Below are 57119 nucleotides of genomic sequence, written 5' to 3'. Positions count from 1 at the left end.
GCTGCTGGATTTGTAAACAACGTCAGGCCGAGCGCAGCGCAGCATCTTTACCGCGCAACGTAATTAGTTACCATTGCGGTAAAGATGCTTCGCTGCGCTCGGCCTGACGTTCTGTATATTTTTTAAACGGCCTCTCAGCCAGTAACTCCCCCGCTGCTGCGTTTCTTTGCCTGATTTTCACTGCCAAGCCCAAGCTTGCTTCCCATGTCTTTGCTCAAAACCGACCCCACCGCTCCCCCGAAGCCGCCCAAAACGAAAACCCGCGAATGGGCCGATTCGCTGATTTTTGCCATTGTGGCGGCCACGCTCATCCGCTGGGCCACGTTTGAGGCCTACACCATTCCCTCGCCCAGCATGGAAAACTCCCTGCTCGTGGGCGACTATTTGTTTGTGAGCAAGCTGCACTACGGCCCCATCACGCCCCAGACGCCGCTGCAGGTGCCCCTCACCCACCAAACCATCTGGGGCACGGGCCTGCAAAGCTATTCCGAGCTCATTCAGCTGCCTACTTACCGGCTGCCGGGCTTCTCCGAGATTAAGCGCAACGACGTGGTGGTGTTTCACGTGCCCCACGAAACCCAGTTCCCCGCCGACCTGCGCACCAACTACATCAAGCGCTGCGTGGCCGTGGCCGGCGACACCCTCGAAATCAAAAACGGCCAGGCGTACCTCAACGGCCAGCCCGAGGGCGCCGTGCCCGGCCTGCAAACCGACTACGAAATGCAGGTCGACAACCCCAACGACGAGGTGCTGGCCGCCCTGCGCGCGCACGGCGTGGTGGACTACCAGCAGCCCGGCGGCATGCCCCAGGCCATGGCCGGCGAAGTGCCCGGCACCTTCGTCTACAAAATCAGCTGCAACGCCGCCACCGCCGACTTCTTCCGCAAGCAGCCCTACGTGAAGCGCCTCGACGTGTACGAGCCCGGGCTGGCGGGCAGCCTCTTCCCCGACCGCGCCGACTTCACCAATTCCGACGCCCTGAGCAAAACGCCCCGTAAGTGGACCCTGGACAACTACGGCCCCCTGCCCATCCCCAAAAAGGGCCAGACCATTGCCCTCAGCCCCGGCAACGCCGCCATTTACTACAAAATCGTGGCCCGCTACGAGCACAACCAGGGCGTGACCTGGAACAACGCCGAAGGCATGATGTACCAGAACGGCAAGCCGCTCACCAGCTACACCATCAAGCAGAACTACTACATGATGATGGGCGACAATCGCCACAACTCCGAAGACTCCCGCTTCTGGGGCTTCGTGCCCGAAGACCACGTGGTGGGCAAAGCCGTGCTCATCTGGCTTTCCGTGGACCCCAACGCCGACTTCTGGCACAAAATCCGCTGGAGCCGCCTGTTCAACATCATTCACTAGCCCACTGGTTTGTCATGGCGAGCGCAGCGAAGCAATCCGTCCTGCTCTCAGCGATTAGCCTGGTATTATGGAAAGCCCCGGCACTGTGCAGTGCCGGGGCTTTTCGCTTCATTCGCGCGTCTGGTTTGGATGGGACGGATTGCTTCGCTGCGCTCGCCATGACAAACCCGGTTTACCACACTATCGGCTCCAGGCCCATGCGCTGCAGCCACGCGTTGGTCTTGCTAAACGGCTTGCTTCCGAAGAAGCCCTTGTCCGCCGCAAACGGCGACGGGTGCACCGACTTCAGCACCAGATGCTTTTTCTCGTCAATCAGCTCGGACTTCTTGCCCGCGTAGGCGCCCCAGAGAATGAACACCACGTGCTCCTTCCCCTCGGAAACCTTGCGAATAACTGCATCGGTGAATTCTTCCCAGCCCTTTTTCTGGTGCGAGGCCGGCTCGCTGGCCCGCACCGTGAGCGTGGCGTTGAGCAGCAGCACGCCCTGCTGGGCCCAGCGGTCGAGGTTGCCGTTGGGAGCGGGCGGCGTGCCGGGAATGTCGTCCTGCAGCTCCTTGAAAATGTTCTGGAGCGAAGGCGGCGTGCGCTGCCCTTCCTGCACCGAAAACGAGAGGCCATGCGCCTGGTTGCGGCCGTGGTAGGGGTCCTGGCCCAGTATCACCACCTTCACTTGCTCAAACGGCGTGGCGTCGAAGGCGTGAAATATCTGGGGGCCGGCCGGGAACACGGTAGCCGTGGCGTACTCACCTTTCACAAAGGCGATTAAGCGCTGGAAATAGGGCTTTTCAAACTCATCGGCCAGCACCGGCCGCCAGCTTTCGGCTATCTTTACCATGGAAAGTTTTCTGAAAATAAACGGGTGTTCGCGGCGTTGGAAGGCCGCGGTTGCGTAAAACCAATTTCCGCGGGCCGCTGTTACGCCCGTGCTACCTATTAGCCCGACACCTATGCCCACCACCACTACGCAAGGCGTCACCGTTTCGGTTACGACCAACTACTTGCCCGACTATTCCAGCCCCGGCCAGGAGCACTTCGTGTTCGCCTACAAGATTGAAATCCGCAACAACAGCGAGTTTACTGTGAAACTGTTGCGCCGCCACTGGCACATCCACGACGCCAACGGCGTGGTGCGCGAGGTGGAAGGCGAAGGCGTGGTGGGCCGCCAGCCCGTGCTCGAGCCCGGCGAAGCCCACCAGTACGTGAGCGGCTGCAACCTGAAATCGGGCGTGGGCAAGATGCGCGGCACCTACCTCATGGAGCGCCTCGCCAACGGCCAGGAATTCACGGTGGAAATTCCGGAGTTCACGCTCATGGTGCCCTACCGGCTTAATTAATACTATAGCGCGCCAAGCGCATTGTAGCGCGAACTTTGTAGTTCGCGTCCCCGCGCCGTGTGGCGTCGTTCCGGGACGCGAATCATAACGTTCGCGCTACTTCTTGTTTCAACTTCTCGCTTACCTCCGCTTCTGGCTGCGTTCGGGCAATGCCCACGGGCTGCATTCGCCCTTCGTGTTCGGCCTCTACACCTCCGTGGTGCGCCACACGGGCATTTATAGGACCTACGCCGCCGTGGAAGTGCGGCGCCAGCAGCTATTAAATAGCGCCGCCCGCATCAGCGTCACCGATTTTGGAGCGGGCTCGCACACCGGCGCCGGCCGGCAGCGCCGCGTGGCCGACATCGCCCGCACCGCCGCCAAGCCCCGGCACCTCGCGCAACTCCTGTTCCGGCTGGTCAATTACTTCCGCCCCGCCACCATCCTGGAGCTGGGCACCTCCCTGGGCCTCACCACCGCCTACCTGGCCTCGGCCGACTCGCGCAGCCGCGTTGTCACCTTCGAGGGCTGCCCCAACGTGGCCGCCGTGGCCCGCGACACCTTCGCCGCGCTGCAGCTGCGCAACATCGCCCTCATCGGGGGCAACATCGACCACACCCTGGCCCCCGCCCTCGCGGCGCTCCAAGCCCCCATCGACTTTGCCTTTTTCGATGGCAACCACCGCTACGAGCCCACCCTGCGCTACTTCGAGCTCTGCCTGGCCCACCGCACCGAAAACTCGGTTTTTGTCTTCGACGACATTCACTGGTCCGAAGACATGGAGCGTGCCTGGGAGACTATCAAAGCCCACCCCGAGGTGATGCTGACGGTGGACTTGTTTTACATCGGCCTCGTCTTCTTCCGCAGGAACCAGCCCAAGCAGCACTTCTGGCTGCGCACGTGAAATATCCGTCTGTCATCCTGAGCGCAGCGAAGGACCTTTTCACCGAAGAACGTGCAGTGGTGAGAAGGTCCTTCGCTGCGCTCAGGATGACAGACGACAAAAACGGACGCCTCTCAGAAAGCTATGGCAACTGGTTCAGTTCGACTTCGCCGCGGTCCTGAATGGCCTGCCGTACCCGCGTGAGCTTCACCAGGAGGGCTTCGAGCTGGTCGAGCGGCAGCATGTTGGCGCCGTCGGAGAGGGCGGTAGCGGGCGTGGGGTGGGTTTCGATGAACAGGCCGTCGGCGCCCACGGCAATGGCCGCTTTGGCAATGGTTTCGATGAGGGCGGGCTGGCCGCCGGTCACGCCGCTGCTTTGGTTGGGGCGCTGCAGCGAGTGCGTCACGTCCATCACCACGGGCACCTCGAACTCGCGCATGGCGGGCAGGTTGCGAAAGTCCACCACCAAATCGGAGTAGCCGAAGGAGTTGCCGCGCTCGGTGAGGATGACGTGCGGGTTGCCGGACTGCCGGATTTTGTCCACGGCCCATTTCATGGCCTCACCGCTCAGGAACTGGCCTTTTTTCACGTTCACCACCTTGCCGGTTTGGGCGGCGGCAATGAGCAAATCGGTCTGCCGGCACAGAAAGGCCGGGATTTGCAGCACGTCGACGTACTCGGCCGCCAGGGCCGCTTCGCTCGATTCGTGAATGTCCGTCACCGTGGGCACGCCAATTTCGCGCCCTACTTTTTGCAGGATGCGCAAGGCCGTTTCGTCGCCGATTCCGGTGAAGGAATCCAAGCGCGAGCGGTTGGCCTTGCGGTAGGAACCCTTGAAGATGTAGGGAATCTGCAGCTTGTCGGTGATGTGCTTGATGCGCTCGGCAATGCGCAGGGCCATGTCCTCGCCTTCGATGACGCAGGGCCCGGCCATGAGGAAAAACTGGCCGGAATTGGTGTGGCGGAAGTGCGGGAGCGTGTTGGCGAGGGCCTGGAGCATGGGGTCTTAAGTAATTAGCAGCCTATGAAATCTTAGTGACTTACAGATGATTGGTTTCATGTTAGCTCCGACTTTCGTTCGGCCAGGGCCACCTAATATTGCGAAACCAAATGGTTATGCCTACGAAAAGCAGAAGAAAGAAAAAGAACATGATGCCATCCTCAAAGGCATCGTCGTAACTAGCCGACTCATACTTTTCAGATTCAATCCGAACTCGTTCTATCGATTGGTAGATGTGGTGACCTAATACTACCAATAGCCATGCTATTACTGCCCACGCAAATCCCAGCGCGAGTTTGAAGAGTGCGAGTATGCTATGCATAGCAAAGGGGCAGTTATTGTTTCTTCAAACAAATAAACAGCTCGCGTCCCTGCCGGGGCTTGAGCGAATGGGTGGCGGTTTCGAAGTGCCGAAAATCGAAATACGGCGCAAAGTAGGCGCGGTACTCTTCCTTGCTGCCGCCAAAGGGCGGCTCCTGCACCGGGCCGAAATCGGTGTCGAACAGCAGGCCCATGAGCGTGCCGCCGGGCCGCAGCAGGTGGGCCACTTGCCGGGCGTAGGCCGGGCGCAGGCTCGGGTGGAGGGCGCAGAAGAAGGTTTGCTCCACAATCAAGTCGTAAGACGGGTCGTTGGGCAGCGCGAAGAAATCGGCCAGCAGCAGCTGCCCGGCGGGGAAGTCGGGCACGCGGGCGGCCAGGGCGCGCAGGGCTTCGGGGGCAATGTCGGCCACGAACACGTGCTGGAAACCGCGCCGGTGCAGGTACTCGGCCTCGTAGGCGCGGCCGGCGCCGGGGATGAGGATGCGCGGCTGCCGGGCCACGTCGAGCTGGTCGAAATAGGTGCGCAGCGGCGGCGTGACGCCGTGGGCGTCCCAGCCGTCGCGGCCCGAATCGTAACGGCCTTGCCAGTAGGCCGCATCGAAGGCGGGAAAAACCGTTTCCATACCGTTGAAGTATACTTGTAACTTGCCAGGGCACGGAAGTCCCCTATTTTTACGCCCAACGCCCAAAGGTACGTGCCGCACTGCGGCGGGCGCGTTGCTTTCCCTGTTGCTTTTTCGCTTAATACCTCCCGCATGGACCCGAACGAAACTCCCGAACCCCGTTCCAACAACAGCCGCGTCCTGCTTTGGGCAGCCCTCGTGCTCGTGCTCCTGGGCATCAACGGCGTTCTGTTCTACCTCAACCAGCAAAAAGGCCAGAAAAACGAGGAACTGACCACCGAAGTCCAGGCCAAAGACAGCAAGCTGCAGGAGCAAATCAAGCAATACGAGGCCCTGAAATCCGATTTTGAGCGCCAAAGCCAGGAGCTACAAGCCCTGGGCCTGAGCAACGACTCGCTGGTGGCCAAGATTGCCAGCGTGAACGCCGACCTGCTAAAGCTGCGCTCGTTCCGGGCCGGCAGCTTTTCCATTGCTCAGCAAAACCTGTTCAAGCAGCGTGCCCAGAACCTGGAAGGCCAGCTCCGCAAAAAGGACAGCGACATTGCCCAGCTGAAAAAGGACAACGAGGCCCTCTACACTGAAACTACCACTCTCAAGGAAAAGCAGAACCGGCTGACCGACACCATCAGCACGGTGGTGCGCAGCAACCGCGAGCTGAGCGAAAAAGTCGGCGTGGCCTCGCGCCTGCAGTCCGAAAACATCAAAGTGGCTATCATCACCTCCAAAAACAAGGAGAAAGAAGACGACAAAGAGGAGTTCAAGGCCAAGAAGGTGGAGAAGGTAAAAGTGACCTTTAACCTGGCCCGCAACGACGTGTCGCCGAAGGAAACCAAAGCCATCTACATGCGCATTCTGGAGCCCGACGGCGCCGCCCTCTACAACCTGAGCACGGGCGGCGGCACCTTCACCGTGGACGGCCAGGAGGCCTTCTACACCCAAAAGCAGGACGTGGTGTACGACAACAGCAAGCAGAAGCTGGAATTCGTGTACGCCAAAGGCGCCGACTACAAGAAAGGCCAGCACACCGTAGAGCTCTACGAAAGCGGCCAGTTGATGGGCAAAACCACGTTCACGCTGAAGTAATCTGAACCGCAGATTGTCGCAGATTTAACGGATAAGAACGGATTCAACCGGCGCTTAGCGCCCGAATTCTTCTGGCAGTTTTAACAAAAAAAGCCGCTTCAGTAACTGAAGCGGCTTTTTTGGCAACAGGCGCCGGGGGTGCGCGGGCTGGTAGAAGCACGGAGCCGGGCAAGGCAGCCGACCCAACTACCACCGCAATGGGTCGTGCCCTGGCCGCAATCCTACTGTTTGCTGCCGCAATCCTATTTACTTACGCCGCAACGAGTCGTGCTCCCGCCGCAATCCTACTTCTTCCCGCCGCGATGCAACGCGATGCCGCCGCAATGCAAGTTGCCCACGACGCAATCCTATTTATCACCGCCGCGGCGCTTTTGGTGAGTGGAAAGATGCCCGGGCGAGGGTGCTGCCCTGCTGTGCTGCGCTGAAAAAAGCCCGCCGGCCTAGGCGGGAGGCGGGCTTTGCCGTTGCGGAAGCAGCACGCTACTCCACCGCCAGGCGCCGGGCCGGGCCGGCGCCGCGCAGCAGGTAGAGGCCCGCGGGCAGGCCGCGCAGGTCGAGCGCGGTTTCGGGGCCGACTGGGACGGGGTAGCGGCGCACGGCCCGGCCCAAGGCATCAGTGAGAGTGAGGGGCGCGGGGGCAGTGCCGGCGGGCAGGCGCAGGGTGGCCGCGTGGTGGGCCGGGTTGGGAAAGAGGTTGCGCGGGTTCAGGAAGCGATGTGGAATCGGCTGTTAGGGGATAATGAGGGAGGCTAGGAAACCGAGATAGGGACTGGGGCTCGGGTTGGCGAGGGTAGTAGCACCAAAGATGGTCGTAGGGCTAGAAAAGAAATGGCCCGCCACGTACATACGAGTTCCACTCACTGCTAAGGAGGTTGCTTGCTCAACGCCTATGCCGCCCGCTCTTTGTGCCCACACGAAGCGGCCCGTGCTACCATCGTCGGCAAGTTTGGCCACAAACACATCAGGAGAATAGTCGGTGTTGAGCGCATTGGTTAGGGTGGCGAGGCCAAAATCCGCTGTGGGACTGCGAAAATCACCCGCCACATACACGCTGGTGCCGCTCACAGCCATCGTGCGGGCAATGTCGACGCCTACGCCGCCGGCCCTTTGTGCCCACACGAAGCGACCGGCGTCGGTGAGTTTGGCCACAAATAGGTCGGTAGTCCCTGCACTGGTAAGAACAGCCGGACCGAAGGCCACGGTAGAGCTGCCAAAATACCCGGTTACGTACACACTGGACCCACTCACGGCCAGGGCAGTGGCTTGCTCCTTATTTGGTCCTCCGGTCCGTTGCGCCCATACGAAGCGGCCCGTATTGCCCGCATCGGTAAGCCGGGCCACAAATACGTCATTGCCACCCGCAGTAGTCAAGGTGGCTGAACCGAAGGCTGCCGTGGGGCTACTGAAATAGCCTGCCACATACACACTGGTTCCGCTTACGGCCAGGGCGGTAGCTTGGTCAACGCTTGTGCCGCCGGCCTGCTGCGCCCACACGAAGCGACCTGTGCTACCCGCATCCGTGAGCTTGGCCACGAAAATGTTGATAAAGCCTGCATTGGTCAGGGTAGCCGGACCAAAGCCGGCGGTACGGCCGTGGAAATACCCCGCTACGTATACACTGCTGCCGTTCACGGCCAGCGCGCTGACATCGGCAGCAGACGTACTACCGGCCTGTTGCACCCACACAAAGTGGCCTTTACTGCCCGCATCTGCCAGCTTGGCCACGAATAAGTTGCCCATTTCCGCATTGGTCAGGGCTAGGGTGCCGAAGCTAGCGGTGGAGCCGGAGAAGCTTCCGGTAGGGTGCCGAAGCTAGCGGTGGAGCCGGAGAAGCTTCCGGTCACGTACACGCTGGTTTTGTTTACAGCCAGCGCGGTAGCGGCATCGTAGCCCGTGCCGCCGGCCTGCTGCGCCCACACGAACTGGTTGCTGACAGGGCTGAATTTGGCTACGAACACATCATTATCTCCCAGGCTTGTGAGCATGGTACTGCCCAGCACCACCGTATTCCTGAATTTTCCGGCCAAATACACGTTGCCCGCCGCATCGACGGCCGTGGCCGTCACAACCGAGTAATTGTTCGCCGCTGCCGCCGTAGCCGTGGCCACCGCCCGCGCCGACTGCCAGGCCGGGGGGGCCTGGGCGGCGGCCGGAAGGCTTAGAGCCAAAAGAAACAAAGCCACCAGGGTGCGAAGCAGCGCGGCGGGAGGTAGAGTGGAAAAGTTGACCATAGAAAAAGGAAATGAAAGTTCAGACAGGACGCAATATAAAAGAGGGAGCCGGACGAATCCCGCTCCCTCTTTCGCTTTGATTAACAGCGACGTTTAGCCCGCCGCACTCGTCTTCTCAAACTCGTCCAGCTTGGCCAGCGTGGCGCTGATGTTCTCGGTGAAGATGACGCCAACGCCGCCCTGCGGCGTGTGCTGCAGCAGGTGGTCGATGGCGTCGGGCTCGTGTTCGATGTAGGTGATTTTCAACTCCGGCTTGTCGAGGCGCAGGCCGCGCTCCATGATGTCGCGCAGGAACTCGGCCGACTTGCCGCGCAGGTCGCGGTCTTGGCGCAGAATCACCTCGTCGAAGATGCGGCCGGCGATGCGGGCGAAGCCCAGCGTGTCCTCATCGCGCCGGTCGCCCAGGCCCGACACGATGCCGATTTTGCGGGTGGCCGGCGTGGCGGCCATGAACTCGGCAAATTTGGTGATGCCGGCCGTGTTGTGGGCGTAGTCCACGATGACTTCAAAGTCCGGGAAATTGTAGCTGTTCATCCGGCCCGGCGTTTTGGTGGCCGACGGGATGAAGGTGCGCAGGGCCGTCTTGATGTCGTCCTTGTCGAATCCAGCCAGGTAGCCGGCCAGGGCGGCGGCCAGGCTATTCTCGATGTTGAAGCCCGCGCGCCCGCCCAGGGTCACCGGAAACTCGGCGGCCCGGTCAATGCGCAGCTTGTAGCTGTTGCGGTAGATGGTGACGTAGCCTTCCTCGTACACCGCGGCCACCCCGCCGGCCTCCACGTGCTCCTGGATGCGGGGGTTGTCGTCGCGCATGCTGAACAAGGCCACGCGGCAGTCCACGGTGCGGGCCATGGCGTACACCAAGTCGTCGTCGGCGTTGAGCACGGCCCAGCCGTTTTTGCGCACCGTGCGGGGCAACACACCCTTTACGGCCGCCATCTCCTCCACGGTGTAGATGTCGCGCAGGCCCAGGTGGTCGGCGGCTACGTTGGTCACCACCGCAATGTCGCAGGTGTGAAAGCCCAGGCCCGAGCGCAACATGCCGCCGCGGGCGGTTTCCAGCACGGCGTAGTTCACGGTGGGGTCCTTCAGCACGAACTCGGCGCTTTGGCCGCCGGTGCAGTCGCCTTTCTGCAGCTGCACGCCCTGAATGTAGATGCCGTCGGTGGTGGTGAAGCCCACTTTGTAGCCCTTGCTGGCCACCATGTGCGCAATCAGGCGCGTGGTGGTGGTTTTGCCGTTGGTGCCCGTGATGGCAATGATGGGAATGCGGCCCGACGAGCCGGGCGGAAACAGCATGTCGACCACCGGCGCGGCCACGTTGCGCGGCAGGCCCTCGGCCGGCGAGATGTGCATGCGGAAGCCCGGCGCGGCGTTCACCTCAATCACGGCGCCGCGGCTTTCGTTGAGCGGCACGGCAATGTCGGTAGCCATCAGGTCGATGCCGCAAATATCCAGGCCCACGATGCCGGCCACCCGCTCGGCCAGCAGCACGTTGTAGGGGTGCATCTGGTCGGTCACGTCGGAGGCCGTGCCGCCGGTGCTGATGTTGGCCGTGCTTTTCAAATACAGCGTTTCGCCGGCTGGCAGCACCGATTCCAGCGTCAAGTCGCGGGCTTCGAGGATGTCCATGGTGTGCTTGTCGGCCTTGATGCTGGTGAGCACCTTTTCGTGGCCGATGCCCCGCCGCGGGTCTTTGTTCACCTCGTCGATGAGCTGCTGAATGGTGCTGCGGCCGTCGCCGGTCACGGCGGCCGGCGTGCGCTTAGCGGCCGCAATCAGCTTGCCGTTCACCACCAGCAGGCGGAAATCGAAGCCCTCGATGAATTGCTCCACAATCACGGCGCGCGAATATTCCTGCGCGGCTTTGAGGCCGGCGGCGGCCCCCTCCCAGTTCATGATGCGGATGGTGGCGCCCTTGCCGTGGTTGCCGTCGAGCGGCTTGGTCACGATGGGGAAGCCCAGTTCGTCAATGGCGTCGCGCAGCCCGTCTTCCGAGTACACGGTGGTGCCGCGCGGCACGGGCACGCCCGCGTCGTTGAGCATGGCCTTGGTGCGGTTCTTATTGCCGGCCACTTCCACGCCCGCGTGCGAGGTGTAGCTGGTGGTGGTGGCCCAGATGCGCTTCTGGTTCACGCCGTAGCCCAGCTGGATGATGTTGCTATTCTTAAGCGCGATGTATGGAATGTTGCGCGAAGCGGCCTCGGCCACAATGCTGTAGGTACTGGGCCCGATGAACTCGTCCTCCCGGATTTCGTGCAGCTCGTCGATAATGGGCTTGAGGTTCACGTCTTCCTGCTTGCACAGGGCTTCTACAATCTCCACGGCGGCCTGGGCGGCGCGGCGGCCGGCCCGCTCTTCCTGGTAGGCAAACACCACGTACTCCACGCCGTCTTCGCGGGCCGGGTAGCTTTTGCCCCAGTACACGGGCATGCCGGCCATGCGCTGCAGCTCCAGCGCCACGTGCTGAATGACGTGGCCCAGCGGCTCGCCGTCGTTGAGCTGGTCCTCGTTCAGGGGCGGGTGCTTCGGCGACTGCCGGCCGCTGATGCCGCCCGGCTGCGGCTGCCCAATCTTGGGAAACAACTCCATGAACTTGGCCGGCAGTTCCGGAATGGCGTTCGACCACGAGCCGGCAAACTCTTCCAGGTCCACCTTTGTCACGATGAGCTTGGTGTGCTTCACGGACCAGTAGCTGGGCCCGCGCATGGTCCGAATGTCAATAATCTTCATAAGGGGTCGGGGTGGTGAGGGTAGGTTTCAGCCGAAAGTACGGACCCTCGGCTCGCTTGCCTACGAAAGGTAGGGATAATGCGGCCTAAAACTCAGAAACAAAGTTTTTGCGGGCGAAAGCGCCTCCCCTACCCGCAGCAAGCGCGGTTTTCCAGGCAATTTGGCAAGTCAACGAGCCAGTTTTATCAACAGGCTGAAGCCTATATTTCGTAACGGCGATTTCCTCAGCTTCTTTTGGCGGACTGAGCTCATGCCGGGCCGGCGCCGGGCGACGGTTGCTGTGCCCGCGGAGCAACCGATACGCTACCGCTTATCCTCCTGCGGTTTGAAACTGCCCGAATAAATCTGCTGTAAGATGGCGCGCCCCACCAGCGGGCGGTAGTGCGCGTCTTCGTAATAATTGCCGGCCTGCGCGGTGAAGGCATTAGCGCCGCTAAAATCGTGAATGGCGGAGGCCCCAAAAACCCGCTTTAAAACCGCCAAATCGGCAGGATTAAGCTGTTTTTGATTAAACAGCGGACTAATAACGAAGTGGTAACGGGTTTGGTGACGGGCGAAAATGGCGCGAATGGCTACCAGTTGCCGCAACTGAGCCGGGCCGATAACCGCCGCTGAAACCCCGGGCCGGCGAGCCGCTTTGAGCCGTTCATTACGAGCATAAAAGTCCAGCGAATCCCGCCTGATTTCCTCGTTCAGTTCCGGCAGCACCAAGTCATTGGTCACCGGGTCGTAGTAGATGCGGCGGCTTTCGAGCAGGCCCCTCATGCCGGGCCGGAATTTTCCCGTCAGCCGCAGCCGGATGAACTGATAGAAGAACAAGTTGGATAAATAGGCCTTCACAAAAGCTCCCTGAAAGCGCAGCCGGGAGCTGCCCGTGGTGCGCGGGTCTTTGCGCAGCAGGTGGGCCGCCGTGTCGTGCGTCTGCTCCAGCAGGTCGGCATCGCCAACGATGAGCACGTTTTTCAGCCTGGCCCCGTGCTGCTCCAGAAACTGCAGCTTTTTCCAGACCCCGTATAGGGACTCGCTCGAAGCATCGTAGTGAAACGCCGCGGTGTCGTGAATGTACGGCTCCCAATCGCGCACCAGAAAGGCCATGGTGCGCGAATCGCCCAGAATGAAAGAGTGGTGGGGCCGCCGCTCGTAGGTGTTCAGGTACATCTGCGTGCTGGTGTAGTCGCGGTTCGGCACGGCCACCAGGCGCTGGTCGAAGGTGGCATACCGGCGTAGCACCCGAAACGGGTCCAGCACCAGATAGCTGACCAGAATGGCCACCAGCGGCAGGCTGAGCAGCAGCACTTTGCGCAGCAGCCGGCCACTGCCACGAGCGGAAGAACGAGAAGTATCGGCCACGTTCGGGTAGTGGGCTTAGAATTGAAAGTAGATGAACCGGATGTTCTCGTAAGCCCCCAGCAAGGCAATGCTGAGCACAATGCCGTAGTAAATAGCCCAGCGCACCGGCGCGGCCTGCTGCCCCAGCCACGCGTTGAGGGAAACGTGCCGCTGCGCTTTTTCCACCAGAAACAGCAGCGGCACGGCCAGCAACAGGGTCATCCACTGCGGGAAGGGGTACAGCACGCGCACCGTATACCAGCCCGTAAAGGCCTGCTCGTGCCACACGGCCGCCGCGGGCTTCAGGAGGTGGGTGATGATGTAGACGGCGTCGTGGAGCCCGTTGGCGCGGAAAAATATCCAGGCAAACGTCACCAGTGCGTAAGTAAACGCGAGGTTGAGCCAGGGATGATTCAAAAAGCGCAGGCCCAGCTGTTCAATGAGCTGGCTACGGCTTTTCTGGGTGAGCTTCCCGACGACCAGGTAAGCGCCGTGCAGGGCACCCCAGGCCAGAAACGTCCAGTTGGCCCCGTGCCAGAGGCCGCTCACCACGAACACAAAAAACAAGTTGAAACACGCCCGTGGCAGCGCCACCCGGCTGCCGCCGAGCGGAAGATATAAGTAGTCCCGAAACCAGCCGGACAGCGACATGTGCCAGCGCCGCCAAAACTCCGCGATGCTCGTGGCAAAGTAGGGCCGGTCGAAATTCTGGCGCAGCTCGAAGCCCATCACCCGGGCCGCGCCCAGCGCCATGTCGGAATAGCCCGAAAAGTCGCAGTAAATCTGAATGGAGAAAAACACCGTGGCCACCAGCAGCGGCAGCCCCTGAAAATGGCGCGGCTGGTTATACACCTCGTTGACCAGGTACGCCAAGCGGTCGGCAATCACCACTTTTTTGAATAAGCCCCACGCCATCAGGCGCAAGCCGCTCACCACACGCGGGTAGTCAAAATGCTTTTCTTCGTGAAATTGCGGCAGCATGTGCTGCGGCCGCTCGATGGGCCCGGCCACGAGCTGTGGGTAAAATAGCACGTACAGCGCATAAATCCCGAAATGCCGCTCGGCCGGGTAGCGGCCCCGGTACACCTCAATGGTGTAGCTCATGGCCTGAAACGTGTGAAACGAGAGCCCAATGGGCAGCACGAGCCCCAGCAAAGGCAGCGACGCAGCCGGGTTGCTCAGGTGCAGCAGCCCGTTCATGTTGCCAATGAAGAAGTTGTAGTATTTGAAAACCGCCAGCACCCCCAGGTTGGCCGCCAGGCTCAGGGCCAGGTAAAACCGGCGTTGCCTCCCCTGGGCGTTTTCAATAAAAATACCGGCGCCGTAATCGATGACAATGGTCAGGAGCAGGATAAGAATGTAGGCCGGGATAAAGGCCATGTAAAACACGCAGCTGGCCAGCAGCAGCCACCACCACCGGTGCCGGTGCGGCAGCAGGAAGTACAGAACCGTTACGACTGGAAAGAAAATCAGGAATTCGAACGAGTTGAATAGCATAAGTTTCTGCCCCTGATTGCACCGCTACCAAACTTCAGATAAGCCGCTCAACCGCCTTGCCCAACAAAGCAACAAGCCGTAAAAGCGTGGAAGCCCCTGTCCCATCAGCGCTACGTTTAAACCTTAGCAGCGCCCAAACGCAACAAGCGCGACTGTTTAGTGAATTAATGGCATTCCTGTCCAGTTGGCTCAGCCATATGGCACCTCTATTGTACCTAAAAAGCGGAATCCCCTTGTAAACGCATGGCTTACAAGGGGATTCTGTCAATTTAAAGAGGCAACGAGCGGATTCGAACCGCTGTAGGAGGTTTTGCAGACCTCTACCTAGCCACTCGGTCACGTTGCCAGTAGTGGGCTTTTGGGACCGCAAAGGTAGGCAGCCCGTTTGGCGTAGGCAAGGCACCGGCATAAAAAAAGCCCCGGCTGCAACGCCGGGGCTTTCTTCATTACGCTAACTCAGCTGAGCACTAGGCTTTGGCTTCGTCGTCCTTTTTGTCGGCGTCGTCGCCGGCAATCAGGTCTTTGGCTTTGTCCACCAAGTCGCCGGCCACTTCCGAAGCCTTCGCGAAGGCATCCGAGTGCGTCACAGCGTCCACAGCGTCCGAAGCAGCGTGCTTCACGGTGTCGAGAGCAGCCGAAGCGGCACCGGCAATGCCAGCCAGCAGGCCACCTTCGGCGGGAGCGTCAGCAGCGGGAGCTTCTTCAGCGGCCGGAGCAGCCTCAGCAGCGGGAGCGGCTTCGGCCTTGGGAGCCTTGGCAGCGGCGGCGAGCTTCTGCTCACCAGCCTTGCGTTCGTTGCCCATCATCTGGTCGCGCAGGGCGCTCAGCGCGTCGAGGTCGCCGAGGGTCGACTTCTCTTCGGTCTTTTTCAGGTCGCTGATTTTGCCTTCGCCCTGGGTGTCGCCACCTTTGGCGTTGGTTTTCTTCTTGAACTTGGCGTTGCGGCTGTCGTCCTCAGCGGCGGCTTCTTTGTTGTAAACAGCCGTGTGCGAGAGCACAATGCGGCGGTCGTCCTTCGAGAACTCCGTTACGCGGAAGTCAAGCGACTCACCGTTCTCGGCGGTCGTGCCATCTTCCTTCACCAACGACTTGGGGTAAGCGAAGCCCTCGATGCCGTAAGGCAATTCGAGTACTGCGCCACGCTCCGACTTCTCGGTGATGGTAGCCTTGTGTACCGAGCCGGGGGTGAACACCGTCTGGAAGGTATCCCAGGGGTTTTCTTCCAGCTGCTTGTGGCCCAAGGCCAGGCGACGGGCGCCCAGGTCCAGCTCCAGTACCACTACATCGAGCTTGTCGCCCACCTTCACCATTTCGGAGGGGTGCTTGATTTTCTTGGTCCACGACAGGTCCGACACGTGCACGAGACCGTCCACACCCTCTTCCAGTTCTACAAACAGGCCGAAGTTGGTCAGGTTACGCACGGTACCGCTGTGCTTGGTGCCCACGGCGTAGGTGGTGGCGAAGTCGCCACGGGTCCACGGGTCTTCGGTCAGTTGCTTGATGCCGAGGCTCATCTTGCGGTCTTCGCGGTCGAGCGTCAGAATCTGCGCTTCTACCGTGTCGCCCTGCTTGATAAAGTCCTGCGGGTTGCGCAGGTGCTGGCTCCAGCTCATTTCCGAAACGTGGATGAGGCCTTCCACACCGGGTACCACTTCCATGAACGCGCCGTAGTCGGCCACGTTCACGATGCGGCCCGATACTTTGGAGCCCGGCTGCAGGTCGGCCGGCAGCGAATCCCACGGGTGGGGCGTCAGCTGCTTCAGGCCCAGCGAAATACGCTTCTTGGCTTCGTCGAAGTCCAGCACCACGATGTTCAGCTTCTGGTCCAGGGTCAGCACTTCGCTCGGGTGAGCGATGCGGCCCCACGAGATGTCCGTGATGTGCAGCAGACCGTCGACACCGCCGAGGTCGATGAACACGCCGAAGTTGGTCATGTTCTTGATGTTGCCTTCCAGAATCTGGCCTTTTTCGAGGTTGTTCAGGATGGCCTCACGCTGCTTCTCGAGGTCTTTCTCGATGAGTACTTTGTGCGAAACCACGACGTTGTCGAAAGCGGAGTTGATTTTCACCACTTTCACTTCCATGCGACGGCCCACATAAATGTCGAAGTCGCGGATGGGCTTCACGTCGATTTGCGAGCCGGGCAGGAAGGCTTCCACGCCGTCGAGCTCCATGATGAGGCCGCCTTTGGTGCGACGCTTCACTACGCCTTCCAGAATCGTATCCAATTCCAGAGCGTCGTAAATAGCCTTCCAGGCCTGCTTGATTTTGGCTTTCTTGCGGCTCAGGATAAGCTGGCCGTTAGCATCTTCCTGGTCTTCGATGAACACCTCCACCTCGTCGCCGATTTTCAGGTCGGGCAGGTCGCGGAATTCGGTGATGGACACCAGACCATCGGATTTGAAGCCGATGTTCAGGATAACGTCGCGGTCGGTGATGCCTACCACGGTGCCTTTCACCACTTCTTCTTCCTGTACGGTCGTCAGGGTGTCGCCGTACATTTTCTCCATCTCAGCGCGCTGGTCCGAAGAATAATTGCCGCCGAAGCCGGTCGCTCCAACGTTGTCCCAATCAAAATCGTCAACTAATTCAGTTGCCATACTTGTGTGCGGGCTCCAGTGTAAAAACGCAGCGGCCGAAGCCCGGGCTGCTACGCCGTTGCTTTTGAACCTCTTGCCGTTAGGGCGCAAGGCCCGCCACCTTGGCGGGGCCGCAAAGGTACGGATTATGAGGCGGTTTTGCTAACACTGATTCGCAATGCCTGCCGTTCAAAGCGTTTCAAGACAGTTGAGTTAAGCAAGGCGTTTCAGGAATGCTTCGGCAGAAAATACGCGCACGCTGGGAAAGCCAGCAGCACCAAGCCCATCAAAATGCCGGTCGTTGCTGACGAGGTAATCGGCGTTGCCGGCTACGTAGGCATCGACAAACTTTTGGTCATCGGGGTCGATAAAGGGCAGACGCCAGTGGTAACGCACCTCGTGGCGGCTGACGTTTCGCAGGTTGCTTAACGCTTCGAGTACGCTGTGCGCCACAACGGCGCCATTACGTTGGGTCAGAATTTCTTCGTATTCGAGCAGGATGCCTGTGCTCACTACCAATGTCAACTGCTCTCGCAGCAAGGCGTCGAAAACCGGGCGGAATGGTGAGCGGCGCCCAATGCTAACCAGCAAAACGTTGGTATCCAGAACTACCCTCATGCGGCATGGCGGCCGTGGGCGGTGCGCAGGTGTTCGCGCACCCAATTATGCATTGTTTCAGCGGTCCAGCCATTTTTATCCCATTGCTCGTCCACCAAATCAGCAGCCCGTTCGGCATAATACAGGCCGATAAGGTGACGGATATCAGCAGCTTCTTCTGGCGGCACCGGCCGCTGCAACAGGGCCTGCAAATCTGCAGGCCCTGGCAAAGATGCAGCCTGATGATTAACAATATCAAGATTAATCAGCACCAACCGTTGAATCTGGTCTTGGCTTAGTTCGACGGAATCGGGGAGCAGAATGGTTACAGCTTTCATGAGCGAGTCACTTATAATCAAATTTACGAAAAAGCAACTGTAAACCGGTCTAGCCGCGTAAGGAGAACGGTAACATTTCACCCAAAACACCTTACTCTAATGGCTTATATCAAAGCAGGTAACGACACGGCCGGCAACCCGGTTAATATTTTCTACGAAGACTGGGGGCAGGGCGCCCCGGTGGTGCTCATCCACGGCTGGCCGCTCGACCACACCATGTGGGAGCACCAGGCCATTGGGCTGGCCAAGGCCGGCCTGCGCGTCATTGCCTACGACCGGCGCGGGTTCGGCCGCTCCTCCCGCCCCTGGACGGGCTACGACTACGACACGATGGCGGCCGACCTCAACGCCCTGCTCGAAGAGTTGGATTTGAACCAGGTGACGCTGGTGGGCTTCTCGATGGGCGGCGGCGAAATTGCCCGCTACCTCGGCACCTACGGCGACAAGCGCATTGCCCGCGTGGCTTTCGTGAGCGCCGTAACGCCCTTTATGCTCAAGACCGACAACAACCCGGAGGGCGTGCCCCAAAAGGTATTCGACGAAATGGCCGACGGCATGAAGCAGGACCGGTTTGACTTCCTGCAAACCTTCGCCAAGAGCTTCTACGGCGTGGGCATGATTAGCCACCCGGTGAGCCAGGGCGTGCTGGACTGGAATTTCACGGTGGCCTCGCTGGCGGCGCCGAATGCCACGCGCGACTGCGCGGTGGCTTTTTCCAGCACCGATTTCCGGGCCGACTTGTCCGAAATCAAAGTGCCGACGCTGGTGATTCACGGCGACGCTGATGCGACGGTGCCCTTTGAGGCCAGCGGCGAGCGCACGGCCAAGATGATTCCGCAGGCAGAACTGAAGGTGTATAAGGGCGCGCCGCACGGCCTATTCTTTACTGACAAAGACCAATTGACGACGGATTTGCTGTCGTTTGTGGGCCGCTAGTTTTAGAAACCACAGATAACAAAAAGCCCCGGCGCATTCGCGTCGGGGCTTTTTGTTGTTGGGTCTGGTCGGGCTATGCGGCGCGGCCCATCTGGCGCAGGAACATGACGTGCGAAACCACGGCGGTGCGGGTGCGGGCGTAGTTGTTGTAGGTGATGTCGAACTCGGCGCACACCTGCTGCACAATCTTGCTGATGGCGGGGTAGTGCACGTGCGAGATTTTCGGGAACAAGTGGTGCTCAATCTGGAAGTTGAGGCCGCCAACCAACCAGCTTACCACTTTATTATCAGTAGCAAAATTGGCGGTGGTGCGCACCTGATGGATGGCCCACTCGTCTTCCAGCTTGTGGGTGGTGGCGTGGGGCACGGGGAAAGCCGCGTCTTCCACGGTGTGGGCGAGCTGGAATACCATGCTCAGGACCAGGCCGGCCACGGCCGTGCTCAGCATGAAGCCGGCCAGCCACGGCAGGAAGCCGACCAGGTAGATGGGCAGGGCCACGTACAGCAACAAGTTCAGCACTTTAAAGCCCCAGAAGCTGACGTGCTCGCCGGTGTTCATGGGCTTGAGGCCGATGGCGCCGATTTGACGGGAGAAGTATTTCTGGTAGTCCATGGCAAAAATCCAGGACGTGTAGAGCATGCAGTAGAGCGCCCAGAAATAGAAATGCTGGTAGCGGTGCAGCGCGTGCTTGGGCTGGTCGGGTGTCATGCGCATCCAGGGCTGGATGTTGATGTCGTCGTCGTGGCCCTCAATGTTGGTGTAGGTGTGGTGGATGAGGTTGTGCTTGGAGTTCCACATGTAGGGGCTGCCGCCGAGCACGCCCAGCGTGTAGGCCGCCAGCTTATTGACCCAGGCAAAGCGCGAAAAGCTGCCGTGGGCGCCGTCGTGCATCACGTTGAAGCCAATGGCGGCGATAACGCAGCCCAACAGAGCACATTCAAGCAGGGCCCAGCCCCAGGCGGGCGTGAAAAACACCAGATGCACGTAAAGGGCGGCCATCATTCCCACGAGCAAAACGCCCTTGAAGATGAGACTGAAGTCACCAGTCATCCGCTGCCCCGATTCCTCGAAATAGTGATTGATACGGGTTTTGAGCTCGGTATGAAACGAGCGGGTTGCAGCGAACTTGGGCAGGGCCATAGGCAGGTTTGGGGGGGAATAAAATCAAAGGTACCCCTTCCTAACCCTATACGGCAGAACTTAATTCAGGTACGCGTGCCAGTTCTGGTCGATGGTGCCCGCCGAGAGCTTGAGGAAGCCCGCCAACGTGGGCTTTTTGGGCTGCTGCCGGATGGTCAAACCGGCCTCGTTGGGCGTGTGGTGGCCTTTGGCGTGGTTGCAGCGGGCGCAGGCCGTGAGCAGGTTGGTCCACGAAGATTCTCCGCCGCGCGAGCGCGGCATGACGTGGTCGAGCGTTAAATTTTTCGTAGAACCACAGTACTGGCACTCGAAATGGTCGCGCTTAAAGATGTTGTGGCGGCTCAGGGCAATGCCTTTGTAGGGCACGCGCACGTAGCGTTGCAAGCGAATGATGCTCGGCTTGGGAAAAGATTGGGAGATGGTGCGCAGGGTGCCGTGGTCCGACTTGGCCACCATCTCCGCCTTGTCGAGAAACAGGAGCACAAACGCCTTCTGCACGCTGCACAGGGTAATGGCGGTATAGTCGCCATTCAGCACTAACACTTTTTGGTCCATACACGCTTGGGGCTCGGATAACCCGCCGAAAGCTAGCGGTTTCCAAGCAGATAAACAAGCGGGTTTGGGTTAAGTTCAGCCGAGAGAAAATGTTAAAAAGACCGTCATGCCGAGCGCCAGCGAAGCATCTTTACTGCAGCCGTAAACTATTCACTATTGCGGTAGAGATGCTTCGCTGGCGCTCGGCATGACGGTCTTTGGTCTTCTGTTCTACTCCTCCCCTACTCCGGCAGCAGGCGCTTGATGAGGCGCAGCTTGTGCGAGTAGCGCTGCCGCTCGCGGTTGAAGATGCCGTTGTGGTCGAGCGGGTCGATGCGGACTTCGCCGTGGGCGTGCAGAATCTGGCCTTCATCCAGCACCATGCCCACGTGCACGATGCGGCCCTCGGCGTTGTCGAAAAAGGCGAGGTCGCCGGGCCGGGCCTGGGTCACGAAGTGCACCTGGCGGCCGTGGTCAATCTGCTGGCGGGCGTCGCGCGGGAGCTGGATGCCCACCAGGCCGTAGAGCTGCTGGCACAGCCCGGAGCAGTCGAGGCCGAAGATGCTTTTGCCACCCCACACGTAGGGCGCCTTCAGGTACATGAGGGCGATTTTGCGCAGCAGGGCGGCCTGGCGGGCGTGGTCGGGCGCGGCGGTGGGATTGGTGGCAGTGCCGTTGAAGAAGTAGTTGCGCTCGCCGATGCGCACGTTCATGCCGTCGAAAAACGGCAGGCGGCAGCCCAGCGTGAGCGGAATTTTGGTGGTGGCGTCGCTCACGGCCTGCACTACGTCGAGAGCGCGCGGGTGGTCCTGGGCGCACCAGGCGGCGTAGTACTCGGGCGAGACGGGCGTGTGCTGCTTGAAATCAATCCAGCCCACGTAGTCGTCGGCCGCCAGCTGCACTTGCAGCCAGCTGCCGTCGGTGACCAAAATCTGGTAGCATTCGCCAAACAGGAGTTGGGTGACGAGTTCGGCCCGGTCGTTGGGCTCGGCGCGGACGGGGACGGCGCTCAGGGCGCAGATGCCGGGGTTCAAAGTGGTGAGGTGGTGAAATGGTGAGGTGGTGAGTTGACGCAAAGAACGGTAGCCGTGGGCTTACTCGCCATTTCGCCATTTCACCTTCACATTCGCTCCATGTCGCGCTTTTGGGCTTTCTCTTTGAGGTCGTTGCGCTTGTCAAAGAGCTTTTTGCCCTGGGCGAGGGCTATTTCGATTTTGGCAAAGCCGCGGTCCGTCACGAAGAGGCGCAGCGGGATGATGGTCAGGCCCTGGTCCACGCTTTTGCCGGCCAGCTGCTTGAGCTCGCGCTTGTTGAGCAGGAGCTTGCGGGCGCGCATGGCGTCGTGGTTGTTGTAAGTACCTAAGGAATAAGGCGCAATGCGGATGCTGTGAATCCAGAGGTCGCCTTTGTGGTCGAAGGTGCAATAGCCGTCGGTGAGGTTCACGTTGCCCTCGCGAATGCTTTTTATCTCGGTGCCCTGCAGCATCACGCCCGCGTCGTACTTGGCCAGGAAGGTGTATTCGTGGCTGGCGCGGCGGTTTTTGATGTTGATGATGACGGGTTTGTCGTCTTTGGCCATTGGGCTAATTGTCGGTTACGCGTGGGCAGTTGCCAGGCCCCTGATGGACGGGCCGGCAAAGGTAGGGTCCTAACGCAGGGCCGCTACTTCAGTTTCAGGCGCGGGTCGGGGCTGGTGAGCTGGGTGGCAAAGTCGCCGGCTTCGTACTGGAAATGCGCGGTCATGGCCACCATGGCGGCGTTGTCGGTGCAAAACTGAAATTCTGGAATGAACACCTGCCAGCCCTGGGCGTCGGCTTCGGCTTCCAGGGCGGTGCGCAGGCCGGAGTTGGCGGCCACGCCGCCGGCCAGGGCCACTTGCGTGAGGCCGGTGTCGGCGGCGGCGCGGCGGAGCTGGCGCAGCAGCGTGGCCACGATGGTGTGCTGGATGCTGGCGCAGAGGTCGGCCAGGTTTTCCTGAATGAAGTCCGGGTTGGCGGCGGTTTCTTTTTTCAGGAAATAAAGCACCGCCGTTTTCAAGCCGCTAAAGGAGAAGTCGTAGCCCGGCATGGCGCCCACGGGGAAGGCAAACCGCGCGGGGTTGCCCTGGCGGGCCAGCTTGTCGAGATGCGGGCCGCCGGGGTACGGCAGGCCGAGCAGCTTGGCCGTTTTGTCGAAGGCTTCGCCGGCAGCATCGTCTATGGTTTGGCCGATGACGTCCATCTCCATGGCCGATTTCACCACCACCAATTGCGTGTGCCCGCCGCTCACGGTGAGGCAGAGGAAGGGAAACTGCGGCTTGGGGTCGCGGATGAAATGGGCCAGAATGTGGGCGCGCATGTGGTTCACGGCCAGCAGCGGCTTATCCAGGGCCAGGGCCAGGGTTTTGGCAAACATCCCGCCTACTAACAAGGAACCGAGCAGACCCGGGCCCTGCGTGACGGCCACGGCGTCGAGGTCGGCTTTGGTGAGGCCGGCTTCTTTGAGGGCGGCCGTAACGACGGGCAGCAGGTGCTGCTGGTGGGCCCGCGAGGCCAGTTCGGGCACCACGCCGCCGTACTGCTCGTGGACTTTTTGGGTGGCCACGACGTTGCTCAGCAGCTGGCCGCCGGCCAGCACGGCCGCGCCGGTGTCGTCGCAGGAAGATTCGATGGCGAGGATGATGGGATGAGCGGGCGAAGCCATAGTAATTAGTGCAGATGCTTTGAAGTAAGCTGTAGCGCGGACTTTGCAGTCCGCGTCCCCGGCGGATACCCGAACTGTGCGGCGACGCGGACTGCAAAGTCCGCGCTACTGGTAGACGAATCGGCCGGCCAGGTCGATATTTTGGGCTCATTTGGGCCCGACCGCCGGACCGGAACGGCAAAGTTCGCGTTACTAACCCGAATTGGCCGTAAGGAAGCGAACCGCGGCCCGGCCCCGGCCGTTCCATTGGCCTGATAATTGGCTGAGCGGCTTGGCGGTTGACTCAAGCCACCAAAAAACCGCAACTTTGCGGATTAACCCGCGTTTTTCGCTTTCAACTGTTCTGCTCCGGTGCGTCGTTTCTTCGCCATTCTGCTGAAAATACTGCTGGGCCTGGGGCTGCTGGTGGTATTGGCCGTGGTGGGCGCGCTCATTGCCTTGCGGGTGCCCAGCGTGCAAACCCGGCTGGCCCACGAGGCAGCCGACGTGCTCACCCAGAAGCTGGGCCAGAACGTGACCATTGGGCGCGTGGATGTGCGCCCCTTTTCCCGGGTACTGCTCGACAGCGTGCAAGTGCAGGACCGGCGCGGCGGCGAGCTGCTCAGCATCGGGCGGGCCGACGCGGACATCTCGCTGTTCTCGGTGTTTGACCCGCGGCACCTGCACATTGCCACGCTCACGCTCCATGAGCCGCGCTTCGAGCTGCGCAACCTGCCGGGCCAGCCCGATTCGACCACCTTCAGCCAGTTTATGGCGGCCGTGAAGCGCATGATTGGGCCCTCAACGGACACGACCAAATCCAAGCCGTTTGATTTTCAGGTGGGCAGCGTCGCGCTGCGCAACGGGCATTTCGCCATTCAGAAAGACGACGTGCCGCGCGCCAAAACCTACGGCCAAAGCATTGACTACGACCACCTGCTGGTGGACAGCATCTACGCCGACATCTCCAACATCCGGCTCGGCGATACGCTAGGTCTGCGCATCAGCCACCTGCACGCGGTGGAAACGCCCTCGCAGTCGCAGCTGCGCGAAATCACGGCGGACATGACCTACGGGCCGCATTTCTGGGAGTTTAAGGACTTGAGCTTGCGCGTAGGCCGCAGCCAGATTAAGGACTACGTGCGGTTTGAGTTCCGGGTGTTCACCAACTTCACCGACTACAACGACTCGATGAAGACCATTGCGCGGCTGCGCGGCTCGGAGGTGTTTTCGGACGACATCGCCAAGTTTGCGCCGCAGCTGCGCGACCTGCACGAGTCGGTGAAGCTCTCGGGCGACGCCGCGGGCTACGTGCGCAATTTCAAGGTCGACAACTTGGACGTGCGCTACGGGCAAGGCACCCACATCGTGGCCAAGCGCGCCAACGCCGAGGGCCTGCCCAACTACAAGGAAAGCTTTATTGACTTGCGCATGCTGCCGTCGGTGGTGCGCACCAGCGACCTGAAACACTGGCTGCCAGCCGCGGCCAACAAGCTGGTGCAGAAGCTGGGCACCGTGAAGCTGGAAGGCTCGGTGCTGGGCTTCTACGACGACTTCGTGGCCAATGCGTCCTTCGACACGGCCCTCGGCTTCGTGGCGACGGACGTAAACCTGAAAACCAAGTCCGACCTCACGCACGCCGCCTACGAGGGCACGGTGCGCAGCAACGGCTTCCAGCTGGGCCGGTTTTTGGGCGACGAATCGGTGATTCGGGACGTGACGCTGAACGGGCGCGTGGCCGGCGTGGGCTTCTTGCCGCCGTTTGCGCGCGGGCAGGCCTCGCTCGCCATCCCGGCCATCTGGCTGAACGGCTACCGCTACCGCAACCTGTCGCTCAACGGCGACTTTCACCAGCAGTCCTTTAGCGGGCACGTCACGGCCAACGACCCCAACGTGAAGCTGGTGGGCGACGGCCACATCGACCTCGACCGCGAGCACCAGGACGTCGACATCAAGGCCAAAATAGAGCGGGCCGACCTGCGCGCGCTGGGGCTGATGAGCCAGCCGCTCATCGTGGCCACCACCACCGACGTGAAGTTCCGCGGCGTGCAGCTCGACTCGCTGATTGGGCACGCCTACCTGCGCAAGTCGCGCTTCACGCTGGGCAAGCGCCAGCTCCGGCTCGACACGCTGGACCTGATAAGCACCCGCAATCGCCTGAACCAGCGCGCCATCACGCTGCGCTCCGAAGCCGTGGATGCCCGCGTGGCCGGCGCCTTCAACACCTCCGACGTGGTGCGCGACGTGCAAACGCTGCTCACCGAGTACCGCCTCAACTTCGAGAGCAACGCCGCGGCCACGGCCGACTACTACCGCCGCAAGCGCCAGCGCGACTTGCCGGTGTACCAGGTGGACCTGCGGCTGCACCTCAAGAAGCCCAACCCGGTGCTGGCCCTGTTTGTGCCCGAGCTGCGGGTGGCCGACGGCAGCCGCATCGACGGCTCGTTCCGCAACGGGGCCACGTCGATTTTCCAGCTCGGCGGGCACCTCGACAGCCTGCGCTACGGCCCCGTGCAGACGGTGAACAACGACTTCGACTTCCTCACCTCGAAGCTGCCCTACAAGCCCGACATTCTGGCCCAGGCCAGCGTGACCAGCGACCGGCAGGTGCTGCCGGGCCTGGGCAAAACCGAGAAATTCATCCTAGAAAGCGTGTGGGACCAGCAGCGCATTAATTTTTCGACTTCGCTGGCCCAAACCGGCACCACCAACAAGGCCGTCATCAACGGCTCGATGGGTTTCCTGCCGCGTGCGATTGAGGTGGTGTTCCGCCAGTCGGGCGTGCATTTGCTGGACAAAGACTGGACCATTGCGGCCAACAACTCGGTCACGATTTCCGATTACGGCCGCGAGTACGACGTGAAGAACCTGACGTTCAGCAACGGCGTGCAGTTTGTGGGCGCGCAGGGCTTCATCTCGCCCGATGCCAGCAAGCCGCCGCTGCAACTGCAGGTGAAGGACTTCCAGCTGGCTACCCTCAATGCCCTCACCGGGCAGCGCCTGGGCGGCCGCGTGAACGCGCAGGGCACCCTGAGCGGCGTGTACGGCCCGCTCACCATCAGCAGCACGCTGGGCGTGGACTCGCTGACTTATGACGGCACCCTCATTGGGCAGGTGGCCGGGCGCGGCGACTGGGACAACACCGCCAGCAAGCTGCGCGTGAACCTGGACGTGGCTCGCGCCGGGCAGTCGGTACTGACCGTGCTGGGCGACATTGCCCCGCGCGACGAGCGGAACCAGCTCAACCTCACCGGCACGCTGAACGATGCGCCCATTGTGCTGGCGCAGCCGTTTTTGGGCTCCATCATGAAAAACCTGGGCGGCACGGGCCGCGGCGAGCTGCGCCTGACCGGCTTGTTTGGCTCACCCAACCTGCTGGGCGCGGTGGACGTGAGCAACGGCCGCTTCACGTTTGGCTACCTGGGCACCACCTATACCTTTGCCGACCGGGTTTTCTTCACCAACACCAGCATCGCCTTCCGCAACATCAAGCTACGCGACGCCCTGGGCAACACCGGCACCGTGGACGGCGTGGTGAGCCACCGGGGCTTCAAAAACATGAGCCTCGACATTGCGGCCAGCTTCCGCAAGATGCAGGTACTCAACACCACGCGCAAAGACAACGACTTGTATTTTGGCACGGCCTACGCCACCGGCACCGCCCGCGTAACCGGCCCCACCGACGACCTGAACGTAGTGGTGCGCGCCACCAGCGAGGCCGGCACGCGCCTCTCGCTGCCCTTCGACAAAGCCGCCAGCGCCGAGAAAGCCAGCTACATCAAGTTCGTGAACAACAACCCGGCCGGCGACACGGCGCAGCTGCGCAAGGCCAGGCTCGTGGCGGCCCAACAAGCCAAAATCGACCTTTCGGGCATCACGCTCAACATGAACCTGACCGTGACGCCGGACGCCTACCTCGAAATTCTGCTGGACGAAAGCACCGGCGACGTCATCCGGGGCTCGGCGGCGGGGCAGCTGCGCATGGCCATCGACACGCGTGGCGAGTTCAACATGTTCGGGCAGGTGGAAATCACGCGTGGGGCTTACAATTTCACCTTGCAGGGCCTGGTAAACAAAGAGTTTGTGGTGCGTCCGGGCGGCGTGATTTCCTGGAACGGCGACCCGCTGGCCGGCGAAATGAACGTGACGGCCACCTACACGCAGCGTACTTCGCTGGCCCCCGTGCTTGGCATTAATTCTCAAAGTGGAGGCGCGGCCGTGGTGCCCGTGACGGCGGTGATGAACCTGACCGGGCCACTGCTGTTACCGGCCATCAAGCTCAACATGGAATTCAACGACGCGCCCGGCGCCTTACAAGCTTCGCTCACCAACTTTATTACCTTGCTGCGCAACGACGAGCAGGAACTGAACCGACAGGTTTTCAGCCTATTGGTATTCAAACAGCTTTCGCCGCTGGGCTCCTCATTGGGCAGCACCATTTCGCTGCGCGGCCAAGACAACACGGTGCAAAACAGCCTGGGCCAGATTCTGAGCACGCAGCTGGGCCTGCTCACCTCGCAAATCGACCAGAACCTGGAAATTGACTTCAACATCAACGGCCTCACGGCTGAGCAGCTGCAGGCGCTGCAGGTGCGCCTGAGCTACTCCTTCCTCAACGGCCGGCTGCGCGTGACCCGCGAAGGCGGCTTCACCAGCAACGCCAACATCGTGGGGCTGCCCAGCGCCGGCACCGGCAACACCGCCGGCCAGGCCTCGCTGCTCGGCGACCTCAGCCTGGAATACTATCTGCGCCCCGACGGCAAGTTCCGCACCAAGCTGCGCTACGAGACTACCCCGCGCGACCTGGAAACCATCAACCAGCCCCGCGCGGGGCTCTCGCTGCTGCACACCGAGCAGTTCGACACCTTCCGGGAGCTGTTTACCCGCAAAAACCCGAAAAAGAAGGAGCGCCGCACGCAGCGAGTCCGGGAAGGCAAGGAAGTGCTGACCGTGGACGAGGACCCGCGGACGAACCTGTAGGGTTGGGGCTTATTGCAGGTAGCCCATGTAGCCGTTGTAGAAAGCCCGGCCGGCGCGAAAGACCTTGGCCGCGTCGGGGCCCGAGTTGTCCCACATGCTGGCCACGTAGCCGGCGTGGCCGGGAGCGGAGTGGGCCGTGGCCGTGGCGGCATTTTCGCGAATGAGTTGCGCCGCACGGTCTTTCACGACCAGCTGCTCTTCTTCGGAAAGCTGGTAGAGCTGCGGGTAGGTGGCTCTTATTTGGGCAGTTAGGGCCTCCTGGCTGGCGTAGTGGGCATTGAGCTGGGCGGGGGTGCGGTACGGGTCGGGGCACTCCGTTCCGTTCTCGAAGTGGGCTTGCAAATCGGCGCGGCGCGCGGCCTTGCCGGCTTCGGTCAACCCGTTGTAATACGCTTCGTCTTCGTTCAGAAACCGTTCATTGGCAAGCACAAACGAACGCACCACCGGGTCGGCGGCCATGGTAGTGGCAAGGTCGGCGGAGGTACTGGGCTGCGGCGTGGCGGCCACGGCTAGCTCCGCGGCCGGGTCTTGGCGTTCGCAGGAAAAAACGCCCGCACTCGTCGCCGACAACGCTGCTACCAACATGATTTTTCGTTTGGCATTCATAAAAGAAGGGGTGTGCCCGGCGGTGTTGCCGTTGGCCTAAACATAGTAATATTTTATCTTTTCTCAAACCTTAATTTTCTTCGCCGGCCCGGGGGCGGCTTGCGTATGGCGGCTGGCAGCTTTCTACCTTTGTTTTTCCATGCCCCAAGTACACAAGAAAAAATTAGGCTCTTACCCCACCCTGCTCGTGGTGTTCAGCATCACGCTGGCGCTGGTGGTGATTGGGCTGTTTGGCCTGCTGCTGGTGCACGCCCACAAGCTCTCGCAGGTGGTGCGCGAAAACCTGGAAGTGCAGGTGTACCTCGACCGCGACCTGCCCGAAACCGAGCTGCTGCGCCTGCAGCAGGACCTGGGCCAGCTGCCCTACGTGGCCGAGCGCGACGGCAAGCCCCAAATCCGGTTCGTGAGCAAGGAAGAAGGCGCCCGCCAGTTGCTGCAAAGCACCGGCGAGGACTTCCGCCAGTTCCTCGGCGACAACCCGCTGCGCGACGCCTACGCCCTCAAAATCAAGCCCGAATATACCGACACCCTGCACCTGCGCCAGCTGGAACGGAGCGTGAGCGCCCAGCGCGGCGTGTTCGAGATGCAGTATCCGCAGGATTTGTTCGCCAGCATCAACAATAACCTGACGCGGGTGAGCCTGGTGCTGCTGGGCTTCGCGGCGGTGCTGGTGCTGGTGGTGGTCATCCTGATTAACAACACCATCAAGCTGGCGCTGTTTTCGCAGCGTTTTCTCATCCGCTCCATGCAACTGGTGGGCGCGACGCGGCTCTTTATTCAGCAGCCGTTTCTGCGCCGCGCCACCTGGCAGGGCCTGGCCAGCGGCGTGCTGGCGGCGCTTATTCTCATTGCTTTGCTTCAATACGCCTACCTGGAAGTGACGGAACTACGCCTGCTGCGCGACGACGTGAACCTCGGCCTGCTGCTGCTGGGCGTGGTGGGGCTGGGCGTGGTCATCGGCTTTTTCAGTTCGGCCCGGGCCGTGCACAAATACCTCAACATGTCGCTCGACGACTTGTATTAGAACGTCATGCTTCGCTCCGCTCGGCATGACGTTCCTTCAACATTGAATAATTCCTTTATTATGCAACCCACCAAACCCGCTCCGCACTTCGCTTTCGGTCCCCGCAATTTCCGCCTGATGTGGCTTGGCCTGGCCGTGCTGGCCGCCGGCTTCATCACCATGATGTTTGGCGATAAAGAAAACTACGGCGAGGATTTTCTCGGCATCACGCTCGGGCCGCTGCTGCTCGTGGTGGGCTTCGGCATCGAGTTCGCCGCCATTCTAGTGCGCGACAAGACTTTGGTGCCAAGCCCGGCAGCGCCGACTTCGCTTCCAGGCCTCACGGCCGATGCCGTGGCGGCCGCCAACGCGCCGGCCGCGCCAGTTGTTCCGGCGGCCCCGGCCTACAAGCGCCCGTAACATAATGGCTAGCAGTTAATGGCCAATGAGAAATCTGTTAGCCGTTAACCCCTAACCGTTACCCACTAACCGTTAAAAAATGACCTATTGGCACGCGCTGCTCCTCGCCATTGTGGAGGGGCTAACTGAGTTTTTGCCCGTTTCCAGCACCGGCCACATGATTATCGCGTCGGCGCTGCTGGGCATTCCGGCCACGCCGTTTTTCAAGCTGTATCTGGTGGTCATTCAGTTGGGGGCCATTTTGTCGGTGTTCGTGGTGTACCTCAAGCGCTTTTTCCAAAGCATCGACTTTTATCTGAAGCTGCTGGTGGCGTTTTTGCCCATTGTGCTGGTGGGCCTGCTGTTCAAAAAGCACATCGACGCGCTGCTGGAATCGGTGACGACGGTAGCCGTGATGCTCGTCGTGGGCGGCGTGGTGCTGCTGTTCATCGACAAGTGGTTTCCGCAGGAAGAGCCCAACCAGGGCGGCCACCCGGTCACCAACCCCAGCTTCAAGGAAGCCCTGATTATCGGCCTGTTTCAGTGCTTGGCGGTGGTGCCGGGCACCAGCCGCTCGGCGGCCACCATCATCGGCGGCCTCACCCAGAAGCTCACGCGCCGGGCGGCGGCGGAGTTTGCGTTTTTCCTGGCCATGCCCACCATGGCGGCGGCGGCCGTGAAGGACATTTACGATTACTACAAGGAGGCCAAAGCCCACGGCGTGGACGTGATGCACCTGTTTTCGGGCGCGGAGTTGAAAATGCTGCTGCTGGGCAATGTGGTGGCTTTTGTGGTGGCGCTGCTGGCCATTCGGCTGTTCGTGGGCTTCGTGGCCCGGTATGGCTTCCGGGCCTTCGGCATCTACCGCATCATTGCGGGCGGCATTCTGCTGCTGATGCTGGCGTTGAAACTTCCTTTGCACGTGCTATGAGTACCAAAAGCCTGGCCGATTTCGATTTTGAAACGGGCGAAGTCCTGCTTCTGGACAAGCCCCTGACCTGGACTTCCTTCGACGTGGTGCGCAAGGTGAAAAACGCCCTGCGCATCAAGAAAATCGGCCACGCCGGCACCCTCGACCCCCTGGCCACCGGCCTGCTCATCCTCTGCACCGGCCGGAAAACCAAGGAAATCGACCAGATTCAGGCCCAGGAAAAGGAGTACACCGGCACCTTCCGCCTCGGCGAAACCACGCCCAGCTTCGACCTGGAAACGGCCGTGGACATGGCCCGCCCCTACGCCCACCTCACCGAGGAGCAGATTCGGGCCGCCGTGACGCCCTTCCTCGGCCTCATCCAACAAACGCCGCCGCTGTTTTCGGCCGTAAAAATCGACGGCAAGCGCGCCTACGAAATTGCCCGCCAGGGCCTGGACGCCGAAATCAAATCGAAAACCGTCGAAATCAAGGCTTTCGAGCTGACGCGCATTGCGCTGCCGGAAGTGGATTTTCGCATCGTGTGCTCCAAGGGCACGTATGTGCGCAGCCTGGCGCGCGATTTTGGCGTGGCGCTGGGCTGCGGCGCCCACCTCACGCGGCTGGTGCGCACGCGCATCGGCGAGTTTCGGGTCGAAGATGCGTTTTCGCTGGAAGCCATTCAGGCCCTGCGCCCGCCGCGGCCCGAGGGTGAAAGCGACATCCCGCGCCGGGAGCGGCCCAAAACGGCGCCCAACCGCGCTGGCTTGCAATATTTTGCCGCTTTGCAAGCCGATGCTTTGGCTGCCAAGGAGCATCAAGCAGCAGCAGGTACTGCCGCTGACGCTGGGCCGACGGAAGCGCCGGAGTAGAGACGCAACATGTTGCGTCTCGTCGTTGAACGAGTCGTTGAACGACGCCTACACGGAAGCCGAACGCCCCCAGGTGGCGCGGACGACGAGACGCAAAATATTGCGCCTCTACGCTGTTCAAACCAACGCCCGTTACCTTCGCGGCACAGTTTCACTTCACCTTTTCGCTTCTCCGGCGCTTTCAATGCACGTCATCCGCGACCCGGCCCAGTTTCCGTTTCTTGGCAATGCCGTTGTCACCAGCGGCACCTTCGATGGCGTGCACCTGGGGCACCAGCGCATTTTGGGGCGGCTGCGCGAGGTGGCGCAGGCCAGCGGCGGGCCGTCGGTGGTCATTACTTACTGGCCGCACCCGCGGCTGGTGCTGGGCCCACCGCCCTCCCACCCCGAGCTGCTGGAACTGCAGCTGCTCAACACGTTGGAAGAGCGCATAGAGAAGCTGGCTGAATTTGGCGTTGATTATCTGCTCATCGTGCCCTTCACCCGGGAGTTTGCGCAGTGGACATCGGAAGAATACATCCAGCACCTGCTGCTGAAGACCGTGGGCGCCCGGCAGCTCGTCATCGGCTACGACCACCGCTTTGGCAAAAACCGGGAAGGCGGCTTCGACTATCTGAGCCAAAACGCTGACCGCTACGGCCTGACGGTGGAAGAAATTCCGCGCGAGGACGTGGACGCCGTGGGCGTGAGCAGCACGCGCATTCGCCACGCCCTGCGGCAGGGCGACGTGGCCACCGCCAACCGCTACCTCGGCTACCCCTACCCGCTCACGGGCCGGGTGGTGCACGGCCAAAAGCTGGGCCGCACGATAGGCTACCCCACCGCCAACCTCGCCACCACCGAGCCGCTGAAGCTGGTGCCGGCGCGCGGCATTTACGCGGTGTGGGCCACCACGGCGGCGGGCCCGCGGCACCCGGCCATGCTCAGCATTGGGGTGCGGCCCACCATTGGCAACGATTTGGCCCAGACCATTGAGGTGAACCTGCTCGACTTCAGCGGCGATTTGTACGACCAGCTGCTGACGCTGGAGTTCGTGGCCTGGCTGCGGGCCGAAGAAAAATACGACGGCCTGGACGCGCTAACGGCCCAGCTGGCGTTGGATGCCCAGGCCACGCGCGCGGCGCTGGCGTAGGCTTCTTGTTTATTTTAGTTCATGTCTTTCACTATGAGTTATTTCCGCTTATTAATAATAAGCTGCTTTTTGCTATTCACTGGCCAAGCAGCGCAGGCTCAGGGCAAGCTCACGGGCGTGGTGCGCGACTCGGCCACGAATGAGCCCCTGTCGTTTGCCAGCGTGTTTCTGGCCAATACCACCTTGGGCGTGACGACCACGGAGCAGGGCACGTTCGTGTTTCCGAAAGTGCCGGCCGGCACCTACGATATCGTGGGCTCCTACGTGGGCTACCGCCTGGCCAAGCAGAACATCACCGTGGGCAAAGAGTCCCAGGAAGTGAACCTCAAGCTGGCTTCGAACGGCAACCAGCTGGGCGAAGTGGTGGTGAAGCCGGCCCCGAACAAGCCCGAGGAGTATCAGAAATTCTCGCGGCTGTTTTTGGGCGGCAGCACGTTTTCGGCCCAGTGCCGCATCAGCAACCCCGACGACGTGCAGGTGCTCTACGACGACTCGACCAAGGAGCTGACGGCCCAGACGAAGGGCTTTTTGCAGATTGACAACGAAGCCCTGGGCTACCGCCTGAAGTACTACGGCCTGCAGTTCTCTTTCAGCGACAACGACCATTCGGTGTTCTATTACGGCCAGCCGGTGTTTGAGGAGCTGAAGCCCAAAGACGAGCGCCAGCGCAAGCTCTGGGCCGCCAACCGCCTCACGGCCTACAAAGGCTCGTTCATGCACTTTCTGCGGAGCGTGTACAACGACCGCCTCAAGGCCGAAGGATTTTATACCCAGCAGATTCGGGTGTTTGAAAACCCCAAATACCTGCGCGCCGAGGAGCAGCGCAAGGCCCTGGTGGCCGGCAAGCCCGACGGCGCTTACACCGCCGCCGAGCAGGACTCGCTGGACCAGTGGGACGGCCTGGCGCCCATGCTGGCCACGCTCAACCAGCAGCCGCTGCCCATCGACAGCATCCGGCGGGTGTCGCCCAACGGCAAGCGCACGTTTCTGCGCTTCAACGGGGAGCTGCAGGTGGCCTACTTCGGCGAGGCGCCCGACCCGCTGTATAAGCGGCCGATGTCGCCGCTGGGCTACCCGAAACCGCCTTTTCCGACCGGCCCGCGGCAGGTGTCGCGCCTGAAGCTGCAGGGGCGCGAGGCCCAGTTCCAGGCCAACGGCACGCTGCTGAACCCGCTGGATGTGTTCAACGGCGAGTACTGGGGCTTCGAGAAAATCGGAGAGTTTCTGCCGGTTGATTACGTGCCGGGCAGCCTGCCGCCCGCCGCCGGCCCCGCCCGCCCCTAATGCGTCGGTACCTGCTGCTTCTGCTTAGTTTGGTGTTAGCGCCAGGGTTGGCCCGGGCCCAGGGCAGCCTGAGCGGCGTGGTGCAGGACTCGGTGACGCACCAGCCGCTGGCCTTTGCCAGCGTGTTTCTGGCCAACACGACCCTGGGCGTGACGACCACCGAGCAGGGCACCTTCGTGTTCAAAAGCGTACCGGCCGGCAGCTACGACGTGGTGGGCTCCTACGTGGGCTACCGCCTGGCCAAGCAGCCCGTGACCGTGGGCGCCGCCCCGCAGGAAGTGACGCTGCGGCTGGGCCCGACGGCCAACCGGCTGGGCGAAGTGGTGGTGCGCCCCAACCCGCACCGCGCCGACGACTACCAGAAATTTGTGGAGCTGTTTTTGGGCCGCAGCACGTTTTCGGCGCAGTGCCGCATTCGGAATCCAGACGATGTGCTGGTCGATTTTAATGCGGACGCCAACGAACTGACGGCCTCTTCCTACAAGTTCGTGCAGGTGGATAATCAGGCGCTGGGCTACCGCATCAAGTACTACGGGTTGCGCTTCGTCACCAATTTTAACCAACACGTGGTCAGCTTCTACGGGCAGCCGGTGTTTGAGGAAATGAGCGGCAGCGCCCGCCAGCAGCGCCGCTGGACTGCCAACCGCGCGAAGGCCTACCACGGCTCGCTCACCCACTTTTTGCAAAGCGTGCGCGACGGCGACCTCACCGCCGGCGGCTTCCTGGCCCAGCGGCTGCGCATCATTCCCAACCGGCGCTTTGCGCGGGCCGACAGCCTGGCCCGCCAGCTGCGCAACGAGCGCATGGGCACCGTCTTTTCGCGCGCCGACCAGGACTCGCTGGCGCGCTGGGCCCGGGTGCCGCAGGCTTTTTCGATGCTCTACACCAGGCCCCGGCCGCTGGACAGCCTGCGCCGCGTGTCGGCCGATGGCCAGCACGTTTACCTGCGCTTCGTCGACAACCTGCAGGTGAGCTACCTGCGCGAGGGGCCCGACCCGCTTTACCAGCTTCGCACGGCGCTGCCCACCAACGCGCCCTTGCCGCCGAGCGACCGGCAGGTGTCGCAGCTTATCCTGCTGGAGCCTGAAATTGAGATTCAGCCCAACGGCCAACTGACGAACCCGCTGGGCGTATTCACCGACGAATACTGGGGGTTCGAAAAAATGGGTGAATTTTTACCCGTCAATTACCGGCCGCCGGCCCCGGCGGCCGCCCCTTCCCAACCCACCCCATGATAGATAAAACCGTCTCGAATGCCCAGGAAGCCCTGCAGGGCCTGGCCGATGGCATGACTTTGATGCTCGGCGGCTTCGGCCTGTGCGGCATCCCCGAAAACTCGATTCAGGAAATCCTGCGCCTCGGCGTCAAAAACCTGACCTGCATCTCGAACAACGCCGGCGTCGATGATTTCGGCATCGGCCTGCTGCTGCAAACCAAGCAGGTGCGCAAGATGATTTCGAGCTACGTGGGCGAAAATGCTGAGTTTGAGCGCCAGCTGCTGAGCGGTGAATTGGAAGTCGAGCTCATTCCGCAGGGCACCTTGGCCGAGCGCTGCCGGGCCGGCGGCGCGGGCATTCCGGCCTTTTACACGCCGGCCGGCTACGGCACGGAGGTGGGGGAAGGCAAGGAAAGCCGCGAGTTCAACGGCAAAATGTACCTGCTCGAAACCGCCCTGCACGCCGATTTCGCCTTCGTGAAAGCGTGGAAAGGCGACACGGCCGGCAACCTCGTCTACAAGGGCACGGCCCGCAACTTCAACCCGATGATGGCCACGGCCGGCAAAATCACGGTGGCCGAAGTGGAAGAGCTGGTGCCCGCCGGCGAACTCGACCCCAACCAGATTCACACGCCGGGCATTTTCGTGCAGCGCATCTACCAGGGCGAGCGCTACGAGAAGCGCATCGAGCAACGCACGGTGCGGGCCGCTTTGTAGAACCAACCAGCGGCCTGAGTTATGCGAGTTGCGCTGCGTATCCGTTTGGTGCTGGGGCTAGTGGTGCTGCTGATGGCATTGGTGCCGGTGGCGTTTGGGGTATACCTCAACGAAACCAGCCCGGCGCCTACTACGGCCCGGCTGGCCGGCCGCTGCTCGCGCTACTGCGAGGCCCACAACTGCCCGCACGCCACGCCGGCCAACAGTCCGGCTTATTTCCGGCTGCGCCCAGTCTATAACGCGACGGTGCAGGGCCTGATGGGCGGCGGGCGGCAGTGGTACGCCACGGTCAACATCGCCTTTTACCTCGTGCTGATTCCGCTGCTGCTGCTGTGGCTCACGTATGGGGCGCTGCGCAACGCGGTGCTGATTCGGCAACTAAAGTCCCTGCGCCGTGAATAATTTGCTGGCAGTGGGCGCCCGGTTGGTGCGTTTTGCGTTCTGGTACTGCACCGATTTCATGGTGAACCTGGGCAACCGCACGCATACTTCCTACAACGAAGCCAATGCCTGGGTACTATTGCTGCTCATTCCCGGGGTGCTGGCTTTGTTGGTGGGCGTGCACCTGGTGCAGTGGTTTCAGCTGCGCCGCCTGGCCGCCGCCCGGCGGGCGCCCGTTTCTTCTCCTGGCCCGGTGGGCCGCTAGCTGGTTAAATTCGTTATGCTTCTACCCAAAAAATCTTTCGCCCTGCTTCTGCTGCTGAGTGGCTACGGCGCCGCAGCCCAGGTGGCCGCGCCCGCCCGAAAAGCGCCGCCCCGCCCGGCCATCAAAAGCACGTTGCTGCCCGCCATCGGAGGCCCGGGCACGCGGGCCAGGCTGCTGGCCGCCGCCCCGCCCACCGTGGACCCGGCCGAAGCCCAGCGCATCGACCAACTGCTGCAGGAATACACCGCCGACCAGCCCGGCACGGGCCCGCTGGCAAAAGTGCTGAACGATGGCAGCGGCAAAGTGCTGCTCCGCCCCAACAAGCGCGTGCCCGGCGCCATTGCCCTGGTGATGCGCGACGGCAAGGTGCTGTACCGCAAAGCCGTAGGCTACGACGATTTCGTGCAGCAAACGCCCCTGCGCACCGACGCCATCGTCCGCATTGCTTCCCAAACCAAGGCCATTACCAGCATTGGGTTGATGCTGCTGTACGACGAAGGCAAATTCCAGCTCGACGACCCCATTTCAAGGTACTTGCCGGCGTTCAAAAACCCGAAAGTGCTGGCCACGTTCAACGAGAAGGACACGACTTACACCACGGTGCCAGCCAAAAGCGAAATCACCATCCGGCAGCTGTTCACCCACACCTCGGGCATCAGCTACCCCGTGATTGGGACGAAGGAAGCCCGCGCCATCTACGCCAAAGCGCATATTCCGAGCGGCATCGGCACGCCGGCGGGCTCGCTCGCCAAGTCCATGGATGCGCTGGGCACCCTGCCGCTGATGCACCAGCCCGGCGAGCGGTTCACCTACGGGCTGAGCGTGGACGTGCTGGGCCGGCTGATTGAGGTGCTTTCGGGCCAGCCGCTGGACCAGTACCTGCGCACGCGCCTGTTTGAGCCGCTGGGCATGAAAGACACTTGGTTTTACCTGCCCGCCGACAAACAGAACCGGCTGGCTGAACTCTACACCGAAAACGCCGCGCACCAAACCGTGTTCATGGAGCCGCATGACGGCATGTATCCAAACTATCCGAAAGCATCGGGCGGCACCTATTTCTCGGGCGGCGCGGGCCTCTCGTCCACCATCGACGACTATGCCCGCTTCCTGCAAATGATGCTGAACAACGGCTCCTACAACGGCCGCCAGTTGCTAAAGCCCGCCACCGTGGCCCTGATAACCCAGAACCAAATGGGCGACGTGAGCCAGGGCGGCAACAAGTTCGGCCTGGGCTTCAGCATCACCACGGCCCAGAGTGCGGCCCGGCAGCCGTTCGGCCTGTCGGAAGGCTCGTATGAGTGGGGCGGCATTTTTGGCACCACCTATTGGGTCGACCCTAAAGCCAAACTGGTGGCGTTGATTTACACCCAGAAATACCCCAGCGGCACGGCCGGCGACCTGGCGGGCAAGTTTAAGACGGCCGTTTATCAGTCGTTTGTTGCTGAGCAAAAGCCGTAAGCCTGTCATGTAAGCAGAACGTCATGCAGAGCGCAGCGAAGCATCTTTACTGCTCAATGCAATTAATTACTACAGCAGTAAAGATGCTTCGCTGCGCTCTGCATGACGGCCTTTTTAAACTTCATTCCCACCCCGAACACCCAGAAACCCTCATCATGCTTGACAAACACGGCATCGCCCGGCGCATCGCCCAGGAAGTAAAAGACGGCTCCTACGTCAACCTCGGCATCGGCATTCCCACGCTGGTGGCCAACTACATTCCGGCCGGCATCAACGTGGAACTGCAGTCGGAAAACGGCTTGCTCGGCATGGGCCCCTTCCCCACCGAAGACCAGGTCGACCCCGACCTCATCAACGCCGGCAAGCAGACGGTGACCACGCTACCCGGCTCCAGCATCTTCTCCTCCGCCGACTCCTTCGGCATGATTCGCGGCGAGCACGTGGACCTCACCATCCTCGGCGCCATGGAAGTGAGCGAGCGCGGCGACATTGCCAACTGGAAAATCCCCGGCAAGATGGTGAAGGGCATGGGCGGCGCCATGGATTTGGTAGCCTCCGCCAAAAACATCATCGTGGCCATGCAGCACGTGGCCCGCGACGGCTCCAGCAAACTCCTCACCGACTGCACCTTGCCCATCACGGGCCTGCGCTGCGTGAAGAAAATCGTGACCGAGCTGGCCGTGCTCGACGTGACGCCCGACGGCTTTGTGCTGCGCGAGCGCGCCCCCGGCGTGAGCGTGGAGCAAATCCAGGCCGCCACCGCCGGCAAGCTGGTGGTGCCCGAAGGCGAGGTGCCCGAAATGCAAGGCGTGTAAACACGGCGGCGGCGGTTTCATATAGCAATCTGCGGTGCTTCTGCGCGTACCTTCGTGGTCACTTATTTAGCTGATTTTATGCGCCGACTCCTACCCTTTTTGCTGCTGGCCGGGCCGGCGCTGGCCCAATCGCCCATCATCGACCGAACGGACATGCCGAGCCTGACGGCCGGCGTCGACACCCTGCGGCTGAGCGTGGCCAGCCCGGTGCTGCCCGCCGCGGCGCCGCCCCTGTCGCGGCGCGGCGCCAACCAAACCTGGAACTACGCCAGCCTAACGCCCACCACGCAGCGCGTCGAAACCTTTCTGCCGGCCAGCACCGCCATAGCCACGTCGCCGCTGGTTTACGGCCTCACCTTTGGGCCGTTCGGCGGCGCGAACCGGGCCACCGTGGCTTCGCCGCAGGCACTGCCGGTGGCGGCGGGCGGCCTCGTCCCGCTCACCGATACCTACCAGTTTTTCGCGTTGTCGGGCGCTGCGGCGGCGGTGCAGGATTTTCGGTCGGTGGGCTTTGGGGGCACGGTGTCAGGCGCGACGGTGCCGGTCACCTACGCGAGCCACGCCCAGCAGGACGTCATCTACCGCTTTCCGCTGAGCTTCGCCAGTTCCGCCGATTCCAGCAATTCCTACTTCACCACCCCGGCGGCGGCCGCGGCCGTGGGCTACCTCAGCCAGAAGCGCAAGCGCGTGAACAAGCCCGACGCCTGGGGCACCCTCACCACGCCCTTTGGCACGTTCCAGACGGTGCGCGTGGTGACGCGCCTGGAGGACCACGACAGCATTTCGGTGGGCCCCATCAGCCAGGGTTTTGATGTGCCGGTGACCCGCGAATACAAGTGGCTGGCCAACGCCCAGCACGTGCCGGTGCTCACCATCACCACCACGCTACTGGCCGGCCAGGAAACCATCACCAACGTGGAATACCGCGACATTTACCGCCGCCCGGTGCGCCTGGCCACCCGCGACGCGGCCACCGACGCGGCCCTGAATGCGTATCCCAATCCGTCGGCCGCGGGCACTCCGCTCACGCTCAGCCTGCCGGCGGGCAGCGGCCCGCTCACCGTTTCGGCCATCGATTTGGTGGGGCGGCAGCTGTTCCGGCGCGGCTTCAGCACTTCCGCCGAGGTGCTCACGCTCGGCGCCGACGCGTTTGGCGGCTTCCGCGGCGTGGCCCTGCTCACCGTGACCACGGCCCGCGGCACGGCCACCCGGCGCGTGGTGCGGGAGTAAGGTTGGTATTGCCCCAGCTTGGGAGGCAGCTCCTAATCCCGAAGCGTGTGCCATTGGCTTATCGGCGGCATCACATGCCTGGCTGCACTATTGCAGCAATCCATAAGCCGTAATTACAACGATGAGAATAGCGCTTTTGCTCTTGCTCCTGGTGCTGCGCCCGCCCGCGTGGGGCAGTCAGATTGTCGTTGGCCTAAACTCGGACAACTTGGTTAGCTGGAGCGTTTGGGAACGCGAAGGCACTTCCCTGCAACATTACTTGCTGCTGTATAACAAAGACGCGCAGCCGGTCGACGTCAAAATCAAGCTGCGGCAGCTTGCGGCGGTTGGCACCAACTTCCAGAACGTGCCCACCAACCGCACGATTTTCCACGTTTCGGTGCCGGCCCGGCAATTGCTGCGGCTGAAATACCCGAAGAAGCTGTTGCGCTCGGACTACACGGAATACTTCGAAAACGACAAGGCCATCGGCCTGTTGCCGGCCGCCACCGCCCAGCCCGACCAGTCAGTGCTGAACGACTCGTACCGCTTTTACACCGACCAGGGCATCAACGCTCGGTATTTTGGCTATTGGGTGGCGCTCGAATCCATTGATGACTTGCCCAGGCGCATTGCCCTCACCGCGGCGCACAGGTTTGCTGCACCCGACGAAACCACCAAAGAGGAATACCATTTGGTGAAGCTATACCCCGGCCTTGAGTACCGTAACCCACGGGCTGGCGCATTAGATTCGGTGTACCGGGCGGGGGCCGATGCCTCCATTATTCGGCTAGATGCGGCCCGCCCCAGCGCCGTTGTGCCCGTGAGCCCGGGCGTGGCGGCCACCGGGTTTTCGGTCTACACCGTCTACGTCGAACAGATTAATGACGGCTACAGCTACGACGAAGCCAAGCGGCTCGTGCCCAACAAATCCGTTGGCTCCTCGATTGGCTTCCTCCCCGTTTTTCCCAAACAACCCAAGCAGCACAATGGTCGCCGGCCATGAATTTAGGGAACGTTCGCACCGTTCGGCCGCCGTTTTCGTTTGATTACCCGTTGGCAGAATCTGTCGACGGGTTTTTTTACGGGTAATTTTGAGCAGGTCCATTCGGCCAGCGGCACCGTACCGCTTTTTTGCTCTTTTCCTTGCAGTTTCGTTTTTCTTAGTAATATGGCCACTTCCTCCAACGGCAAATCTTCTGCTGCTTCTAATGGCAAAACCGCCCCCGGCGGCGCCCACGCCAAAAAAATAGCTACCCCCAGCGCCGCCCCGGTGGCCGAACGCCTCACGCCCACCGCGGTGCCGGCCCACAAGCTGGTGCTGCGTACCCTGCGCCGCTCCGACTTTAAGGCCATCAAGGAAATCATGGACAAGGTGTATTCCAACATGGAAGGCGCCTGGGCGGCCGATGAGTTTGCGGCCCTCATCCGGAAGTTTCCCGAAGGCCAGATTGGCATCGAGGACAATGGCCGCCTGGTGGCCGCGGCCCTGGCCATCATCGTGGACTACAGCAAGTTCGGCGACAAGCACACCTACGCCAAAATCACGGGCAACGGCAAGTTCGACACCCACGACGACGACGGCGACACGCTCTACGGCGTCGACGTGTTCGTGGACCCCGAGTACCGCTCGCTGCGCCTGGGCCGCCGCCTCTACGACGCCCGCAAGGAGCTGTGCGAGAACCTGAACCTGCGCGCCATGGTGGCGGGCGGCCGCATTCCCGGCTACGCCGCCTACGCCAACGAGATGACGCCCGCCAAGTACGTGGAGATGGTGCGCAACAAGGAACTGGTCGACCCCATCCTCACTTTCCAGCTTTCCAACGAGTTCTACGTCCGCAAGCTCATCCGGGGCTACCTGCCCTACGATTCCGAAAGCAAGGCCTACGCCACGCTGCTGGAATGGATTAACGTGTACTACGAGGAGAAGGAAAAGCTCATCGGCAACCAGAAGAGCAACGTGCGCATCGGCATTGTGCAGTGGCAGATGCGCGCCACCCGCAGCCTGGAAGACCTGCTCCAGCAGATGGAGTTTTTCGTGGACACCGTTTCGGGCTATAAATCTGATTGCGTGATGTTCCCGGAGTTCTTCAACGCCCCGCTCATGGCCCTCACCAACGAAGACTCGCCGTCGGTGGCCATCCGGGCCATGGCGGCGTTTACGGAACCCATCAAGCTCAAAATGATGGAATTGGCGGTGAGCTACAACATCAACATCGTGGCCGGCTCGATGCCGGTGTACGAGGACGGCAAGCTGCACAACGTGGCCTACCTCTGCCGCCGCGACGGCACCGTGGACGAGCAGTACAAGCTGCACGTGACGCCCGACGAGGCCAGCTACTGGGGCATGCGCGGCGGCGACAAGCTCAAGTGCTTCGACACGGACTTTGGCAAAATCGGCATTCTGGTGTGCTACGACGTGGAATTTCCGGAACTGGCCCGCATGCTGAGCGACGAGGGCGTGAAAATCCTCTTCGTGCCCTTCTGGACCGACACCAAGAACGCCTACCAGCGCGTGCGCATCTGCGCCCAGGCCCGGGCCATCGAGAACGAGTGCTACGTGGCCATCACCGGCTCGGTGGGCAACCTGCCGCGGGTCGAAAACATGGACATTCAGTACTCGCAGTCGGCCGTGTTCAGCCCCTCGGACTTTGCCTTCCCGCACGACGCCATCGTGGCCGAAGCCACGCCCAACACCGAGATGACCCTGATTGCCGACCTCGACCTGGACCTGCTCAAGGACCTGAACACCAGCGGCGCCGTGCGCAACCTGCGCGACCGCCGCAAGGACCTCTACTCGCTGAGCTGGACCGTGAAAAAAACCGACCGCGACGAAGAGCTGCTGGAGCAAGGCACCGAGCGCCTGCCCCGCACCAGCCGCCGCAAGGCCGTGGCGGCCGGGTAGCCGGCGTTCGGGCCCATGCCGCCCGGAACGTCATGAAACCGTGAAAAGCCCTGCACAATGCTTTGTTGTGCAGGGCTTTTGCTTTACTTTAGCCACCTAGCAATTGCTATTCTTGCGAATTGAACGCGCCGGTTTGGCTTGTCTCGCCTCTTCAGCCCCTATTATGCGCCTGTTCTTTAACACGCTAGCTCTGGCAACGGCCGGGCTGTTCAGTTTTCCACACCAGGCCCAGGCGCAAACGATTTACGGCCTCGTCGCTGCCGACGACGTCCTCAGCTTCTCGCTGCTTTCGTTTAATGCTACGTCGCCGGGCACTGTCACCCTACAAGGCCGGGTAACGGGCCTTGTCGGATTCACCATTTTATTAGGCATCGAGCGACGGCCGGCCACCGGGCAATTATTGGCGCTGGGGTACGACAACAGTACTCCCACGCCGCAGGTGCGCCTGTACGAGTTAAATCCGCTCACGGCGGCGGCCACTCCAGTTGGCCCGGCCATGGGGCTGAACCTTGGTAATTTAACCGGCAAAATAGGGTTCAGCATCGACCCCACCACCGACCAGATTCGCGTGGTAACGCCCGCCGGCAACAGCTACCGCCTCAGCCCCACCACGGGGGCCCTGCTGGCAACGGATGCCAACCTGGCGTACGCCAGCACCGATGCCTATGCCGGTCAAAACCCTGATGTACAGTCCATCAGCTATACCAATAATTACGCTACTAGCCCGGCAACCCAGTTGTTCGGCATCGACAAAACTGGCAACCGGCTGGTGCGGCAGGCGTCGGCTGGCAGCCCGGCGTTGGCCACAGTGGGAGACTTGGGCGTCCGGCTGGGCTCGTTTGACTTAGGCATCTCGACCGATTTGCAGAGTCAGACCAATAAGCTGTACCTGATGAATTCCACTCTCACCGGCCAATTCAGTCACACGGCCAATTGGTACACCGTGAATGCCAGCACCGGGACGGCCAGCCTGGTTGGCGTCATCGGCTCTCCCAACTGGCTCCTCAACATCGTCGACACGGCCGTGCCCAATTCCCTCGTCACGGCCACCCGCAGCCGGGCCGATTTAGCCGCCGATTTCAGCGTGTACCCCAACCCGACGGCGGGCCCGGCCAGCCTCAGCTTCCGCCTGCCACGGGCGGGCCAGGTGGAGCTGAGCGCAACGGATGCCTTGGGCCGCCCGGTGGCCACGCCGCCCGCGGCACGGCTGGCAGCCGGCCCGCACACGTTGCGCTGGGCCCCGCAGCCCGCGGCTCCGGGCCTGTATTTGCTGCGCCTGAGCGTGGACGGCGTGCCCGCCGCGACCGAGCGCGTGCTGGTGAAGTAGGGCGCCCTGGGGCGGCGGCCGGGTAAAATCTTTTTGCCATCTTGCGCGCCCAACCCTTTCATTTTTTGAACCGCATGCAGCAAGACTACTCCTTTTCTGAATTTGCCACCCAGCCGGTAGAGTTGCCCTACGCCACCACCGGCCAGCGCCTCGGCAACTACCTCATCGACGTGGCGTCGTACTATTTCTTCTTCATCGTGCTTTGCCTGGTGCTGGGCGTGGTGATTGGGCTGACCGGCCACACCGAGCTGCAGCGCTACGCCGAAGGGCCGGCGAGTACCTTGGCGGTGTTCGCGCTGATGTTCCTGTACTTCTTCGTGCTGGAAGTATCCACGGGCCGCACCATCGGCAAGCTCATTACGCGCACCCGCGTGGTGATGCAGGACGGCTCGGAGCTCACCACCAAAGCCATTCTGCTGCGCACGCTCTGCCGGCTGATTCCGTTCGATGCCTTTTCCTTCCTGGGCGGCGACTCGGGCTGGCACGACACCCTCTCGAAAACGCGCGTGGTGCAGATTCCCCGCTAGCTTTCGGCCCGCCTTCGGGCAAAGCCCGCGCCCGGCCCGGTGGCCAGGAGCGGGCTTTTGTGCGTAAACTGCGGCCCCAACTTCACCCGCTATTCCCCACCAATCCTCATAATATGCGCGTTTTCATCACCGGAGCCAACCGGGGCCTGGGCCTCGAACTCACCCGCCAGTACCTGGAGCGCGGCGACCAGGTGTTTGCCGCCAGCCGCCAGCCCGACCAGGCCACTGACCTGCAGCAGCTGCGCCAGCAATACGCCGACCGCCTCGTGTTGCTGCCCCTCGACGTGGCCAGCGCCGCGTCCATCGAAGCCGCCGCGCAGGCCGTGCAAGCCGCCACCGACGGCCTCGACCTGCTCATCAACAACGCCGGCGTGTACCCGCACGCGGGCTCGGGCGACGCCCACCAGCGCCTCGGCCAGCTCACCCACGACGACGCCATCGAAACCATGCAAGTGAACGCCATTGGGCCGCTGCTGGTGGCCCAGGCGCTGCTGCCGCTGCTGCGCGCCGGCCAGAAGGGCCGCATCCTGAGCATCTCTTCGGGCCAGGGCTCCCTCACCTGGAAAGCCACCGGCGACCCTTACCACTACAGCGCCAGCAAGGCCGCCCTGAACATGTACATGCGCAGCCTGGCCGCCGAAATCGGCCACATGGGCCTGATTTCGGTGCTCGTGGACCCCGGCTGGATGCGCACCGACATGGGCGGCGACCACGCCAGCCAGGACCCCGCCGACTCGGCCCGCGGCATCATTAGGCTAGCCGAGCAGCTGCACGCCGAAGAAAACGGCAGCTTCGTGACCTGGCAGGGCCAGCCCGTGCCCTGGTAAGGCCGGTTGAATCAACCAAAACCAAAAACGGTCATGCAGCGCGCAGCGAAGCATGACCGTTTTTTCTAAACCCAATTGCCCTGCCAACGGCTATTGGCTGGCCAGGTAGGCATGGTCGCGCAGCACGGTTTGCAGAAAAGGGCCGTCGGGCAAATCGGTTTGGATGCCGGTGAGGGACTTCACCTTGTTGGCAATTTCGTTCAGCAGCTCGTAGTTGTTGCGCGCCACGGCTTGGTTCGCCAGCTGCCGCACCAGGGCCACGTCGTGGTCGGCCAGCAGGGCGGCCTGCGGAAACACGGGCTGGTAGGCGTCGGCCAGGCTGCTCAGGCCGGGCGCCAATGGAGACGTGGCCTGCGGGCGCACCTTCACCACGCTGGTGCCGGCGGCGATGTCGCCGAGGCGCTGCCCGCGCCCGTTGGCGGCAATGGTGAGGATGGCCACCAGGCCGCCGAAAAAGCCCGTGTCGATGATGCGCAGCAGCCAGCGCAGCAGGTAATCGCCGAGGCTGGGCGCCGTGCCGTCGAGGCGCATCACGCGGATGTCGCGGGCTTTCTTGCCAATGCTTTGGCCGTTGAAAAACACTTCGCAGGCGAGGTGGTAGAACACGTAGGGCACCGCGGCCAGCGCGCCCAGCACCACCATGGCCGCCGAGCTCTTGAATTCCAGCACCGCAAACAAAATGACCCAGGCCGCCACCCAGGCGCCGAGGATGAGGTTGTCGAGGATGGCGGCCACGATGCGGTCGCCGAGGCTGGCGACTTCGTATTCGAGCGAAACGTTTTGGGCGGTCTGGACGCGGATGGAGGCCATGGGTGCGGAATAATTTCCGACGAAGAAACGGCAAAACCCGCGCTGCGCAAAACTTGCGCCCTTGCCGGGGAAAAGCGCGCGGTTGGGCGGGCTCGGCTTCCTATCTTTAAGCCCCACAACTCCTACCCATGCGAGAAGCCGTTTTTTTGCGCCAGAACCAGGAGCGCTGGCAGCAGTACGAGCGGCAGCCACCGGCCGGCCCCGACGAGCTGGCCGCCCGCTTCGTGGCCCTCACCGACGACCTGGCCTACGCCCAGACCTTTTACCCCACCTCGCCCACCACGGCCTACCTCAACGGCCTGGCCGGCAAGCTGCACCAGCGCCTCTACGCCAACAAGCGCCAGAGCCACGGCCGCTTCGCCCGCTTCTGGGCCGCCGAGCTGCCGCTGGTGGTGGCCCGGCACCGCCGCACGCTGGCCGTCACGGCCCTCATTTTCCTGGTGTTCACGGCGCTGGGGGCGCTGTCGGCGGCCTACGACGACTCGTTTGTGCGCGTGGTGATGGGCGACGCCTACGTGAACCAAACCATCGAGTATATCCGCCGGGGCGACCCCATGGCCGTGTACAAGCAGGAAGGCGAGACGCTGATGTTCCTGGGCATCACGGCCAACAACATTTACGTGGCCCTGAGCATCTACGTGCTGGGGGCCACGCTGGGCATCGGCACGCTGGTCCAGATGTTTCGCACGGGCATCATGCTGGGCTCTTTTCAGTACTTCTTCTACCATTACCACGTGCTGCGCGCCTCGGTGCTCACCATCTGGATACACGGCACGCTGGAGATTTCGGCGGTGGTGGTGGCCGGTGCGGCGGGCTTTGTGATGGCGCAGGGGCTGCTATTTCCGGGCACCTTCAGCCGGAGCGAGGCCTTCCGCCTGGCCGCGCGCGACGGCCTCAAGATGGCCATTGGCCTGGTGCCCATTTTTGTGGTGGCCGGCTTTCTGGAAGGCTTCGTGACGCGCCACACCGAAATGCCGGTGGCGGCCAGCCTGGCCATCATCGGCGGCTCGGCGGCCTTCATTGGCTGGTACTTTGTGTGGTATCCGCGGCAGCTGCTGCGCCGGCAGGGCCTGGCCGTTTCCGCTTAAGCTTTTTCAGGGTCCGCCATGCGTCTGCTGTTTGCCCAAGCGTCCGACTTTCGCCGCGAGCGGGACTTTGGTCAGAAAATCTCGGCCACCATTGAGTTCATCGCCGCCCATTGGCGCGGCCTGGGGCAGGTGCTGCTGTACCTGGTGGTGCCCGCCACGCTGGCGCGCCACCTGCTGGCCGCGGTGGTGCAGCGCTACCTGGCCGTGGAGCTGCCGGGCCCCGGAGCCGCACGCCCCCTGGATTCCGCCAGCGTCTTGTCGCGGCAGCTCGGCCTGTGGAAACTGATTTACGCCTCGCCGGCTTACTGGCTGAACACGCTGGCCGGCTCGGTGTGCTTCACCCTGCTCATGCTCAGCGTGTATGCCTACGTGGGGCTGCTGTTGCAGCGCCGGGCGCCGGGCCCGCCCGTGGCCGTGGCCGAGGTGTGGGCGGGGGTACGCCGCGGGTTCATCGGCACCTTTTTCTCGCTTTGGGGCGTGGTGCTGCTGGTTGGGGTGGGCTTCGGCTGCCTGCTGGTGCCGGGCATTTACCTGAGCGTGGCCCTCAGCCTGTTTTTCATCGTGCGGCAGGCCGAGGGCACGGGCTTTGGCCAAACGCTGGGCCGGTGCCTGCACCTGGTGCGGGGCAAGTGGTGGTCCACCTTCGGGCTGATTTTCATCACCCTGCTGCTGCTCTACATCATTCTCGTTGGCGAGGGCGCCGTGGCCGTGCTGCTGTCGGGCGGGATGAGCGCCGCGCTGCACGCTTCCCGCACGCATTCGCCCCTGTTCACTGTGGTTGTCACCAGCATTGGCAGCGTGGCCACGCTCTTGCTGTACCCGCCGTTGCTGCTGGCCTTGGCTTTTCAATACTTCAACCTAGTGGAGCGCAAGGAGGGCGTCGGGCTGCGCCTGTTGGTGGACTCGCTGGGCCAGACGCCCGCGCTGCAGGTCAGCAACGCCGCCTACCGTCCCACCGACGAAGGCGAATATTAACTTTCGGGTCCGCCCGAATGCCCCTAACCCGATAAAACTCAGCCCCTGGCTGACCTATTGAATGAAAGCAAAAAGCAGATTTACCCGCGAAGCCGACTTTCGGCAGGAGCGGGATTTTGGGGCCAAAGTGGGCGCCACCTTCGAGTTTGTGACGGCCCAGTTCCGGCCCCTGGTGAAGTGCCTGGCGTATTTTGTGCTGCCGGCGGCCCTGCTCGGCGGCATCGGCATGGGCCTGGCAATGGGCAACCTGCTGGGCCTGATGACGGGCGGAACCGGGCGGGTGACCAGCCGCCTACCGGAACAATTCGGAGGGCCCAACCCCCTGATGACGGGTTCCTCCGTCCTCGGCTTCGGGCTGGCCGCGTTGGGCTTTCTGGCCGCGTTCCTGCTGCTGTCGAGCACGGTCTACGGCTTTGTGCGCGTGCGCCTCAACACGCCCCCCGACGAGCCCGTGACGCCCGGCCGGGTGTGGGCTTTTGTGCGCGGCCGGCTGGGCAGCGTGGTGGGCGCCTGGCTGCTGCTGAGCATCATTTTGGGCCTGGGCATCGGCATCGTGGGCGGGGCGCTGGGGCTGCTGGGCCCCGGCTTCATTGTGCTCCTTATGCCGGCGCTGCTGTGGGTGGTGGTGTGCCTGTCGCTTTACTTCCCGGCCCTCTGGATGGAAGACGGCGGCGTGGTGGCGGCCTTCCACCGCTCTTTTTACCTGATTAAGGGCAAGTGGTGGTCCACCTTCGGCCTGTACCTGGTGGTTTCGTTCATCACCGGGGTGCTGAACTACATTTTCATCATTCCTTTCTACGGGCTGATGGCCGCCCGCCTCGTGTTTCACTGGAACGTCGACGACTCGGGCATCCTGAACATCATGGCCATGTGCATCTACGCCCTGGGCTGGATTTTCACGGCGGTGCTGCCGCTGGTGGCCATGCTGTTTCAGTATTTCAACCTGGTGGAGCGCCGCGAGGGCGTGGGCGTGCGTCAGCTGCTGAGCACCCTGGGCCAAACGACGGCCCCGCAGGTGAGCAACGCCGCCTACCGCCCCGACGAGGAAGGCGAATACTAGCGCCGCGCGGGCTGCGGCTGCGGTGTAGCTTTGGGAGAATTAATCCTTGAATAAGAGAATAAATCAGGACCAGTGGTCGATAGTGAGCGTGTTCGGATACGTGAGTAAAATGCCGTGGAAACCTGCTGGCCGCCTTAGGCCGGCGCTGCTGGTGCTGTGCCTGAGTGGGGCGCTGGGCACCCTGGCGGCGCCCGGGCCCCAGGCGCCGGCGCCCAAAGCCGCGGCCGCCGCGAAGCCGCCGCGCCCGCGGCCCTTGCCCTTCGACCGCACCACGCCCCTGCCCAAGCGCCGCCTCGACGAAGCCCGCCTGCGCGAGTTGGCCAGCGAGCGCGAGTTCCGCTACGTGGAGCCCGACCAGAGCACCAGCGCCTGGGACGCCTTCTGGGCCCGCATCTGGCGGTGGCTGGGCAACTTGCTGCGCACGCCCACCGGCCGCTTCACCTGGAAGTATGGGATGTACGCGGCCATTTTGGCGGCGCTGGTGTACGCCGTGCTCAAGCTGCTGCAGGTGGACGTGACGGCGGCCTTTGGGCGCGCGGGCCGGCGCGGGCAGCTTGCCTACGACACCGAAGCGGAAAACATTCACGAAGTGGATTTTCGCACCCGCATTGCCGAGGCCGAGGAAGCCGGCAACTTCCGCCTGGCCACGCGCCTGGGCTACCTCGAAGTGCTGAAGCATCTTACCGACGGCGGCTTTATTCAGTGGCAGCCCGACAAAACCAACCACGCCTATCTGTTCGAGTTGCCCGCCGGGCCCCTGCGCGACGCTTTCCGGGCTGCCACGCGCGAGTTTGAGTACGTGTGGTACGGCGAGCTGCGCCTGAGCCCCGCCCTCTACCAGCAGGCCCGCGCCAGCCAGCGCGCCGTGAGCGCGCTCGCGGCCGGAACCCCCCGCGTGGCCCCCGCCGCCCCTAACGCCTTGCCCGCCTGATGCCCCAGCTCTCCACGTTTCGTTTGTACCTGCTGGGGGTAGCGCTGCTGTTTGCGGGCTACGTGACGCTGGAATACAACCGCCCCCGGCCCCTGGACTGGACGCCGACCTACGCCAACAAGGACAAGATTCCCTACGGCACCTACGTGCTCTACGACCAACTGCCGCGCCTGCTCGGCACCGACTCCGTGGAAACGGTGCGCCTGCCGGTGTACAGCCAGCTCACCGGCCTGACCCTGGACGACGCCGAGCCGGACTACCGCATCCGCCGGATGCAGGAAGGCCTGGAAGAAGCCGAAGAAGCTGCCGAAGATGCCACCGAAGCAACCGACTCAACGGCCGATTTTAACGATTCGACCGCCACGGCCGAGGCCACTGAACCCACCGATTCGGCAACCCGAGAGGCCGACGCGGATACCGCCACTGACTCCACCGCCAGTGCCTCCGGGACTGAGGCTGAAGGAAATGAAGAGGAGTACGAGGACGACGAGGAGGAAGAATCAACGGACGCCCTTCCGCTACGCGCCGGGCCCGCCAACTACCTGTTCATCAACGAAAGCTTTGAGCTGAGCCGGCCCGACGCCCACGCGTTGCTGCAGTTTGTGGCGCGCGGCAACGACGTTTTCGTGGCCGCAAAATCCTTCAGTAGCGGGCGCGGGCTGCTGCGCGACAGCCTGGGCTTCGACGTGAAAGACGCACCCCTCACAACCACCAAGGGCTACAAAGGCATTTTCGCCATCGACTCGGTGGAGTTGCGCTTCACCAATCCGGCCCTGGCCAGCGCCCACATTCGCCTGCCCGGCACCAGCGTGGAGCAGCGCCTCGCCGTGGATTCCGGGCGCGTGGGGCGCACCCTGGCCACCGATGCGCAGGGCCGGGCCGTGCTCATTCGGCTCGACCACGGCCGAGGCCATTTTTACCTGTGCACCGCGCCGGCGGCGTTCAGCAACTACTACCTGCTACGGCCCCGCACCGCTTCATTCGCCGAAGCCGCGCTGGCCTACCTGCCCGCGCGCCGCGCTTGGTGGGACGAGTACCAGAAACAAGGCCCCATAGGCGAGCAGTCGCTGCTGCGGGTGGTGTTTGCGCACGAGGCACTGCAGTGGGCCTACTACCTGTGCCTGTTCGGCGGCCTGCTGTTTGTGGCGGTGGAAGCCCGGCGGCGGCAGCGCATCATTCCCACCCTGCGGCCCCTGCCCAACACCACGCTGCTGTTTACGCGCACCGTGGCCAGCCTCTACCGGCAGGGCAGCAACCACGCCCTGATTGCGGAGAAGAAAGTGGGGCTGTTTCTGGATTACCTGCGCACGCGCTTTCAGGAAAACAACCCCGATTTTGCCGATGCCGACTTCCGCGAGCGCCTCAGCCAGAAGTCGGGCCTGCCCCGCCCGCGCGTGGACGAGCTGCTGCGCCTGGTAAATTTCGCCCGCACTGCCCCCCAGATGACCGACCAGCAACTCCTGCAGCTCAGCAAGGCGCTGGGTGATTTCAGGCGGGAAGCCGGTCGCTGAATCCGTTTTTGCACTGTGCCGCGAAAGGACCTTTCCAACAAATTGCACTATCCCGCACTACCTTTTTGAAGCTCTTTTAAATCAACTTTCTATCAGCAGTAGGCCTGTTGTTTTTAACCCGACCTGCCTGACAGCGAACCCGAACCGCGCCCCAATATATGGACATGGAAAACGAAAATCTCGACGCCGCTGCCCCCACCCCTACGCCGGATTTTTCCAGCCACGTGCCGGTGCCAGCGGCCACCCCAGGCGCTGAATCCGCCGCGCCGGACGCCAGTGCAACGGAAACCGCAACCAGCAGTGGCGGCGCCGCGGCCGAACCCGAAGGAGCAATGTCCGAAGCGCCGGCCGTGGCCGAAGCCTCGTTTGCGCCGCGCACCGACTTCGCCCGCCTCACAGCCCAGACCGAAGCCATTCGGACGGAAATCGGCAAAATCATTGTGGGCCAGACGGAGCTGCTGGAATTGCTGCTAACCGCCATTCTGGCCGATGGACACGTGCTGCTGGAAGGGGTGCCCGGCGTGGCCAAAACCCTCATGGCCAAGCTGCTGGCCCGCACGCTGGAAGTGCCGTTCAGCCGCATCCAGTTCACGCCCGATTTGATGCCAAGCGACGTGCTGGGCACTTCGGTGTTCCGGCAAAACAAGGCCGACTTTGAGTTTCGGCGCGGGCCCATTTTCGCCAGCGTGGTCCTGATTGACGAAATCAACCGCGCGCCGGCCAAGACGCAGTCGGCGCTATTTGAGGTGATGGAGGAGCGCACCGTGACCCAGGACGGCACCACCTACCCCATGACCGAGCCCTTCCTGGTGCTGGCCACCCAAAACCCCATCGAGCAGGAAGGCACCTACCGCCTGCCCGAAGCCCAGCTCGACCGTTTCCTGTTCAAGCTGCACGTGGGCTACCCCACGCTGGCCGAGGAAGTGCAGATTCTCAGCGGCCACCACGCCGGCCTGGGCAGCACCCACCTGGAGGCCGTGCAGCCCATTCTCAGCGCCGCCGACCTGGCCGCCCTGCGCCAGCAAGTGGGCCAGCAGCGCGTGGAAGCCAACATTCTGGAATACATCGCCAAGCTCGTGGGCCAGACGCGGGCCCACAAATCCCTGTACCTCGGCGCGTCGCCCCGCGCCTCGCTGGCCTTGCTGAATGGCGCTAAAGCCCTGGCCGCCCTGCGCGGCCGCGACTTCGTGACGCCCGAAGACGTACAGTTCCTCGCTCCCAGCGTGCTGCGCCACCGCATCATGCTCACGCCGGAGCGCGAGATGGAAGGCGGCACGCCGGACGAAGTGGTGAAGCAGATTATGCAAGCGATTGAAGTGCCGCGCTAGATGCAGTATTCCACCTCTTGGCTGCTGGACCAACTCGCGCAAGGGCAGCGCCTCAAATACCTATTTTTCTGGGGCCACCAGCCCAGCCGCGACGGCACCATCACGAAGTCGTGCTTCAGCCAATGGTGGCGGGCCGATTTTGTGGTGGCCGGCGTCACCTACCGCTCTACCGAGCACTGGATGATGGCGGAGAAAGCGCGGCTATTTGCGGATGACGCGGCTTTGGCGCGCATTCTGGCCGCGCCCAGCCCGGCCGAGGCCAAGAAGCTGGGGCGCGGGATTCAGGGCTTCGAGCCGGAACGTTGGGACGCGCACAAGTACCAGATTGTCAGGGCCGGCAACCTGCGCAAATTCAGCCAGCACCCCGATTTGAAGAAATTCCTGCTTGACACCGGCGACCGGATTCTGGTGGAAGCCAGCCCGGTTGATGCCATCTGGGGCATTGGCCTGGCGGCCGACTCGCCTGATGCGGAGAACCCGGCCCGCTGGCAGGGGCCCAACCTGCTCGGCTTTGCCTTGATGGAAGTGCGGGACGAACTGCGAAACCTATGAGCTTTTTTCTGACTCCGCGCTTCTTTTTAGCCGTGGCCGGTTTGGCCGTGGGCTTCGTGGTGGCCTTTTTTCTGCCCTGGCTGCTGGGGCCGATGCAAATTGTGCTGGGCCTGTTTGTGGTGCTGGTGCTGCTGGATGCGCTGCTGCTCTTCGCGCCGGCCAAAAACAAGGTGGTGCCCGTGTTCGGGCGGCGCGTGATGGGCGACAAGCTGGCCAACGGCTCGGAAAACGACATTCAGATTTACCTCGAAAACCGCTACCGCTTTCCCATCCAGACCGAGACGATTGACGAGATTCCGCACCAGTTTCAGCGGCGTGACGTGCTGTTTCGGGCGGCCGTGCCGCCGGGCGAAACCCAGATTATCAACTACCAGCTGCGGCCCGTGAAGCGCGGCGAGTACGAGTTTGGAGCGCTGAATATTTACGCGGCCTCGCCGCTGGGGCTGGTGCGGCGCCGCTTCCGCTACGAGCAGGGCCGCACGGTGCCAGTGTACCCCTCGTTTCTGCAGATGCGGCAGTACGAGCTGCTGGCCATTCACAACCGCCTCACGGAGGTGGGCGTCAAGCGCATCCGGCGGGTGGGCCACAGCATGGAGTTTGAGCAAATCCGGCCCTACGTGCCCGGCGACGACCCGCGCAGCATCAACTGGCAGGCCACGGCCCGCCGCGCCGGCACCGGCGCCGATGACGCACTGGTGGTGAACCACTTCCAGGACGAGCGCGCCCAGCAAGTGTACTGCCTCATTGATAAAGGCCGGGTGATGCGCATGCCGTTTGATGGGCTGAGTTTGCTCGACTACGCCATCAACGCCACGCTGGTGGTCAGCAACATTGCCCTGCTCAAGCACGACAAAGCCGGCCTGCTCACCTTCTCGAACCAGCCCGGCGCCACGCTGGCGGCCGACCGCCGCCCCGGCCACCTGCTGAAGCTGCTCGAAATCCTGTACCGCCAGAAAACCCGCTACCTCGAAACCGACTTCGAGTTGCTCTACGCCACGGTACGGGCCCGCGTGAAGCAGCGCAGCCTGCTCATCCTGTTCACCAATTTCGAAACGCTGCACGGCATGCAGCGGCAGCTGCCCTACCTGCGGCGCCTCTCGAAAGACCACCTGCTGCTGGTCGTGTTCTTCGAAAACACCGAACTGCGCGAGTACCTCGACGCGCCGGCCGAAACCACGGAGGACGTCTACAACCAAACCATTGCCGAAAAATTTGCACAGGAAAAGCGGCAAATTGTGCTCGAATTGCAGCGCTACGGCATTTATTCGTTGCTGACCGCGCCGAAGGATTTGACGGTGAACACCATCAATAAGTACCTGGAATTCAAATCCCGCGGCTTGATATAGCCCACGGATTAGCAGGAATTTAAGCGGGTTCTACGGGTTTGAGCTTGCGCTGAACTGCGGTTGTGGACGTGTATTTGCAGACGGCGCCCTGAATATTCCTTTGATGATACGAATGCGGAAGGCCGACAGAATGAAAAAAAAGGCACTGTGGCTACTGGCCTTGCTCCTGCTGATGGGGCAGGCCGGACTGGCCCAATCGACTTCGACGCTGCTGCCGGTGCCCGCCGAAATGCGCTGGGGCCAGGGCCGACTGAACCTCAGCAAGCCGCTGAAGCTGCAGCTGGACAACTCCCCGGACCCGGCCGTGCGCCCGGCGGTGCGCCGCTTGCTCACCCGCCTGCAGGGCCTGGCGGAGCCCGCCACCGGCCCGGTTTTGCAGATTCGCTACGGCCGGACGGGGCTGCCCGAAAAATTCGATGAGGAACGCTACAGCCTGCGCGTGACGCCGATGGGCGTGAGCATCGACGCCCCCACCAGCCTGGGCGTGCTGCGGGCCCTGGCCACGCTGGAGCAGCTGCCCGTCACCGAAAAAAAGCAGCGCTACCTGCCCGAAGTCGACATCCAGGACCAGCCGCGCTTTGCCTGGCGCGGGCTGCTGATTGACGCCGCCCGGCACTTCATGCCCGTGGCCGTGATGAAGCGCAATATCGACGGCATGGCCGCCGTGAAGCTGAACGTGCTGCACTGGCACCTGACCGACGACCAGGGCTTCCGCATTGAGAGCAAGGTGTTTCCGCGCCTGCACACCGTGGGCAGCACCGATGGCCTGTATTACACCCAAGCCGAGGTGCGCGAGGTGCTGGCCTACGCGGCGGCGCGCGGCATCCGGGTGGTGCCGGAGTTCGACATGCCCAGCCACACCACCAGCTGGATTGTGGCCTACCCGCGCCTGAAATCCAACGACTCGACCTACGCGCCCTACACGCAGTGGCGCACCACCAACGTGGCCATCGACCCCACCCGGGAAAGCACCTACGCCTTCCTCGATTCGCTGCTGACGGAGATGACGGCGCTGTTTCCGGACCCGTATTTCCACGCCGGGGGCGACGAAAACGACGGGCGCAACTGGCGCCGCACGCCCCGCATCGTGGCGTACATGCGGGCCAATAACATGGTGAAAGCCGACGGCAAAACCGTGGACAAGCACCAGCTGCAAACCTATTTCAACCGCCGCGTGCTGGCCCTGTTGCAAAAGCGCGGCAAAAAGATGATAGGCTGGGACGAAATTCTGGGGCCGGACCTGCCCAAAGAAACGGTCATCCAGAGCTGGCGGGGCAAAAAAGGGCTGAACGACGCGGTCAAGCTGGGCCACCCCGCGCTGCTGTCCAGCGGCTACTACCTCGACTTGAACCTGACGGCGGCCAGCTCCTACCTCACTGACCCGCTCCCGCCCGACACGCCCCTCACGCCCGCCGAGCAACAGCTGGTGCTGGGCGGCGAGGCGGCCATGTGGGCCGAGTTTGCCGACTCAACGATGCTGGATTCGCGCATCTGGCCGCGGGCCGCGGCAGTGGCCGAGCG

General features: G+C 62.4%; 53 protein-coding genes and 1 tRNA gene (2 of these 54 running past the window's edge). 34 read left to right on the top strand and 20 right to left on the bottom strand.

What is annotated here, in order from left to right; translation table 11 throughout:
* Both dapB and lepB read left to right on the top strand, forming a co-directional pair.
* Positions 1-16: the 3' portion of a 4-hydroxy-tetrahydrodipicolinate reductase gene (dapB, locus tag I2H31_RS03290; RefSeq protein ID WP_196291560.1), read on the top strand. 704 nt of this gene lie to the left of the window's left edge; 16 of the gene's 720 nt are visible here — the last part of the coding sequence; its start codon lies beyond the left edge, outside the window; its stop codon occupies positions 14-16.
* Between the two features lie 188 nt (positions 17-204).
* Positions 205-1368: a signal peptidase I gene (gene lepB / locus I2H31_RS03285; protein ID WP_196291559.1), complete on the top strand. Its 1164-nt coding sequence runs from the start codon at positions 205-207 to the stop codon at positions 1366-1368.
* A 172-nt stretch (positions 1369-1540) separates the two neighbouring features.
* On the opposite strand, the gene I2H31_RS03280 is transcribed toward lepB, so the two are convergent.
* Entirely contained in the window at positions 1541-2203 is a 663-nt protein-coding gene (locus tag I2H31_RS03280; RefSeq protein ID WP_196291558.1) for a uracil-DNA glycosylase, read from the bottom strand.
* Positions 2204-2315: 112 nt separating this feature from the next.
* Between I2H31_RS03280 and apaG the strand changes: the two genes are divergently transcribed.
* Both apaG and I2H31_RS03270 read left to right on the top strand, forming a co-directional pair.
* Positions 2316-2702 carry a Co2+/Mg2+ efflux protein ApaG gene (apaG, locus tag I2H31_RS03275; protein WP_196291557.1) on the top strand — a complete coding sequence of 129 codons (387 nt, stop codon included), beginning with the start codon at positions 2316-2318 and terminating at the stop codon, positions 2700-2702.
* Between the two features lie 103 nt (positions 2703-2805).
* The gene (locus tag I2H31_RS03270; RefSeq protein WP_196291556.1) at positions 2806-3585 is read left to right on the top strand and encodes an O-methyltransferase; all 780 of its coding nucleotides are present in this window, start codon (positions 2806-2808) and stop codon (positions 3583-3585) included.
* Positions 3586-3706: 121 nt separating this feature from the next.
* On the opposite strand, the gene kdsA is transcribed toward I2H31_RS03270, so the two are convergent.
* Complete coding sequence (kdsA, locus tag I2H31_RS03265) at positions 3707-4564, bottom strand: 3-deoxy-8-phosphooctulonate synthase (RefSeq protein ID WP_196291555.1); 858 nt, start codon at positions 4562-4564, stop codon at positions 3707-3709.
* 335 nt (positions 4565-4899) lie between these two features.
* Complete coding sequence (locus I2H31_RS03260; RefSeq protein ID WP_196291554.1) at positions 4900-5508, bottom strand: methyltransferase domain-containing protein; 609 nt, start codon at positions 5506-5508, stop codon at positions 4900-4902.
* Positions 5509-5640: 132 nt separating this feature from the next.
* Here I2H31_RS03260 and I2H31_RS03255 point away from each other — a divergent pair, with 132 nt between their 5' ends.
* Complete coding sequence (locus I2H31_RS03255; RefSeq protein WP_196291553.1) at positions 5641-6591, top strand: hypothetical protein; 951 nt, start codon at positions 5641-5643, stop codon at positions 6589-6591.
* A gap of 480 nt (positions 6592-7071) precedes the next feature.
* Here the strand turns inward: I2H31_RS03255 and I2H31_RS03250 are convergent, their stop codons facing one another.
* The 10 genes from I2H31_RS03250 to I2H31_RS03205 form a co-directional block, all read right to left on the bottom strand.
* On the bottom strand, positions 7072-7299 hold the full coding sequence (locus I2H31_RS03250) for a T9SS type A sorting domain-containing protein (protein ID WP_262895756.1): 228 nt from the start codon (positions 7297-7299) through the stop codon (positions 7072-7074).
* Between the two features lie 21 nt (positions 7300-7320).
* Entirely contained in the window at positions 7321-8331 is a 1011-nt protein-coding gene (locus tag I2H31_RS03245) for a hypothetical protein (protein WP_196291552.1), read from the bottom strand.
* A 17-nt stretch (positions 8332-8348) separates the two neighbouring features.
* On the bottom strand, positions 8349-8822 hold the full coding sequence (locus I2H31_RS03240) for a hypothetical protein (protein ID WP_196291551.1): 474 nt from the start codon (positions 8820-8822) through the stop codon (positions 8349-8351).
* Between the two features lie 93 nt (positions 8823-8915).
* Positions 8916-11552 (bottom strand): cyanophycin synthetase, encoded by a 2637-nt coding sequence (gene cphA / locus I2H31_RS03235; protein WP_196291550.1) that lies wholly within the window; start codon positions 11550-11552, stop codon positions 8916-8918.
* Between the two features lie 303 nt (positions 11553-11855).
* The gene (locus I2H31_RS03230; RefSeq protein WP_196291549.1) at positions 11856-12902 is read right to left on the bottom strand and encodes a hypothetical protein; all 1047 of its coding nucleotides are present in this window, start codon (positions 12900-12902) and stop codon (positions 11856-11858) included.
* Positions 12903-12917: 15 nt separating this feature from the next.
* The gene (locus I2H31_RS03225) at positions 12918-14378 is read right to left on the bottom strand and encodes an MBOAT family O-acyltransferase (RefSeq protein WP_196291548.1); all 1461 of its coding nucleotides are present in this window, start codon (positions 14376-14378) and stop codon (positions 12918-12920) included.
* Positions 14379-14653: 275 nt separating this feature from the next.
* Positions 14654-14724, bottom strand: a tRNA-Cys gene (locus I2H31_RS03220).
* Positions 14725-14845: 121 nt separating this feature from the next.
* A complete protein-coding gene (gene rpsA, locus I2H31_RS03215) occupies positions 14846-16978 on the bottom strand; it encodes a 30S ribosomal protein S1 (protein WP_230687408.1) in 2133 nt (710 codons plus the stop codon).
* A 192-nt stretch (positions 16979-17170) separates the two neighbouring features.
* A complete protein-coding gene (locus tag I2H31_RS03210; protein WP_196291547.1) occupies positions 17171-17575 on the bottom strand; it encodes a putative toxin-antitoxin system toxin component, PIN family in 405 nt (134 codons plus the stop codon).
* Positions 17572-17892 (bottom strand): hypothetical protein, encoded by a 321-nt coding sequence (locus I2H31_RS03205; RefSeq protein ID WP_196291546.1) that lies wholly within the window; start codon positions 17890-17892, stop codon positions 17572-17574. The genes I2H31_RS03210 and I2H31_RS03205 overlap by 4 nt, the downstream gene beginning before the upstream one ends.
* Positions 17893-17991: 99 nt before the next feature.
* On the opposite strand from I2H31_RS03205, the gene I2H31_RS03200 reads away from it, so the two are divergent.
* Positions 17992-18828: an alpha/beta fold hydrolase gene (locus I2H31_RS03200; protein WP_196291545.1), complete on the top strand. Its 837-nt coding sequence runs from the start codon at positions 17992-17994 to the stop codon at positions 18826-18828.
* Positions 18829-18901: 73 nt separating this feature from the next.
* On the opposite strand, the gene I2H31_RS03195 is transcribed toward I2H31_RS03200, so the two are convergent.
* From I2H31_RS03195 to tsaD, 5 genes are all read right to left on the bottom strand, one after another.
* Positions 18902-19969: a fatty acid desaturase family protein gene (locus I2H31_RS03195; RefSeq protein ID WP_196291544.1), complete on the bottom strand. Its 1068-nt coding sequence runs from the start codon at positions 19967-19969 to the stop codon at positions 18902-18904.
* Between the two features lie 60 nt (positions 19970-20029).
* Positions 20030-20524: an HNH endonuclease gene (locus tag I2H31_RS03190; protein ID WP_196291543.1), complete on the bottom strand. Its 495-nt coding sequence runs from the start codon at positions 20522-20524 to the stop codon at positions 20030-20032.
* Between the two features lie 221 nt (positions 20525-20745).
* Positions 20746-21579, bottom strand: a complete 834-nt coding sequence (locus I2H31_RS03185; RefSeq protein WP_230687406.1) for a C40 family peptidase — start codon at positions 21577-21579, stop codon at positions 20746-20748.
* Positions 21580-21623: 44 nt separating this feature from the next.
* Entirely contained in the window at positions 21624-22082 is a 459-nt protein-coding gene (gene smpB, locus I2H31_RS03180; RefSeq protein ID WP_196291542.1) for an SsrA-binding protein SmpB, read from the bottom strand.
* Between the two features lie 83 nt (positions 22083-22165).
* Complete coding sequence (gene tsaD, locus I2H31_RS03175; protein ID WP_196291541.1) at positions 22166-23185, bottom strand: tRNA (adenosine(37)-N6)-threonylcarbamoyltransferase complex transferase subunit TsaD; 1020 nt, start codon at positions 23183-23185, stop codon at positions 22166-22168.
* A gap of 351 nt (positions 23186-23536) precedes the next feature.
* Here tsaD and I2H31_RS25580 point away from each other — a divergent pair, with 351 nt between their 5' ends.
* Positions 23537-28144: a translocation/assembly module TamB domain-containing protein gene (locus I2H31_RS25580; RefSeq protein WP_196291540.1), complete on the top strand. Its 4608-nt coding sequence runs from the start codon at positions 23537-23539 to the stop codon at positions 28142-28144.
* A gap of 9 nt (positions 28145-28153) precedes the next feature.
* Here I2H31_RS25580 and I2H31_RS03165 read toward each other — a convergent pair whose 3' ends face one another.
* Positions 28154-28750 (bottom strand): hypothetical protein, encoded by a 597-nt coding sequence (locus I2H31_RS03165; protein WP_196291539.1) that lies wholly within the window; start codon positions 28748-28750, stop codon positions 28154-28156.
* Positions 28751-28889: 139 nt separating this feature from the next.
* Here I2H31_RS03165 and I2H31_RS03160 point away from each other — a divergent pair, with 139 nt between their 5' ends.
* From I2H31_RS03160 to I2H31_RS03075, 18 genes are all read left to right on the top strand, one after another.
* Positions 28890-29774, top strand: coding sequence for a cell division protein FtsX (locus I2H31_RS03160; RefSeq protein ID WP_196291538.1), 885 nt, complete (start codon positions 28890-28892; stop codon positions 29772-29774).
* A 60-nt stretch (positions 29775-29834) separates the two neighbouring features.
* Positions 29835-30173 carry a DUF3098 domain-containing protein gene (locus tag I2H31_RS24990; protein ID WP_230687404.1) on the top strand — a complete coding sequence of 113 codons (339 nt, stop codon included), beginning with the start codon at positions 29835-29837 and terminating at the stop codon, positions 30171-30173.
* Between the two features lie 79 nt (positions 30174-30252).
* Positions 30253-31083, top strand: coding sequence for an undecaprenyl-diphosphate phosphatase (locus I2H31_RS03150; RefSeq protein ID WP_196291537.1), 831 nt, complete (start codon positions 30253-30255; stop codon positions 31081-31083).
* Positions 31080-31934 (top strand): tRNA pseudouridine(55) synthase TruB, encoded by an 855-nt coding sequence (truB, locus tag I2H31_RS03145; RefSeq protein ID WP_196291536.1) that lies wholly within the window; start codon positions 31080-31082, stop codon positions 31932-31934. Before I2H31_RS03150 ends, truB begins: the two co-directional genes overlap by 4 nt.
* Positions 31935-32118: 184 nt before the next feature.
* A complete protein-coding gene (locus I2H31_RS03140) occupies positions 32119-33066 on the top strand; it encodes a bifunctional riboflavin kinase/FAD synthetase (protein ID WP_196291535.1) in 948 nt (315 codons plus the stop codon).
* 69 nt (positions 33067-33135) lie between these two features.
* On the top strand, positions 33136-34350 hold the full coding sequence (locus I2H31_RS03135; protein ID WP_196291534.1) for a carboxypeptidase-like regulatory domain-containing protein: 1215 nt from the start codon (positions 33136-33138) through the stop codon (positions 34348-34350).
* Positions 34350-35585 (top strand): carboxypeptidase-like regulatory domain-containing protein, encoded by a 1236-nt coding sequence (locus tag I2H31_RS03130; RefSeq protein ID WP_196291533.1) that lies wholly within the window; start codon positions 34350-34352, stop codon positions 35583-35585. Before I2H31_RS03135 ends, I2H31_RS03130 begins: the two co-directional genes overlap by 1 nt.
* On the top strand, positions 35582-36283 hold the full coding sequence (locus I2H31_RS03125) for a CoA transferase subunit A (RefSeq protein WP_196291532.1): 702 nt from the start codon (positions 35582-35584) through the stop codon (positions 36281-36283). Before I2H31_RS03130 ends, I2H31_RS03125 begins: the two co-directional genes overlap by 4 nt.
* 21 nt (positions 36284-36304) lie before the next feature.
* Positions 36305-36685, top strand: a complete 381-nt coding sequence (locus I2H31_RS03120; protein WP_196291531.1) for a hypothetical protein — start codon at positions 36305-36307, stop codon at positions 36683-36685.
* Positions 36678-36929, top strand: coding sequence for a hypothetical protein (locus I2H31_RS03115; RefSeq protein WP_196291530.1), 252 nt, complete (start codon positions 36678-36680; stop codon positions 36927-36929). The genes I2H31_RS03120 and I2H31_RS03115 overlap by 8 nt, the downstream gene beginning before the upstream one ends.
* Before the next feature lie 15 nt (positions 36930-36944).
* The gene (locus I2H31_RS03110) at positions 36945-38387 is read left to right on the top strand and encodes a serine hydrolase domain-containing protein (RefSeq protein ID WP_196291529.1); all 1443 of its coding nucleotides are present in this window, start codon (positions 36945-36947) and stop codon (positions 38385-38387) included.
* A 155-nt stretch (positions 38388-38542) separates the two neighbouring features.
* Positions 38543-39202 carry a CoA transferase subunit B gene (locus I2H31_RS03105; protein WP_196291528.1) on the top strand — a complete coding sequence of 220 codons (660 nt, stop codon included), beginning with the start codon at positions 38543-38545 and terminating at the stop codon, positions 39200-39202.
* 78 nt (positions 39203-39280) lie between these two features.
* A complete protein-coding gene (locus I2H31_RS03100) occupies positions 39281-40432 on the top strand; it encodes a T9SS type A sorting domain-containing protein (protein WP_196291527.1) in 1152 nt (383 codons plus the stop codon).
* Between the two features lie 121 nt (positions 40433-40553).
* The gene (locus I2H31_RS03095) at positions 40554-41417 is read left to right on the top strand and encodes a hypothetical protein (RefSeq protein WP_196291526.1); all 864 of its coding nucleotides are present in this window, start codon (positions 40554-40556) and stop codon (positions 41415-41417) included.
* Between the two features lie 360 nt (positions 41418-41777).
* Positions 41778-43316 carry a carbon-nitrogen hydrolase family protein gene (locus tag I2H31_RS03090; RefSeq protein ID WP_394368952.1) on the top strand — a complete coding sequence of 513 codons (1539 nt, stop codon included), beginning with the start codon at positions 41778-41780 and terminating at the stop codon, positions 43314-43316.
* Positions 43317-43479: 163 nt separating this feature from the next.
* Entirely contained in the window at positions 43480-44643 is a 1164-nt protein-coding gene (locus I2H31_RS03085) for a DUF4394 domain-containing protein (RefSeq protein ID WP_196291524.1), read from the top strand.
* Between the two features lie 74 nt (positions 44644-44717).
* Complete coding sequence (locus I2H31_RS03080; protein WP_196291523.1) at positions 44718-45170, top strand: RDD family protein; 453 nt, start codon at positions 44718-44720, stop codon at positions 45168-45170.
* Between the two features lie 113 nt (positions 45171-45283).
* Positions 45284-45997: an SDR family oxidoreductase gene (locus I2H31_RS03075; RefSeq protein ID WP_196291522.1), complete on the top strand. Its 714-nt coding sequence runs from the start codon at positions 45284-45286 to the stop codon at positions 45995-45997.
* 90 nt (positions 45998-46087) lie between these two features.
* Here I2H31_RS03075 and I2H31_RS03070 read toward each other — a convergent pair whose 3' ends face one another.
* Positions 46088-46807 (bottom strand): RDD family protein, encoded by a 720-nt coding sequence (locus tag I2H31_RS03070; RefSeq protein WP_196291521.1) that lies wholly within the window; start codon positions 46805-46807, stop codon positions 46088-46090.
* A gap of 128 nt (positions 46808-46935) precedes the next feature.
* Between I2H31_RS03070 and I2H31_RS03065 the strand changes: the two genes are divergently transcribed.
* The 9 genes from I2H31_RS03065 to I2H31_RS03025 all read left to right on the top strand — a co-directional run.
* Positions 46936-47895, top strand: a complete 960-nt coding sequence (locus I2H31_RS03065; RefSeq protein WP_196291520.1) for a stage II sporulation protein M — start codon at positions 46936-46938, stop codon at positions 47893-47895.
* 18 nt (positions 47896-47913) lie between these two features.
* Positions 47914-48870 carry a hypothetical protein gene (locus I2H31_RS03060; protein WP_196291519.1) on the top strand — a complete coding sequence of 319 codons (957 nt, stop codon included), beginning with the start codon at positions 47914-47916 and terminating at the stop codon, positions 48868-48870.
* 61 nt (positions 48871-48931) lie between these two features.
* Entirely contained in the window at positions 48932-49930 is a 999-nt protein-coding gene (locus I2H31_RS03055; protein ID WP_196291518.1) for a hypothetical protein, read from the top strand.
* Between the two features lie 46 nt (positions 49931-49976).
* Positions 49977-50861, top strand: coding sequence for a DUF4129 domain-containing protein (locus tag I2H31_RS03050; RefSeq protein ID WP_196291517.1), 885 nt, complete (start codon positions 49977-49979; stop codon positions 50859-50861).
* Positions 50861-52372, top strand: coding sequence for a DUF4350 domain-containing protein (locus tag I2H31_RS03045; RefSeq protein WP_196291516.1), 1512 nt, complete (start codon positions 50861-50863; stop codon positions 52370-52372). Before I2H31_RS03050 ends, I2H31_RS03045 begins: the two co-directional genes overlap by 1 nt.
* Before the next feature lie 332 nt (positions 52373-52704).
* Positions 52705-53700 carry an AAA family ATPase gene (locus I2H31_RS03040; RefSeq protein WP_196291730.1) on the top strand — a complete coding sequence of 332 codons (996 nt, stop codon included), beginning with the start codon at positions 52705-52707 and terminating at the stop codon, positions 53698-53700.
* The gene (locus I2H31_RS03035) at positions 53701-54252 is read left to right on the top strand and encodes an NADAR family protein (protein ID WP_196291515.1); all 552 of its coding nucleotides are present in this window, start codon (positions 53701-53703) and stop codon (positions 54250-54252) included. It abuts the gene before it with no gap.
* The gene (locus tag I2H31_RS03030) at positions 54249-55598 is read left to right on the top strand and encodes a DUF58 domain-containing protein (RefSeq protein WP_196291514.1); all 1350 of its coding nucleotides are present in this window, start codon (positions 54249-54251) and stop codon (positions 55596-55598) included. Before I2H31_RS03035 ends, I2H31_RS03030 begins: the two co-directional genes overlap by 4 nt.
* A 130-nt stretch (positions 55599-55728) precedes the next feature.
* Positions 55729-57119, top strand: partial view of a beta-N-acetylhexosaminidase gene (locus I2H31_RS03025; RefSeq protein ID WP_196291513.1) — the 5' portion only. The gene runs 649 nt beyond the window's last position; the window shows 1391 of its 2040 coding nt (coding positions 1-1391); it begins with the start codon at positions 55729-55731; its stop codon lies off the right edge, out of view.

The organism is Hymenobacter ruricola (assembly GCF_015694525.1).
GTDB lineage: Bacteria > Bacteroidota > Bacteroidia > Cytophagales > Hymenobacteraceae > Hymenobacter > Hymenobacter ruricola.
The sequence above is the reverse complement of the archived record's forward strand: the minus strand, read 5'-3'. Positions and strand labels throughout refer to the sequence as shown.

What these genes read in the sequence shown, in the direction of transcription:
- lepB (WP_196291559.1), top strand. Translation starts at nt 205, where the DNA reads ATGTCTTTGCTCAAAACCGACCCCACCGCTCCCCCGAAGCCGCCCAAA.
- I2H31_RS03280 (WP_196291558.1), bottom strand. Translation starts at nt 2,203, where the DNA reads ATGGTAAAGATAGCCGAAAGCTGGCGGCCGGTGCTGGCCGATGAGTTT.
- apaG (WP_196291557.1), top strand. Translation starts at nt 2,316, where the DNA reads ATGCCCACCACCACTACGCAAGGCGTCACCGTTTCGGTTACGACCAAC.
- kdsA (WP_196291555.1), bottom strand. Translation starts at nt 4,564, where the DNA reads ATGCTCCAGGCCCTCGCCAACACGCTCCCGCACTTCCGCCACACCAAT.
- I2H31_RS03260 (WP_196291554.1), bottom strand. Translation starts at nt 5,508, where the DNA reads ATGGAAACGGTTTTTCCCGCCTTCGATGCGGCCTACTGGCAAGGCCGT.
- I2H31_RS03255 (WP_196291553.1), top strand. Translation starts at nt 5,641, where the DNA reads ATGGACCCGAACGAAACTCCCGAACCCCGTTCCAACAACAGCCGCGTC.
- I2H31_RS03245 (WP_196291552.1), bottom strand. Translation starts at nt 8,331, where the DNA reads ATGGGCAACTTATTCGTGGCCAAGCTGGCAGATGCGGGCAGTAAAGGC.
- I2H31_RS03240 (WP_196291551.1), bottom strand. Translation starts at nt 8,822, where the DNA reads ATGGTCAACTTTTCCACTCTACCTCCCGCCGCGCTGCTTCGCACCCTG.
- cphA (WP_196291550.1), bottom strand. Translation starts at nt 11,552, where the DNA reads ATGAAGATTATTGACATTCGGACCATGCGCGGGCCCAGCTACTGGTCC.
- I2H31_RS03225 (WP_196291548.1), bottom strand. Translation starts at nt 14,378, where the DNA reads ATGCTATTCAACTCGTTCGAATTCCTGATTTTCTTTCCAGTCGTAACG.
- rpsA (WP_230687408.1), bottom strand. Translation starts at nt 16,978, where the DNA reads ATGGCAACTGAATTAGTTGACGATTTTGATTGGGACAACGTTGGAGCG.
- I2H31_RS03210 (WP_196291547.1), bottom strand. Translation starts at nt 17,575, where the DNA reads ATGAGGGTAGTTCTGGATACCAACGTTTTGCTGGTTAGCATTGGGCGC.
- I2H31_RS03205 (WP_196291546.1), bottom strand. Translation starts at nt 17,892, where the DNA reads ATGAAAGCTGTAACCATTCTGCTCCCCGATTCCGTCGAACTAAGCCAA.
- I2H31_RS03200 (WP_196291545.1), top strand. Translation starts at nt 17,992, where the DNA reads ATGGCTTATATCAAAGCAGGTAACGACACGGCCGGCAACCCGGTTAAT.
- I2H31_RS03195 (WP_196291544.1), bottom strand. Translation starts at nt 19,969, where the DNA reads ATGGCCCTGCCCAAGTTCGCTGCAACCCGCTCGTTTCATACCGAGCTC.
- I2H31_RS03190 (WP_196291543.1), bottom strand. Translation starts at nt 20,524, where the DNA reads ATGGACCAAAAAGTGTTAGTGCTGAATGGCGACTATACCGCCATTACC.
- smpB (WP_196291542.1), bottom strand. Translation starts at nt 22,082, where the DNA reads ATGGCCAAAGACGACAAACCCGTCATCATCAACATCAAAAACCGCCGC.
- tsaD (WP_196291541.1), bottom strand. Translation starts at nt 23,185, where the DNA reads ATGGCTTCGCCCGCTCATCCCATCATCCTCGCCATCGAATCTTCCTGC.
- I2H31_RS03165 (WP_196291539.1), bottom strand. Translation starts at nt 28,750, where the DNA reads ATGAATGCCAAACGAAAAATCATGTTGGTAGCAGCGTTGTCGGCGACG.
- I2H31_RS03160 (WP_196291538.1), top strand. Translation starts at nt 28,890, where the DNA reads ATGCCCCAAGTACACAAGAAAAAATTAGGCTCTTACCCCACCCTGCTC.
- I2H31_RS24990 (WP_230687404.1), top strand. Translation starts at nt 29,835, where the DNA reads ATGCAACCCACCAAACCCGCTCCGCACTTCGCTTTCGGTCCCCGCAAT.
- I2H31_RS03150 (WP_196291537.1), top strand. Translation starts at nt 30,253, where the DNA reads ATGACCTATTGGCACGCGCTGCTCCTCGCCATTGTGGAGGGGCTAACT.
- truB (WP_196291536.1), top strand. Translation starts at nt 31,080, where the DNA reads ATGAGTACCAAAAGCCTGGCCGATTTCGATTTTGAAACGGGCGAAGTC.
- I2H31_RS03140 (WP_196291535.1), top strand. Translation starts at nt 32,119, where the DNA reads ATGCACGTCATCCGCGACCCGGCCCAGTTTCCGTTTCTTGGCAATGCC.
- I2H31_RS03130 (WP_196291533.1), top strand. Translation starts at nt 34,350, where the DNA reads ATGCGTCGGTACCTGCTGCTTCTGCTTAGTTTGGTGTTAGCGCCAGGG.
- I2H31_RS03125 (WP_196291532.1), top strand. Translation starts at nt 35,582, where the DNA reads ATGATAGATAAAACCGTCTCGAATGCCCAGGAAGCCCTGCAGGGCCTG.
- I2H31_RS03120 (WP_196291531.1), top strand. Translation starts at nt 36,305, where the DNA reads ATGCGAGTTGCGCTGCGTATCCGTTTGGTGCTGGGGCTAGTGGTGCTG.
- I2H31_RS03110 (WP_196291529.1), top strand. Translation starts at nt 36,945, where the DNA reads ATGCTTCTACCCAAAAAATCTTTCGCCCTGCTTCTGCTGCTGAGTGGC.
- I2H31_RS03105 (WP_196291528.1), top strand. Translation starts at nt 38,543, where the DNA reads ATGCTTGACAAACACGGCATCGCCCGGCGCATCGCCCAGGAAGTAAAA.
- I2H31_RS03100 (WP_196291527.1), top strand. Translation starts at nt 39,281, where the DNA reads ATGCGCCGACTCCTACCCTTTTTGCTGCTGGCCGGGCCGGCGCTGGCC.
- I2H31_RS03095 (WP_196291526.1), top strand. Translation starts at nt 40,554, where the DNA reads ATGAGAATAGCGCTTTTGCTCTTGCTCCTGGTGCTGCGCCCGCCCGCG.
- I2H31_RS03090 (WP_394368952.1), top strand. Translation starts at nt 41,778, where the DNA reads ATGGACAAGGTGTATTCCAACATGGAAGGCGCCTGGGCGGCCGATGAG.
- I2H31_RS03085 (WP_196291524.1), top strand. Translation starts at nt 43,480, where the DNA reads ATGCGCCTGTTCTTTAACACGCTAGCTCTGGCAACGGCCGGGCTGTTC.
- I2H31_RS03080 (WP_196291523.1), top strand. Translation starts at nt 44,718, where the DNA reads ATGCAGCAAGACTACTCCTTTTCTGAATTTGCCACCCAGCCGGTAGAG.
- I2H31_RS03075 (WP_196291522.1), top strand. Translation starts at nt 45,284, where the DNA reads ATGCGCGTTTTCATCACCGGAGCCAACCGGGGCCTGGGCCTCGAACTC.
- I2H31_RS03070 (WP_196291521.1), bottom strand. Translation starts at nt 46,807, where the DNA reads ATGGCCTCCATCCGCGTCCAGACCGCCCAAAACGTTTCGCTCGAATAC.
- I2H31_RS03065 (WP_196291520.1), top strand. Translation starts at nt 46,936, where the DNA reads ATGCGAGAAGCCGTTTTTTTGCGCCAGAACCAGGAGCGCTGGCAGCAG.
- I2H31_RS03060 (WP_196291519.1), top strand. Translation starts at nt 47,914, where the DNA reads ATGCGTCTGCTGTTTGCCCAAGCGTCCGACTTTCGCCGCGAGCGGGAC.
- I2H31_RS03055 (WP_196291518.1), top strand. Translation starts at nt 48,932, where the DNA reads ATGAAAGCAAAAAGCAGATTTACCCGCGAAGCCGACTTTCGGCAGGAG.
- I2H31_RS03045 (WP_196291516.1), top strand. Translation starts at nt 50,861, where the DNA reads ATGCCCCAGCTCTCCACGTTTCGTTTGTACCTGCTGGGGGTAGCGCTG.
- I2H31_RS03040 (WP_196291730.1), top strand. Translation starts at nt 52,705, where the DNA reads ATGTCCGAAGCGCCGGCCGTGGCCGAAGCCTCGTTTGCGCCGCGCACC.
- I2H31_RS03035 (WP_196291515.1), top strand. Translation starts at nt 53,701, where the DNA reads ATGCAGTATTCCACCTCTTGGCTGCTGGACCAACTCGCGCAAGGGCAG.
- I2H31_RS03030 (WP_196291514.1), top strand. Translation starts at nt 54,249, where the DNA reads ATGAGCTTTTTTCTGACTCCGCGCTTCTTTTTAGCCGTGGCCGGTTTG.